Annotated in this window: 57 protein-coding genes, 2 tRNA genes and 1 rRNA gene (1 of these 60 running past the window's edge); 4 read left to right on the plus strand and 56 right to left on the minus strand. The window is 43.7% G+C overall.

What is annotated here, in order from left to right; translation table 11 throughout:
* The 20 genes from DFO72_RS26260 to spoIIE form a co-directional block, all read right to left on the minus strand.
* Positions 1 to 79, minus strand: a 16S ribosomal RNA gene (locus DFO72_RS26260); the annotation flags it as partial.
* 365 nt (positions 80 to 444) lie between these two features.
* Positions 445 to 1,935 (minus strand): lysine--tRNA ligase, encoded by a 1,491-nt coding sequence (lysS, locus tag DFO72_RS26265; RefSeq protein WP_258549841.1) that lies wholly within the window; start codon positions 1,933 to 1,935, stop codon positions 445 to 447.
* Between the two features lie 209 nt (positions 1,936 to 2,144).
* Positions 2,145 to 3,146: a tRNA dihydrouridine synthase DusB gene (dusB, locus tag DFO72_RS26270; protein ID WP_113885314.1), complete on the minus strand. Its 1,002-nt coding sequence runs from the start codon at positions 3,144 to 3,146 to the stop codon at positions 2,145 to 2,147.
* 37 nt (positions 3,147 to 3,183) lie between these two features.
* Complete coding sequence (locus DFO72_RS26275) at positions 3,184 to 3,399, minus strand: helix-turn-helix domain-containing protein (RefSeq protein ID WP_048008796.1); 216 nt, start codon at positions 3,397 to 3,399, stop codon at positions 3,184 to 3,186.
* Complete coding sequence (gene folK / locus DFO72_RS26280) at positions 3,351 to 3,878, minus strand: 2-amino-4-hydroxy-6-hydroxymethyldihydropteridine diphosphokinase (RefSeq protein ID WP_113885315.1); 528 nt, start codon at positions 3,876 to 3,878, stop codon at positions 3,351 to 3,353. Before folK ends, DFO72_RS26275 begins: the two co-directional genes overlap by 49 nt.
* Entirely contained in the window at positions 3,875 to 4,237 is a 363-nt protein-coding gene (gene folB / locus DFO72_RS26285; protein WP_113885316.1) for a dihydroneopterin aldolase, read from the minus strand. The genes folK and folB overlap by 4 nt, the downstream gene beginning before the upstream one ends.
* Positions 4,230 to 5,066 carry a dihydropteroate synthase gene (gene folP, locus DFO72_RS26290; protein WP_113885317.1) on the minus strand — a complete coding sequence of 279 codons (837 nt, stop codon included), beginning with the start codon at positions 5,064 to 5,066 and terminating at the stop codon, positions 4,230 to 4,232. The genes folB and folP overlap by 8 nt, the downstream gene beginning before the upstream one ends.
* A gap of 11 nt (positions 5,067 to 5,077) precedes the next feature.
* Positions 5,078 to 5,935, minus strand: coding sequence for an aminodeoxychorismate lyase (gene pabC / locus DFO72_RS26295; RefSeq protein ID WP_113885318.1), 858 nt, complete (start codon positions 5,933 to 5,935; stop codon positions 5,078 to 5,080).
* A 3-nt stretch (positions 5,936 to 5,938) separates the two neighbouring features.
* Entirely contained in the window at positions 5,939 to 6,532 is a 594-nt protein-coding gene (gene pabA, locus DFO72_RS26300; protein WP_113885319.1) for an aminodeoxychorismate/anthranilate synthase component II, read from the minus strand.
* The gene (gene pabB / locus DFO72_RS26305) at positions 6,529 to 7,944 is read right to left on the minus strand and encodes an aminodeoxychorismate synthase, component I (protein ID WP_113885320.1); all 1,416 of its coding nucleotides are present in this window, start codon (positions 7,942 to 7,944) and stop codon (positions 6,529 to 6,531) included. Before pabB ends, pabA begins: the two co-directional genes overlap by 4 nt.
* Positions 7,945 to 8,056: 112 nt before the next feature.
* On the minus strand, positions 8,057 to 8,986 hold the full coding sequence (gene cysK / locus DFO72_RS26310; RefSeq protein WP_113885321.1) for a cysteine synthase A: 930 nt from the start codon (positions 8,984 to 8,986) through the stop codon (positions 8,057 to 8,059).
* 195 nt (positions 8,987 to 9,181) lie between these two features.
* The gene (locus tag DFO72_RS26315; protein WP_113885322.1) at positions 9,182 to 10,048 is read right to left on the minus strand and encodes a peptidyl-prolyl cis-trans isomerase; all 867 of its coding nucleotides are present in this window, start codon (positions 10,046 to 10,048) and stop codon (positions 9,182 to 9,184) included.
* Positions 10,049 to 10,205: 157 nt separating this feature from the next.
* Entirely contained in the window at positions 10,206 to 11,084 is an 879-nt protein-coding gene (gene hslO / locus DFO72_RS26320; protein WP_113885323.1) for an Hsp33 family molecular chaperone HslO, read from the minus strand.
* Between the two features lie 159 nt (positions 11,085 to 11,243).
* The gene (locus DFO72_RS26325; protein WP_163145274.1) at positions 11,244 to 12,023 is read right to left on the minus strand and encodes a type III pantothenate kinase; all 780 of its coding nucleotides are present in this window, start codon (positions 12,021 to 12,023) and stop codon (positions 11,244 to 11,246) included.
* Between the two features lie 153 nt (positions 12,024 to 12,176).
* Positions 12,177 to 14,168 (minus strand): ATP-dependent zinc metalloprotease FtsH, encoded by a 1,992-nt coding sequence (ftsH, locus tag DFO72_RS26330; RefSeq protein WP_113885324.1) that lies wholly within the window; start codon positions 14,166 to 14,168, stop codon positions 12,177 to 12,179.
* 143 nt (positions 14,169 to 14,311) lie between these two features.
* The gene (gene hpt / locus DFO72_RS26335) at positions 14,312 to 14,857 is read right to left on the minus strand and encodes a hypoxanthine phosphoribosyltransferase (RefSeq protein ID WP_181782424.1); all 546 of its coding nucleotides are present in this window, start codon (positions 14,855 to 14,857) and stop codon (positions 14,312 to 14,314) included.
* 23 nt (positions 14,858 to 14,880) lie between these two features.
* On the minus strand, positions 14,881 to 16,269 hold the full coding sequence (tilS, locus tag DFO72_RS26340; RefSeq protein ID WP_113885326.1) for a tRNA lysidine(34) synthetase TilS: 1,389 nt from the start codon (positions 16,267 to 16,269) through the stop codon (positions 14,881 to 14,883).
* Between the two features lie 211 nt (positions 16,270 to 16,480).
* Positions 16,481 to 17,458, minus strand: coding sequence for a protein kinase domain-containing protein (locus DFO72_RS26345; protein WP_113885327.1), 978 nt, complete (start codon positions 17,456 to 17,458; stop codon positions 16,481 to 16,483).
* Positions 17,427 to 18,164: a VWA domain-containing protein gene (locus DFO72_RS26350; protein WP_113885328.1), complete on the minus strand. Its 738-nt coding sequence runs from the start codon at positions 18,162 to 18,164 to the stop codon at positions 17,427 to 17,429. Before DFO72_RS26350 ends, DFO72_RS26345 begins: the two co-directional genes overlap by 32 nt.
* Before the next feature lie 236 nt (positions 18,165 to 18,400).
* Positions 18,401 to 20,884 carry a stage II sporulation protein E gene (spoIIE, locus tag DFO72_RS26355; RefSeq protein WP_113885329.1) on the minus strand — a complete coding sequence of 828 codons (2,484 nt, stop codon included), beginning with the start codon at positions 20,882 to 20,884 and terminating at the stop codon, positions 18,401 to 18,403.
* A 356-nt stretch (positions 20,885 to 21,240) separates the two neighbouring features.
* Between spoIIE and DFO72_RS26360 the strand changes: the two genes are divergently transcribed.
* Together DFO72_RS26360 and DFO72_RS26365 are read left to right on the plus strand one after the other, a co-directional pair.
* Positions 21,241 to 21,314: transfer RNA gene (locus DFO72_RS26360), tRNA-Met, on the plus strand.
* A 147-nt stretch (positions 21,315 to 21,461) separates the two neighbouring features.
* A tRNA-Glu gene (locus DFO72_RS26365) sits at positions 21,462 to 21,533 on the plus strand.
* 278 nt (positions 21,534 to 21,811) lie between these two features.
* Here the strand turns inward: DFO72_RS26365 and DFO72_RS26370 are convergent.
* The 26 genes from DFO72_RS26370 to metG form a co-directional block, all read right to left on the minus strand.
* Positions 21,812 to 22,264: a S1 domain-containing RNA-binding protein gene (locus DFO72_RS26370; protein WP_113885330.1), complete on the minus strand. Its 453-nt coding sequence runs from the start codon at positions 22,262 to 22,264 to the stop codon at positions 21,812 to 21,814.
* A gap of 83 nt (positions 22,265 to 22,347) precedes the next feature.
* A complete protein-coding gene (locus DFO72_RS26375) occupies positions 22,348 to 22,758 on the minus strand; it encodes an FtsB family cell division protein (RefSeq protein WP_113885331.1) in 411 nt (136 codons plus the stop codon).
* Positions 22,759 to 22,773: 15 nt separating this feature from the next.
* Positions 22,774 to 23,406, minus strand: a complete 633-nt coding sequence (gene yabQ, locus DFO72_RS26380; RefSeq protein ID WP_113885332.1) for a spore cortex biosynthesis protein YabQ — start codon at positions 23,404 to 23,406, stop codon at positions 22,774 to 22,776.
* On the minus strand, positions 23,403 to 23,705 hold the full coding sequence (yabP, locus tag DFO72_RS26385) for a sporulation protein YabP (protein ID WP_009336651.1): 303 nt from the start codon (positions 23,703 to 23,705) through the stop codon (positions 23,403 to 23,405). The genes yabQ and yabP overlap by 4 nt, the downstream gene beginning before the upstream one ends.
* 175 nt (positions 23,706 to 23,880) lie before the next feature.
* The gene (locus tag DFO72_RS26390) at positions 23,881 to 24,138 is read right to left on the minus strand and encodes an RNA-binding S4 domain-containing protein (protein ID WP_113885333.1); all 258 of its coding nucleotides are present in this window, start codon (positions 24,136 to 24,138) and stop codon (positions 23,881 to 23,883) included.
* A gap of 17 nt (positions 24,139 to 24,155) precedes the next feature.
* Positions 24,156 to 25,610: a nucleoside triphosphate pyrophosphohydrolase gene (gene mazG, locus DFO72_RS26395; RefSeq protein ID WP_113885334.1), complete on the minus strand. Its 1,455-nt coding sequence runs from the start codon at positions 25,608 to 25,610 to the stop codon at positions 24,156 to 24,158.
* Between the two features lie 8 nt (positions 25,611 to 25,618).
* On the minus strand, positions 25,619 to 27,226 hold the full coding sequence (locus DFO72_RS26400; protein WP_113885335.1) for a putative polysaccharide biosynthesis protein: 1,608 nt from the start codon (positions 27,224 to 27,226) through the stop codon (positions 25,619 to 25,621).
* Positions 27,227 to 27,534: 308 nt separating this feature from the next.
* A complete protein-coding gene (spoVT, locus tag DFO72_RS26405; protein WP_113885361.1) occupies positions 27,535 to 28,071 on the minus strand; it encodes a stage V sporulation protein T in 537 nt (178 codons plus the stop codon).
* Positions 28,072 to 28,485: 414 nt separating this feature from the next.
* Complete coding sequence (mfd, locus tag DFO72_RS26410) at positions 28,486 to 32,025, minus strand: transcription-repair coupling factor (RefSeq protein ID WP_113885336.1); 3,540 nt, start codon at positions 32,023 to 32,025, stop codon at positions 28,486 to 28,488.
* Positions 32,026 to 32,549: 524 nt separating this feature from the next.
* The gene (locus DFO72_RS26415; protein ID WP_113885337.1) at positions 32,550 to 32,780 is read right to left on the minus strand and encodes an anti-sigma-F factor Fin family protein; all 231 of its coding nucleotides are present in this window, start codon (positions 32,778 to 32,780) and stop codon (positions 32,550 to 32,552) included.
* A gap of 130 nt (positions 32,781 to 32,910) precedes the next feature.
* Positions 32,911 to 33,471 carry an aminoacyl-tRNA hydrolase gene (pth, locus tag DFO72_RS26420; protein WP_113885338.1) on the minus strand — a complete coding sequence of 187 codons (561 nt, stop codon included), beginning with the start codon at positions 33,469 to 33,471 and terminating at the stop codon, positions 32,911 to 32,913.
* 267 nt (positions 33,472 to 33,738) lie between these two features.
* Entirely contained in the window at positions 33,739 to 34,389 is a 651-nt protein-coding gene (locus tag DFO72_RS26425; protein ID WP_113885339.1) for a 50S ribosomal protein L25/general stress protein Ctc, read from the minus strand.
* Between the two features lie 588 nt (positions 34,390 to 34,977).
* Complete coding sequence (locus DFO72_RS26435) at positions 34,978 to 35,934, minus strand: ribose-phosphate diphosphokinase (RefSeq protein WP_113885341.1); 957 nt, start codon at positions 35,932 to 35,934, stop codon at positions 34,978 to 34,980.
* Between the two features lie 44 nt (positions 35,935 to 35,978).
* Positions 35,979 to 37,352, minus strand: coding sequence for a bifunctional UDP-N-acetylglucosamine diphosphorylase/glucosamine-1-phosphate N-acetyltransferase GlmU (glmU, locus tag DFO72_RS26440; protein ID WP_113885342.1), 1,374 nt, complete (start codon positions 37,350 to 37,352; stop codon positions 35,979 to 35,981).
* A gap of 272 nt (positions 37,353 to 37,624) precedes the next feature.
* On the minus strand, positions 37,625 to 37,915 hold the full coding sequence (spoVG, locus tag DFO72_RS26445; protein WP_009336662.1) for a septation regulator SpoVG: 291 nt from the start codon (positions 37,913 to 37,915) through the stop codon (positions 37,625 to 37,627).
* A gap of 186 nt (positions 37,916 to 38,101) precedes the next feature.
* Positions 38,102 to 38,476, minus strand: coding sequence for a 2-iminobutanoate/2-iminopropanoate deaminase (gene ridA / locus DFO72_RS26450; protein WP_009336663.1), 375 nt, complete (start codon positions 38,474 to 38,476; stop codon positions 38,102 to 38,104).
* Positions 38,477 to 38,500: 24 nt separating this feature from the next.
* Positions 38,501 to 39,319: a pur operon repressor gene (gene purR, locus DFO72_RS26455; RefSeq protein WP_009336664.1), complete on the minus strand. Its 819-nt coding sequence runs from the start codon at positions 39,317 to 39,319 to the stop codon at positions 38,501 to 38,503.
* 59 nt (positions 39,320 to 39,378) lie between these two features.
* Positions 39,379 to 40,248 (minus strand): 4-(cytidine 5'-diphospho)-2-C-methyl-D-erythritol kinase, encoded by an 870-nt coding sequence (ispE, locus tag DFO72_RS26460; protein WP_113885343.1) that lies wholly within the window; start codon positions 40,246 to 40,248, stop codon positions 39,379 to 39,381.
* A gap of 317 nt (positions 40,249 to 40,565) precedes the next feature.
* Positions 40,566 to 40,739 (minus strand): small, acid-soluble spore protein, alpha/beta type, encoded by a 174-nt coding sequence (locus DFO72_RS26465; RefSeq protein WP_134177297.1) that lies wholly within the window; start codon positions 40,737 to 40,739, stop codon positions 40,566 to 40,568.
* A gap of 222 nt (positions 40,740 to 40,961) precedes the next feature.
* Positions 40,962 to 41,225 (minus strand): biofilm formation stimulator Veg, encoded by a 264-nt coding sequence (veg, locus tag DFO72_RS26470; RefSeq protein ID WP_009336667.1) that lies wholly within the window; start codon positions 41,223 to 41,225, stop codon positions 40,962 to 40,964.
* Positions 41,226 to 41,541: 316 nt separating this feature from the next.
* Positions 41,542 to 42,426 (minus strand): sporulation peptidase YabG, encoded by an 885-nt coding sequence (yabG, locus tag DFO72_RS26475; protein ID WP_113885345.1) that lies wholly within the window; start codon positions 42,424 to 42,426, stop codon positions 41,542 to 41,544.
* 293 nt (positions 42,427 to 42,719) lie between these two features.
* Positions 42,720 to 43,598, minus strand: coding sequence for a 16S rRNA (adenine(1518)-N(6)/adenine(1519)-N(6))-dimethyltransferase RsmA (gene rsmA / locus DFO72_RS26480; RefSeq protein ID WP_113885346.1), 879 nt, complete (start codon positions 43,596 to 43,598; stop codon positions 42,720 to 42,722).
* The gene (gene rnmV / locus DFO72_RS26485; RefSeq protein WP_113885347.1) at positions 43,591 to 44,151 is read right to left on the minus strand and encodes a ribonuclease M5; all 561 of its coding nucleotides are present in this window, start codon (positions 44,149 to 44,151) and stop codon (positions 43,591 to 43,593) included. Before rnmV ends, rsmA begins: the two co-directional genes overlap by 8 nt.
* 209 nt (positions 44,152 to 44,360) lie before the next feature.
* Positions 44,361 to 45,554: a G5 and 3D domain-containing protein gene (locus DFO72_RS26490; protein WP_113885348.1), complete on the minus strand. Its 1,194-nt coding sequence runs from the start codon at positions 45,552 to 45,554 to the stop codon at positions 44,361 to 44,363.
* A 644-nt stretch (positions 45,555 to 46,198) separates the two neighbouring features.
* Positions 46,199 to 46,966 carry a TatD family hydrolase gene (locus DFO72_RS26495; protein ID WP_113885349.1) on the minus strand — a complete coding sequence of 256 codons (768 nt, stop codon included), beginning with the start codon at positions 46,964 to 46,966 and terminating at the stop codon, positions 46,199 to 46,201.
* A 214-nt stretch (positions 46,967 to 47,180) separates the two neighbouring features.
* Entirely contained in the window at positions 47,181 to 49,145 is a 1,965-nt protein-coding gene (gene metG, locus DFO72_RS26500) for a methionine--tRNA ligase (protein WP_113885350.1), read from the minus strand.
* A 605-nt stretch (positions 49,146 to 49,750) separates the two neighbouring features.
* On the opposite strand from metG, the gene DFO72_RS26505 reads away from it, so the two are divergent.
* Entirely contained in the window at positions 49,751 to 50,035 is a 285-nt protein-coding gene (locus DFO72_RS26505) for an AbrB/MazE/SpoVT family DNA-binding domain-containing protein (protein ID WP_009336674.1), read from the plus strand.
* 39 nt (positions 50,036 to 50,074) lie between these two features.
* Here DFO72_RS26505 and rsmI read toward each other — a convergent pair whose 3' ends face one another.
* From rsmI to DFO72_RS26555, 10 genes are all read right to left on the minus strand, one after another.
* Positions 50,075 to 50,953, minus strand: coding sequence for a 16S rRNA (cytidine(1402)-2'-O)-methyltransferase (rsmI, locus tag DFO72_RS26510; RefSeq protein WP_113885351.1), 879 nt, complete (start codon positions 50,951 to 50,953; stop codon positions 50,075 to 50,077).
* Positions 50,931 to 51,215 carry a GIY-YIG nuclease family protein gene (locus DFO72_RS26515; RefSeq protein ID WP_113885352.1) on the minus strand — a complete coding sequence of 95 codons (285 nt, stop codon included), beginning with the start codon at positions 51,213 to 51,215 and terminating at the stop codon, positions 50,931 to 50,933. The genes rsmI and DFO72_RS26515 overlap by 23 nt, the downstream gene beginning before the upstream one ends.
* Positions 51,205 to 51,945 (minus strand): tRNA1(Val) (adenine(37)-N6)-methyltransferase, encoded by a 741-nt coding sequence (locus DFO72_RS26520; protein WP_113885353.1) that lies wholly within the window; start codon positions 51,943 to 51,945, stop codon positions 51,205 to 51,207. Before DFO72_RS26520 ends, DFO72_RS26515 begins: the two co-directional genes overlap by 11 nt.
* 75 nt (positions 51,946 to 52,020) lie before the next feature.
* Positions 52,021 to 52,395 carry a DNA replication initiation control protein YabA gene (yabA, locus tag DFO72_RS26525; RefSeq protein ID WP_113885354.1) on the minus strand — a complete coding sequence of 125 codons (375 nt, stop codon included), beginning with the start codon at positions 52,393 to 52,395 and terminating at the stop codon, positions 52,021 to 52,023.
* A 12-nt stretch (positions 52,396 to 52,407) separates the two neighbouring features.
* The gene (locus tag DFO72_RS26530; RefSeq protein WP_009336679.1) at positions 52,408 to 53,235 is read right to left on the minus strand and encodes a PSP1 domain-containing protein; all 828 of its coding nucleotides are present in this window, start codon (positions 53,233 to 53,235) and stop codon (positions 52,408 to 52,410) included.
* Entirely contained in the window at positions 53,228 to 54,235 is a 1,008-nt protein-coding gene (gene holB, locus DFO72_RS26535) for a DNA polymerase III subunit delta' (protein ID WP_113885355.1), read from the minus strand. Before holB ends, DFO72_RS26530 begins: the two co-directional genes overlap by 8 nt.
* Positions 54,236 to 54,248: 13 nt before the next feature.
* Positions 54,249 to 54,689: a YaaR family protein gene (locus DFO72_RS26540; RefSeq protein ID WP_113885356.1), complete on the minus strand. Its 441-nt coding sequence runs from the start codon at positions 54,687 to 54,689 to the stop codon at positions 54,249 to 54,251.
* Positions 54,690 to 54,731: 42 nt separating this feature from the next.
* Positions 54,732 to 55,061, minus strand: a complete 330-nt coding sequence (locus DFO72_RS26545; RefSeq protein WP_009336682.1) for a cyclic-di-AMP receptor — start codon at positions 55,059 to 55,061, stop codon at positions 54,732 to 54,734.
* A gap of 167 nt (positions 55,062 to 55,228) precedes the next feature.
* On the minus strand, positions 55,229 to 55,855 hold the full coding sequence (gene tmk, locus DFO72_RS26550; RefSeq protein ID WP_113885357.1) for a dTMP kinase: 627 nt from the start codon (positions 55,853 to 55,855) through the stop codon (positions 55,229 to 55,231).
* Positions 55,856 to 55,875: 20 nt separating this feature from the next.
* Positions 55,876 to 57,312 carry an aminotransferase class I/II-fold pyridoxal phosphate-dependent enzyme gene (locus tag DFO72_RS26555; RefSeq protein ID WP_113885358.1) on the minus strand — a complete coding sequence of 479 codons (1,437 nt, stop codon included), beginning with the start codon at positions 57,310 to 57,312 and terminating at the stop codon, positions 55,876 to 55,878.
* A 265-nt stretch (positions 57,313 to 57,577) separates the two neighbouring features.
* On the opposite strand from DFO72_RS26555, the gene DFO72_RS26560 reads away from it, so the two are divergent.
* A protein-coding gene (locus DFO72_RS26560) for a sigma factor G inhibitor Gin (RefSeq protein ID WP_113885359.1) crosses the window boundary here: on the plus strand, positions 57,578 to 57,671 show its start. It continues 110 nt past the right edge of the window; only the first 94 of its 204 coding nucleotides appear in the window; the start codon lies at positions 57,578 to 57,580; the stop codon falls past the right edge of the window.

The following is a 57,671-nucleotide window of genomic DNA, read 5'->3' on the forward strand; positions in this document are numbered from 1 at the left end:
TCCCATCTGTCCGCTCGACTTGCATGTATTAGGCACGCCGCCAGCGTTCGTCCTGAGCCAGGATCAAACTCTCCATATAAGAGTTGATTAAGCTCGTTTTGTCTTTTCGAAAAAGACTAATGATTTAAACGTTGACGTATTGTTCGTTCAGTTTTCAAAGATCAATCCGCCGCTCAAGAGCGACTTTATTATCTTATCAGATTCAACTATCTGAGTCAATAACTTTTTTTTAAAATCTTTTTTTGTAAGTCGCTGTCTTGCAGCAACGAATATAAATATATCACCTCACAGGACAACATGCAATATGTTTTTATCTTTTTTATACGTAAAAAGGAAAGAAAAAATATTCCCATTATTCTGCCCCGGTAATCGCATTATTTATATTCCTTCTATAAAAGAAAAAAGACAGAGCACGCATTGTACTCTGCCTTGTTTTATAAAATTTTAACGGTGACGCATTAGCGGGAATAATAGTACATCTCTAATAGAAGGTGAATTTGTCAGCAGCATGACAACTCGATCGATTCCGATGCCCAGTCCGCCTGTTGGCGGCATGCCGTATTCAAGAGCCTCAATAAAATCATCATCCATCATATGAGCTTCATCATTGCCCTCTTCACGTTCTTTCAGCTGTGCTTCAAAGCGTTCGCGCTGATCAATTGGATCATTCAGCTCAGTGAAGGCATTTGCATGTTCACGTGCTACAATAAATAATTCAAAACGATCAGTAAAGCGCGGGTCTTCGTCGTTTTTCTTCGCAAGCGGCGAGATTTCAACAGGATGTCCATAGATGAAAGTCGGCTGAATTAATTTCTCTTCAACCTTTTGCTCGAAGAATTCATTAACAATATGACCATATTCCATATTGTCTTTGATTTCAACACCATGCTCCTTCGCAAGCTGCTGGGCTTCTTCCTTACTTGTTTCTTTCCAGAAGTCTACCCCAGTGTATTCCTTAATGGCATCTACCATATGAAGCCTTTTCCATTCAGGCTTTAAATCCACTTCGTACTCGCCGTATTGCACAGTAGTTGTTCCAAGCACCTCTTGAGCGATATGGGCAATAAGGTTTTCAGTCAGGCTCATGATATCTTTATAGTCAGCATATGCTTCGTATAATTCAATCATAGTGAATTCAGGATTGTGCCGTGTAGAAACACCTTCATTACGGAATACCCGGCCAATTTCATATACCTTTTCAAGGCCGCCCACAATCAGACGCTTCAGATGAAGCTCAATCGCGATACGCATATAGAGTTCCATATCCAGCGCATTATGATGAGTGATAAATGGACGTGCAGATGCTCCCCCTGCAATGGAATGCATCATAGGTGTTTCAACTTCAAGGTAGCCATGGCTGTCAAGATAGCGGCGCATGGATTGGATAATGCGGCTTCTCGTGACAAAAGTCTTTTTGCTTTCCTCACTCATAATGAGATCCAGGTAACGCTGACGGTAGCGCTGCTCAACGTCCTTCAGCCCGTGGAACTTATCCGGCAGCGGACGAAGGGATTTAGTCAGAAGCACAAATTCCTCCGCTTTAACAGACAGTTCGCCTACTTTTGTTTTAAAGAGCTTGCCGCTGATCCCGACAATATCTCCCAGGTCAGCAGTTTCGAAGATGGAGTAGCTTTCTTCTCCAACAGCATCTTTGCGGACATAGATTTGAATTTGCCCTGATAAATCCTGTACATGGGCGAATCCGGCTTTCCCTTTTCCGCGCTTCGTCATAATGCGGCCTGCCAGTGTAACAGAAATATCCTTTTCCTCAATTTCTTCCTTCTCAAGCTCACCGTATTGCTCAATTAATTCATTGCTTTGGTGTGAACGGTCGAAACGTTTCCCGAAAGGATCCATTCCCTGTTCGCGCAAGCTGCTCATTTTCTCGCGTCTTACTTTCAACTGGTCATTTAATTCTTCATGACTCTGGCTCACTGAAATCATCTCCATTTTGTAAATCTTTTTATGTACGCACAAATCTGCGGTCCTTCAAAAATGTATATCTCTATTATTTTACACAATGCTGGCAAATCAGACATCCTAAATAGTTAAATAGAATAAAAACTGCCAGTTCATGCACTGGCAGTTTCCTTTTATCAAAAGTATTATAGGCAAAGAATGTCAGCCTGTCAAACTTTACGCAGTTATACAGCCTGTATCTGACTTCTTTCTTTTTCTTCTGCATCAATGACAAGAGCGTTAAGAACGCTCACCAATTCTTCTCTTGTATTGGATTCATTGATTCCATTGCGGACCTTCGCATTGCCGCGGATTCCTTTCAGGTACCATGCAGCATGCTTTCGCATTTCGAGTACAGCGATATGTTCACCCTTTAATGAAATCAGGCGGTCCAAATGGAGGATGCACACATCCATCTTCTCTCGTACAGAAGGCTCGCCCATTAATTCACCCGTCTCAAGGTATTTGACTGTACGGTAAATCATCCATGGGTTCCCCAGTGCAGCCCGTCCGATCATGACACCGTCACAGCCTGTTTCATCCAGCATGCGCTTGGCATCCTGAGGTGTTTCCACATCACCATTTCCGATTAGCGGAATGTTAATGTTCTGCTTTACTTCGCGGATAATATCCCAGTTCGCTTGTCCTTCATACATCTGGACGCGCGTCCGGCCGTGAAGGGCTACAGCTTTGCCCCCTGCGCGCTCAACCGCCTGAGCGTTTTTAACAGCGTAGATGTGATCTTCATCCCAGCCCATCCGCATTTTTACGGTAACCGGCTTTTCAACAGCGGCTGTTACAGCAGAAACCATTTCATAAATTTTATCCGGGTCAAGCAGCCACTTGGCACCCGCATCACATTTGGTGATTTTAGGGACAGGGCAGCCCATGTTAATGTCGATGATATCCGCATTCGTATTTTGATCTACAAATTTCGCCGCTTCTACAAGCGTCTCTTTTTTGCCTCCGAAAATCTGCAGGCTTAGCGGGTTTTCTCTCTCATCAATATAAAGCATGTTCATTGTCTTTTCGTTCTGGAGGACAATGCCTTTGTCGCTGACCATCTCAGCACATACAAGACCGGCACCGAATTCTTTCACAGTCAGACGGAAAGCGGAATTGCATACTCCGGCCATTGGAGCCAGTACCACACGGTTTTTCAGCTCGATATCACCTATTTTAAACATAATTGCACCTCCCTCTGTAATTATTCAAACTTATATATTAATCCTGCTCCTGTCTGGGAGCCAATTCTTCCTGTGTCACTTTAAGCGCCTGAGCGATCTGCTCGATTAAAGCCGGTGCAGGCATGCGGTTTCCTCTTTCAATTTCACCTAAAATTGAAACCGATACACCGAGCTCTCTTGCAAATCCTTCTTGTGTAAATCCTTTTAGCTTTCGAAAAGCGCGAATACGTCTTCCCCATTTTTCTGCTTCCATATCCGTACTCCCTCTCTGTCAGGTATATCTTCCAGTATTGAAATTAAAGGCCGCTCCATCTTCGGAAGCCTGATGCTGGAATCAACCTCTAAAAGAGGAACAAGGACAAACGCTCTTTCATGCATCCGAGGATGAGGAACTATTAGCTTCTCTGTTTCAATATTTTCGTGACTATACAGCAAAATGTCAAGGTCTATTGTCCTCGGGCCCCAATGGATTTCCCTTTTTCTCCCAAGTTCTAATTCGATATCAAGGCACGCATCCAGCAATTCAAAAGGATCTAAGCCGGTAGAAATTTGGATTGCCATATTCAGAAATTGTTCTTGATCTTCATAACCGACCGGATCCGTTTCATAAACAGATGAAGTATTTACCACTTGGGTTTGCGGAAGCTGATCAATCATCTCAACTGCTTTCTTCAAGTGGTCAAACCGGCTTCCGATATTTGAGCCAAGCGCAATAAAAGCGGTGTTCCTCATGATCTGCCTCTCGTAATCTCGACGGCTACTGACTGATAGTGGCCGGGAATAGGCGGATCAGGCTTGATCACTTTGACCGTCAGCTGCAAAATAAGCGGGAACCGGGAAAGTAGTTCTGCTGCCAGCTTTTCTGCTACAGCCTCAACCAGCTTATAGGGCTCCCCTTCCACAACCTCTTTGCACACTGCATACAGCTCGCCATAGTTGATGGAGTCATCAAGATTATCGGTTTCCCCCGCCTTTTTCAGGTCTGCTTCGACAGTAAGGTCTACAGCAAAGCGCTGGCCAAGGTGTGTTTCTTCCGGAAAAACACCATGGTAGCCATAAAACTCCATTCGGTTCACATAAATTTTATCCATTGTATTCACCTTTTCCCATTAAAGCGTCCATCATTTTAGCCATTCGGCTCATTTCCTTTACATCATGAATGCGGATCATCTGGCAGCCCTTTTGGATGCCGTAGCAAACCGTCGCTCCCGTTCCTTCTGTCCGCTCCTCAACCGGAAGGTCCAGAATGGTTCCGATCATCCGCTTCTTCGATGTGCCAAGCAGCACAGGATACCCGATGGCCACAAGCTTGTCCAAATCCCTCATCATTTCCAGATTATAGTTCAAGTTCTTAGCAAAGCCGATGCCCGGGTCAAGGATAATATTCTCGTCCTTAACACCCGCAGACTTAACAAGCGCAATGCTTTCGTACAGGTCATTCATAACATCGCGGAAAAAGGATGTGTATTCCATATCCTTGCGGTTATGCATTAAGATGATCGGCGCTCCCGTTTCCGCTGCGGTTGATGCCATTTCAGGATCCGCTTTGGCTCCCCATACATCATTGATGATATGGGCCCCGGCTTCAATGGCCTGCCTGGCGACCTCGGCTTTATAGGTATCAATGGATATCGGAACATCCACTTCTTTTGAAATTGCCTCGATAACAGGAAGAACACGTCTCAGCTCTTCGTCTGCAGGTACCGGATCGAATCCCGGACGGGTTGACTCTCCGCCGACATCGATGATATCTGCTCCGTTTTCAACCATCTCCAAAGCATGCTTGACGGCCAGATCCTGATGACTGTATTTGCCGCCATCCGAAAAGGAGTCAGGCGTTGCATTTAAAATTCCCATTACAATGGTTTTCTTCCCGTAATCTAGCGTATATGGTCCACACTCAATTGTTGTTTTAGACATTACGAACCCTCCTACAGTTCATTCCTGCTCCAAAAGTGTTCACAGCAGTTTTCATAGTGCTTCTGGAGTTCCGATGTTTTCTTCCCGGATAACCCTGGCATTGTATGGCCGTCAAACGAGGAGATTGGCACAATTTCCTGGATGGAGTTCGTGACAAAAACTTCATCCGCATCTCTTACAGCTTCTGGTCTGTACAGGCCTTCCTGCACATTCATCCCCAGCTTTCCGGCAAGCCTGATTACAAATTCCCGGGTAATGCCGTTTAGTATGCCAGTATGAAGAGACGGGGTAAATAAATGGCGATCACGAATCCAGAATAAGTTCGACGTGATCCCTTCTGCCAGATAGCCTTCCCTGGTCAAAAAGATCCCTTCTACGCCAGGATCGTCCCCCGCTTCCTTTTTGGCCAGAATGTTATTTAGATAATGATGGGACTTCAGGCGTTCTGCCCCTTCAGGTGTATTGCGGGGAATCTCAAGTATCACTGCCTGCTTTTCTGCGCTTGCACTTCTTGGCGGGAGCGGTTTGCAGAAAATGATCGTATTCGAGTTAAGGTACGATGCTGTCTGCAGGCCTATCTCCCCGTTACCCGCTGACACATTCATCCGGATATAGGCATTATGGTATCCGTTTTTTCCGAGCAGCATATCCAGCGCTGCGAGCACCTGTTCCCTGGTATAAAATGCTTCGATATTTATCGCTTTAAGGCTTCGGTTCAGCCTCTCCAGATGATCGTCCAATAAAAAGGGATGCCCATTATAGACACGGAACGTCTCAAACAGCCCCATTCCATATAAAAAGCCATGATCAAAAGGAGAGATCCTGGCCTCCTCTTTCCTGACAATTTCCCCATTCATATAAATATACAAGGTTTACAGCCCCTCTGCCTGCAGTGAAGCTTTGTAATGCTGAATAAAATTCTGAAGGAGTTCCTTTCCGGCCGTGGTCATAATTGACTCCGGATGGAATTGGACACCTTCTACAGGCAATTCCTTATGGCGAATGGCCATAATCTCTCCCTCAGCTGTCCATGCTGAAACCTCAAGACATTCCGGAAGTGTTTCCTTTTTGACAATCAGCGAATGGTAGCGGGTAGCAGGAAAAGGGTTGGGCAGGTCTTTAAATATAGACTTTCCATCATGAAAAATGTCAGAGGTTTTTCCATGCATCAGACGCTCTGCCTGCACCACATCGCCTCCGAATACTTGAGCAATTGACTGATGTCCCAGACAAACGCCAAAGACCGGGATTTTGCCTGCAAAAGCTTCAATGGCTTTCAGGCTGATGCCTGCTTCATTCGGGCTGCACGGCCCCGGAGAGATCATCAGGAACTTCGGCTGCATACTGCCTATTTCAGAAATCGATGTTTCATCGTTTCTTTTGACAACCAGCACTTCGCCTAATTCACCGAGATACTGTACGAGATTATACGTAAAAGAATCGTAATTATCGATCATATAAATCATAGCTGATCCCCTTTTGCCTGTTCTGCGAGTTCTTTTGCTTTCCAAAGAGCAATTGCCTTTTTCAGTGACTCTTTGTATTCATTTTTCGGATTGGAGTCAATGACGATGCCTGCACCTGCCTGCACATGGGCCTGTCCATCTTTCACGAGCATGGTGCGGATGATGATATTCAGCTCAAGATCACCGCTGAAATTGATCCAGCCAAGAGAGCCGGTGTATGGTCCCCTTGTGACCGGTTCAAGCTCTTCAATAATCTCCATGGTGCGCACCTTAGGGGCACCCGTAATCGTTCCCCCGGGAAATACAGCGTCGATGATATCAACTGCATTTTTGCCTTCTGCCAGCTCGCCTTTTACATTGGAAACGATATGCATCACATGTGAGTATTTTTCAATTACCATGAACTCATCCACTTCAACTGTCCCATATTCGCAGACTCTTCCCAGGTCATTTCTCTCCAGGTCAACCAGCATTACGTGCTCTGCACGCTCTTTCTCATTTTCAATCAGTTCACTGGCGAGCTTGAGGTCCTCCTCATGATCCTTCCCCCTGGATCTTGTCCCGGCAATCGGCCGCGTGCTGACGGTGTTTCCTTTTTTCTTAATCAGCAGCTCAGGCGATGCGCTCACAAGCTGGTATGAAGGTGTGTGGAAATACCCCATGTATGGAGACGGATTTAACACCCTCAGCTGCTCGTATACATCCATAGCCTGAATATGCATCGGGCGGCTTTGTCGTACCGAGAGATTCACCTGAAAGACATCTCCCTGTGAAATGTAATCCTGAACACTTCGGACAGCAGACTGGAATTCTTCTTCGTCCATGGATACACCAAGTGTTTGTTCTGCCGGACTGCACCCCGCTTTCTTAGAAGGCTCTCCGCTCTCATTCTTCCATCTCTGCTCCCAATTATCTGCCCGTTCCTCGATCGAGTGCTCTACCCCTTTTTCATATAAGAATAGAAGCCAGAGCTGTTCCGTTTCATGATCAAAGACAAAGCAATCTTTATAAATAAAAAAGTGGATATCAGGTATTTGAAGATCATCCCGGGCTTCATCTGGAAGCTTTTCGATATATCGTGCATAGTCATAGCTGATGAACCCGATTGCACCTCCCTGAAAGTCAGGAAGTTCTTCAAGCTTATCTGCATTATATTGATTCAGCCATTCCTGCAGCAGGTGAAGGGGGTTGCCTTCGAGCACCTGCTTTTCCCCGTCTGCGGTTATTTCAAGCTGTGAATTTTTGCCTGTTAAAATGGCTTCCGGCTCAAAAGCTGCAATGCTGTATCTGCCGCCCCGTCCGCTTTCAAGTAAAACATGATGCGGCAATCCCTCAGACAGCGAGCGGTATGTGCGGAAAAACCGGTTATATGTATATGGTATTTTTTTTGCATGGATCTGAAGATGCTTCACTAAAAGTCACCCCTATATATTTCTCTTTTTTCATCATACATGATACGGGGCATGCATTCATAATTTTTATTACACAAAAAACAGCGGCCATCAGAGACCGCTGTCTTATCAATTATTCAGCTTCAAATTGGTATAAAGGAGTACTTAAATAACGTTCGCCGTTACTAGGGAGAATGGCCAGAACTTTTTTGCCCTTGCCAAGCTCTTTAGCGACCTTCAGTGCCGCACTGATCGCCGCACCAGAGGAAATGCCTCCTAGGATTCCTTCTTCCTTAGCCGCGCGGCGGGCATAATCAAATGCCTCATCGTTTGTAATTTGAATCACTTCATCATAAATCTTTGTATCCAGTGTATCCGGTACAAACCCCGCTCCAATGCCCTGGATTTTATGCGGGCCCGGCTTTCCGCCTGATAGGACAGGTGAATCAGTTGGCTCCACTGCGTAAATTTTGATGTTTTTATATTTTTCTTTAAGCACCTGGCCGGCTCCTGTAATGGTTCCGCCTGTTCCGATTCCGGAAATGAAGGCATCCAGCTGGTCGCCCATTTGCTCTGTAATTTCAGGTCCAGTTGTTAAACGGTGAACTTCAGGGTTCGCAGGGTTTTCAAACTGCTGAGGAACGAAATAGCCATGTTCCTTTGCCAGCTCCTGCGCCTTGCGGATCGCACCGCCCATTCCTTCCGGTCCAGGTGTGAGGACAAGGTCAGCCCCGTAAGCACGCAGCAGATTGCGGCGCTCCATACTCATTGTCTCCGGCATCACAAGAACGGCTTTATAGCCTTTGGCTGCGGCAATCATCGCTAATCCAATTCCTGTATTTCCGCTTGTCGGTTCAATGATGGTATCACCTGGTTTAAGACTTCCATCTTTCTCTGCAGCCGTAATCATTGCCAGGGCAATACGGTCTTTTACGCTGCTCCCCGGATTCATGTACTCCAATTTTAGATAAACATCTGCGCTATTATCATCAACTAGACGGTTTAGTTTCACAATTGGCGTATGGCCAACAAGATCTGAAATTGAATTTGCTACACGTACCATTTTCCCCACTCCTTATTTCCGACTATTTTTATTGGTTTAATCTAAATTTACCAATTTCCAATGGGAATGTCAATGAATTTGACTGCCATTTAAAAGAAAATTCATACTTTTGTCATTATAGATAAGTACCCATCTCTATTCATGATACTCAATTTATCCAGAAAAAAACACGGAATTCGCTCCGTGTTTTTATATTTACTGCTCACCGTAAAACCATTCCACATCCGTCTCTTTCCAAAATGGCTTGGCAGAGACAGGAACATCCATCTGCTCAAGAGCTATCTGGCGGCGAATCATGTTCTTCACCTCTTTAAAGGAATACTTTTCTCCCTTTAAATGCTCATGAAGCATGACAACAGCATAGCCATCTTCTGTTTTAACCGGTTTAGTCCATTTGCCGGGCTTCAGGTCTTTGACCTGTTCCAGTACTTCTGCCGGTATGTGCTCATCATCTTCACTGACGTACCCTGCATTTCCCCCAAGGTTGGCAGTGAATTCATCAATGGATCGCTCCATCGCCAGCACAGAGAAGCTGGAGCCTTCTTCCAGCTCCTTCACTGTCTGTTCTGCTTCTTCTTTTGTTTTTACAATGATTTGAGAGATGTGATAGGTGTCAGGAACATGAAATTGACTGCTGTTTTCTTCATAATAGCTCTTCATTTCCTCTTCTGAGACAGAGACATCAGCCGTCAGCAGCTCTTCAAGAATAAGATTGTTCTTGATTTGCCTGCGCCATTTGTCTTCACTCATCTCATCAGTGAAATTGCCGCCATACATCGTCTTGACCATTTTTAGCTCAAGATCTACTGCCTTATCAGAGATTTTCACCCCGTATTTTTCCCCGGCTTCTTCAATGACCTTCTGATCAATTAATTCGCTTAAGGTGCTTTTTCCGTACTTCGTTTCCATCTCACTCATCCATTCCTGGCGAGTGATCTTTTCTCCGCCGATTTTGGCTACTGCTTCCCCGCTGCCATCGCTTTTAAAAAGCAAAAAGGCCAATGTGATAAGATTCAGCAACACTAAACCGCCAATGATCATTAAAAGCTGTCTCTTTTCCAAGTGCTCCTCCCCCTAAGAAAAGCGCAAGCACCTGTCCCTCCCCGACACTCGAGGGGGCAGGCACTGAAGCTGGACATTTCTATATGTTCAAAAAACAAAAGCGTTTGGCCCCGGCCTAAAGGGCAGACCTTTAGGAGACCGGCAAACGCTTATTTTATCACTTTACTTCGTTTTTTAATTCTTCCAGTTCTTCTTTTGTATAATGATATTTCTCGTTGCAGAAGTGGCAGGAAGCTTCAGCCTGGCCGTCTTCATCGATCATCTGCTGGATTTCGTCTTCACCGAGGCTGATAATCGCATTGGCAAAACGCTCTTTTGAACATGTGCAAGTGAAGGATACTGGAAGCTTCTCAAGGAACTTCACATTATCTTTGCCAAGAATCGTTTCCAATAGCTCTTCAGGCGTTAAGCCCTGCTGGATCAATTTGGATACAGGCGGAATTTCTTTCAGTCTGTTTTCAATTAATGTAATGGTCTCTTCATCGGTTCCCGGCATAAGCTGCAGAATGAATCCCCCAGCAGCAAGAATGGAATTGTCCGGATTAACAAGAACACCCACTCCAACGGAAGAAGGCACCTGTTCAGAAGTAACAAAGTAATAGGTGAAATCATCTCCAAGTTCTCCAGAAATCAGCGGAACTTGTCCTGTAAAGTGTTCTCTCATTCCAATGTCCTTCACGACCGTCAGGGTCCCTTCAGTGCCGACCGCACGGCGCACGTCAAGCTTGCCCTGCTCATTAAGGTCGAAGTGCGTTTGCGGGTTTGTTACATATCCGCGAACCTCTCCATTTGCATTGCTGTCTACCAAAATGGCGCCAATTGGGCCGCCGCCTTCGATTTTGATTGTCAGTTTGTTATCGCCCTTCAGCATGGCACCCATCATCACGCCTGCCGTCATGGCTCTACCTAAAGCAGCTGACGCGGTTGGCCATGTATAATGTCTGCGCTGGCCCTCTCCAACTGTTTCGGTGGTGCGGGATGCATAGGCACGGACTTGTCCATCATATGCAAGTGCTTTTACTAGATAATCGCTCATTTTTTGCTCCTTTCCACGAAAAACGCAAGCGCCTTGCCCACCCCCGACACTCTCAAGGGGGCAGGCTGCTTGCGCTAGACAATTTTCGAAGTTCAAAAAGTTTAAATCCTTGTTATCTTCCAGAGAAACTGATTTAATGGCAGCAGCTTTTTAAGCTTACTATTTTTTTATGTTCTCCATATTTCGTTTATAAATAATCTGCAGGCCCTTTAAAGTTAAAAATGGATCCACAACATCGATGATATCCGACTCTTGAGCGATGAGCCCCGCAAGGCCTCCCGTGGCAATGACAGTCGGCTTTTCATCTGCCTGATCTTTCATTCTTTTTACTATACCTTCCACCTGGCCGACGTAACCATAAAGAATTCCCGCCTGCATGGCAGATACAGTATTTTTTCCGACAATATGATCAGGACGTGCAATTTCTATTCGTGGAAGCTTCGCTGCACGGGAATAAAGAGCCTCTGTTGAAATCCCGATTCCCGGGGCAATGGCGCCGCCCATATATTGTTTATTTTCATTGATATAGCAATAGGTAGTGGCTGTCCCAAAATCGACAATAACTAACGGGCTTCCATATTCATGAATGGCCGCTATAGCATTGACGATGCGGTCTGCTCCCACTTCTCTCGGGTTATCATACTTGATGTTTAAGCCTGTCTTGATGCCAGGACCTACAACAAGAGGCTTCACATGGAAATATTTCTGGCACATTCTTTCAAGCGAAAACATGATTGGCGGCACCACTGAGGAAATGATAATGCCATCTATATCTGAAAAGGAAAGATTCTCATGCTCAAACAGAGACTTCACAATCATTCCATATTCATCTTCTGTTTTATTCCGGTTGGTTTCAATTCGCCAATGATGCTTTAATTCATCTTGGTCATAGACACCCAGAACGATATTCGTATTCCCTACGTCGAAAACAAAGATCAACATTCTCACCACTTTATGATTATTTAAAACGCTTTTTTCACTGAAAACATCATATCACAACTGCTGTTGTTTCGTGTAATCGAAAATTCCGGTCAATCTTGGAATTGATATTTTCCGGCAAAAAAAAGCGCCCCTGGAGGCGCTTTTCGATTATTATTTGTCTTTGCGTTCTTCGTCGATGGCAGGAGGCACGTCAGCTTCTGCAGGGCTTGAGCCTTCCCTTGTTTCAGGGATTTCGCCTGTTTCAGCAGGATCCTCTTTCTTGATGCTGATGTTTACTTTAACATCTTCATCCGTTGAAATGGAAGTCACTGAACGGTCAGGCAGTCTGCCATGTTCTGATAAGTGCTTGATTTGTTCCGCATCAAGCGTTTCAACTTCAAGCAATGTATTGGCGATCAGATTCAGCTTATCACGGTTTTCTGTTAAGAGCTTTCTTGCTCTTTCATATGATTCCTTGATAATGCGCTGGATCTCAAGATCGATTTCATATGCGATTGCATCTGAATAGTTCTGTTCATTATGGAAGTCACGTCCAAGGAATACCTGGCCGCCCTGAGACTGTCCGAACTGCAATGGTCCAAGCTTATCGCTCATTCCGAATTCGGTTACCATGCGGCGGGCAATGCCTGTCGCACGCTGGAAGTCATTATGGGCACCCGTGCTTACTTCACCGAAGACAATTTCTTCAGCCACACGTCCGCCAAGCAATCCGACAATTTTGTCGAGAAGCTCAGGTTTCGTCTGGAAGTAGCGGTCTTCTTTCGGAAGCATAACTGCATATCCTCCGGCCTGGCCGCGCGGCACGATTGTAACCTTATGAACCATTTCTGCTTCATCAAGCACTAAACCGATGACTGTATGACCTGCTTCATGGAAAGCAACGATGTTTCTTTCCTTCTTAGAAATAACACGGCTTTTCTTAGCGGGACCGGCAATTACACGGTCTGATGCTTCATCTAAATCTGTCATATCTATCTTTTTCTTATTTCGACGGGCTGCGACAAGGGCCGCCTCATTCAATAAGTTTTCTAAGTCTGCTCCTGAGAAACCAGGTGTACGCTGTGCAATAGCCTTTAGGTTGACACTCTCATCAAGAGGTTTATTGCGTGCGTGTACTTTAAGTACAGCTTCACGACCTGTTACATCCGGGCGGTCAACTGTAATCTGTCTGTCAAAACGTCCCGGACGCAATAATGCCGGGTCAAGAATATCCGGACGGTTAGTGGCAGCAACGATGATAATTCCTTCGTTTGCTCCAAATCCATCCATTTCAACTAGAAGCTGGTTAAGGGTCTGCTCGCGTTCATCATGTCCGCCGCCTAGGCCGGCACCACGCTGGCGCCCTACAGCATCGATTTCATCGATAAAAATAATACATGGTGCGTTCTTTTTCGCATTTTCGAATAAATCACGGACACGGGAAGCACCCACACCTACGAACATTTCAACGAAATCAGAACCGCTTATAGAGAAGAACGGAACGCCCGCTTCACCGGCTGCTGCCCGTGCAAGCAAGGTTTTACCTGTTCCTGGAGGTCCTACAAGAAGAACCCCTTTGGGAATTCTTGCTCCCAATTCAGCAAATTTGCGCGGGTCTTTAAGGAACTCAACGACCTCAACAAGCTCCTGCTTTTCTTCATCGGCGCCTGCAACATCTTTAAAGCGCACTTTCTTTTTGCTTTCATCATAAAGCTTGGCTTTGCTTTTGCCGAAGTTCATCACACGGCTGCCTCCGCCCTGCGCCTGGTTCAGCAGGAAGAAGAATAGTATGAAGATGATGATGAAAGGAATGATTGACGTAAAGAATGTCACCCATCCGCTTGTTTCCTTAGCCGGCATGACTTCTACATCTGAAGACTGGGCTAATTGATCCACACGGTCAAGGATATTATCATTGTTCATGATATAAGTCAGGAAGTATTTGCCTTCCTCATATCCTTCAAGCTGACCCCGTACTTCAAATACACCTCTCTCAGGCTGAAGGGAAATGGACGTAATATCGCCGCTTTCCAAGTGATCAACAAATTTATTATAAGAGATGTGCTCCGTTGGTTCATTGTTGCCGTTAAAGAAGCTGACAACTCCAATAATGACTAAAAATATCAATAAATAAAAGATGGTATTCCGGAAGATCCGATTCATCCCTTACCTCCTCCCACGGTAAACAAACTATAGTGTATAGTATCATAGAAAATCGTGCCAATACAAGGAATTAGACTTCTTAAAACCGGGTGATTCTTGTTTCAGTAAAGGGCTTTAATTCAAGGTCATTGCTTAGGATTTCCTTAATCGTTATTGCTGTATACTTCCGGCTTCAGGACTCCAATATATGGAAGATTGCGGTACTTTTCCGCGTAATCAAGGCCGTAGCCGACTACGAATTCATCAGGAACAATAAATCCTACATAATCAGCTTTGATATCAGCCTTTCTTCCTGTTGGCTTGTCAAGCAGTGTTACAATCTTAATGCTTTTCGCTTTTCTGTAACGGAACAGCTCAACAAGATAGCTGAGTGTCAAGCCGCTGTCGATGATATCCTCAATGATCAGAATATCTCTGCCTTCCACAGAAGTATCAAGGTCTTTCAGAATTTTCACTTCTCCTGAAGAAACCATTGCATTCCCATAGCTTGATACATCCATGAAATCCATCTCAAGATATGTATCCACACGCTTTAAAAGGTCGCTCATAAAAGGCATTGCCCCTTTTAACACCCCAATGGCAAGCGGGAATCGATCCTGGTATTCTTCAGTAAGTTCAGCAGCAAGTGACTTTACCTTATCCTGCAGCTCCTCTTCCGAAATCAGTACTTTTTCAATATCATTTTTCATCATTTATTGTGCCCCCTAGAAGATCATTGCTTTATGTATTTTAAAATAATATAGCTGGTACAAGATTGCTGCTGCCTATCATCATGTGATTTCTTCAAACCAGGCACCCACAGGATCCTGCCTTGTGCATCTGTCACAATTGGCCAGGTTTTCCGATCATGCAGCGGTACTTTATGATCAATGAAAATGTCCTTTATCTTTCGGGACCCCTGCATTCCTTTAAGCGTCATGCGGTCTCCCTTTTCTCTAGTCCTGATAATGATTGGAAAAGAAACACCCTCCCTGTCTAATACCAGGGTATCATTGTTTAGAATTCCATCAGAACAGTCAGCATATTCAAGGATAATTGATCCGCTGTTTGGGAGTTTAATGCTTGCAGGTTCGAAGATTTCATATCGATAGGATTGTACAGGTTCCTTCGGGAATAAGAAGTGGCATTGCCGGTAGGAGCGTACAATATGTAAACCGCCTGGAAAATCTAAATTTCCCGATGGATGAGGACTTTTCATTAAGGAAAAAATGCTCTCAATATGAGATGCCGATAACGATGCCGGCCTTTCCTTATAAAGATAGTTTAATATTAGTTGAATCCCTCTCCTTTGTAAAGGCATTGGCATTGCCTCGAAAGCATCGATATCCATACTAATTTCCTCATTGGTCTTCTTTTTCATTACTGTATTCATTTTGTGGACGGTTAATTCCTGCAGATATGCTTCATCACTTTGCAAATCTTCACTGAATCTTTGAAAATGCTCATGGACCTGAGGGTTTTCTTTTCTCAGGAATGGGAGCACTTCCTGTCTGAATCGGTTGCGGCTGTATATCCCTTTTTCATTGCTTGGATCCCGCCGGGGGTTCAGGCGTTCTTTCAGGCAGTAGCCTTCGATTTCGGCTCTATTCAAGCATAGGAAAGGGCGGATGATAAAATAATCGCCAAATGTTCGCTTGAAGGGAATTCCTGCTCTTGCGCTGCCGGTGCTTCCCCTTGTGAGCCGCATTAATATGGTTTCAACCTGATCATCGCCATGATGTCCAAGGGCTATGTACTCTGCCCCATATTTCTTGGCGGTTCTTTGATAGAAGCTGTAGCGGCAATCCCTTGCAGCTGTCTGGGAACTCTTCCCGGATTTCTCCATATATTCAGGTACATTCACTCTTTCCATTTCAAATGGAATGGCCTTTCTTCTGCAGTAATCCTTCACAAACATGGCGTCCTGAAAAGATTCTTCGCCTCTAAACATATGATCGACATGGGCGGCGATAAGTTCAATTTGAAGCTGCTGTCTCTGGTTCCAAAAATAATGGAGCAGGGCGATTGAATCCGGTCCTCCCGATACACCGACTACTATTTTCTTATTATTTAAATCCAGTCCCTTTTTCTTAAGGAAAGCACTTACTTTCTCTTGGAGCATACGCTTCTTCCTTATCCGATAGAAATATATTTATCGCTGACAATCAGAGGAGAAAATCACCCTCTATATTGAAGTTTCACTTTATACTACCCCTGCAAAGGGCAGCGTAATCCTTCATATAGAAAAGCATATCATTTATAAAGGGTAAATATCAAAAGGGATTAAGCTTACTATACGGATCAGGGCGAAGAAAGTTTCATTTTTCTCAAATTTAAAGCAGCTGCCCATAAATATATAAGAAATAAAGAAGTGTCACGATAAAGGTAATCAGCAGGGTTTCAAAGATGCTCCCTTTCTGTTTTTTCTGCCTGTACACTTGCCTGCTGGCAGGCTGAGGACCGGCTGTTTGTCCAGCATTCCTGTTTCCCGTGCTCCTTTGCACGGAATTTGAACGAGTGAGCTGGAGCATATCATTTCTCATTTCACCAGCCGATCTATAGTGGCCTTGCAGGGCATTTAGAATAACATCTTCGTATTTCAGCAGCTCTTTCTTTTGGCGGACCATCATTTTGAGCTGTTTGAGGTCACCTGTTGTCTTGGCAAACCTTTTTGGGTATGCTGTGTTGATTATTATCATGGCTGCAGCAAAGAGATCGTAGGCAGGGTCAGCCTTTCTGGTCCCCAATCCCCAATAGCCGCGATCATAAAACTCGGTAAATTCTTTTATCGCCCTGCCTTGAATGGTGGTTCCACCCACATCAATGGTTCGTATCTTTGAGGGAGGGCCTGTTACGATCAGATTATCTGGCTTTAAATCACCGAAAACCCAGCCAGCTTTATGCAAGGAATCAAGATCGTTCAACAGCTGTACGATTAAAACACCGGTCCAGGATGATCCTTTTTGCTGGATAAATGTCAATAAATCAGGGCCCTGTATATATTCCATTACATAGAACGAAACCTTTCCGATCCTTCTATCCCAATCATCCACATCAAGCAAAGAAGGCCCGAGGGCAGAGCCTTGGACCTTTGCAAAGGATTTAAGGACGTTCACTTCAGACGTGATGGACATCCCGTTATCACTCATTTTCAAAGCAACCTGCTGATTTTGGTTTTTAGCGAGATAAACAATCCCATTAGCACCATACCCTAATTCCTTTATAATGGTATACCGGTTTCGGTGCCACTTTCCTTCAATTACAGTACCAGGGTTTACTTTACACTGACTCTTCAAAGAATGATTCATCATCACCGGAAAGCAGACTCCTTAACGAACGTTTTTTCTTGAAATGGTTTAGGGCCTCATGAATGGCCGGACCTGTAGGCGTAATCCCTCCTGTTGTCAATTTCGAGAAAATGCTGGTCAGCGTTTCAAGATTCGGCGTCCAATCCAGCAATTTTTCGACATCTTTCTTTTTCCCGGGAAATACGAATACGGAAAAACGGTTATCACCAGATCGTGCATTAAGACTTAGAGAAAGATCCAGCAAGGCTTCCTTAACGGTTGGAAGCTTATGCTTCATGCTTGCACTGGTATCCACGAGAACCAGCACTTCAAGTTCGACTGTCTCACCCAGTTCATCCACAACCTCCATCACTTCGCCGCGCTGATCAGGCGGAAGGTCCTCCATTGTTTTTGAGCCGCCCAGGATCTGCTGAAGCTCCTTGTTCACAACTCCCTGAAGGGTCTGGGTCATGGCTTTTCTCGTCACCATCTGCACAGTCTGGGACAGCTGCTGAGAGTAGACAACCTGACTGACTCCGCCTCCTGACATCGCGATTCCTTCAATTTCATTCATTCCCTGCTCATCAATGACATCCTGCTCCATGACTCCGATTACATTCACGGTTATTCCCTGCTCCTTGGCCAGGGCCGCCATGGCAACGGGATCTTCACCCTGATTTGAACAGCCATCCGTTATCAGTAAAATTTGCTTCAGTGTTCCTGTTTTCATTTGAAACTCCCCTCCACATATGAGTTGTTAGCATTTTCGACTGAAAGGAGGGGAAATATACCTAAGAAATGCGGAAGCACCTTGTTCACCCCCGACAAGCACAAAACTAGTCTCCCGGGAAGGCGTATTGCCTTTCTGGGAGGATTAGCTTGAGACCTCGAGGGGGTAGGTGCTGGAGCTGGACAATTACCTAACTTTAGAGACCTTATTGAATTATTTAACTATGAGCAAATTACTCAGTTCGCCTTTTGGCGAATGGCATGTACGGGGATGCTGGTCCACTTCGGAGTATTGTGTTTGACCTTTGACACAACCACCGTCATATCATCTTCAATGTTCCCGGACCTTGACCTGATGACCTCTTCCATAATTAAATCGGCCACTTCTTGAGGGTCTTCCGTCTTTAACTCGGATACCTTGCGCTTCATCCACAAATCAAAGTTCTCAACATGCTTCGGCCCTTCAAAAACGCCATCACTCATCATGATCAGCAAATCTCCTGCTTTAAGCTGCTCACTGACCACATCTACATCAAATTCCTGGATGATGCCCATCGGGAGGTTGCTGGCCTGAATTTTCATTACCTTATGGCCTCGCTTTACAAAACTTGGAGTTGATCCAATTTTCAAAAATTTCGCATCAGCATTCTGCAGATCAATCATGGCCAAATCCAAGGTCGAGAAAATTTCGTCTGTGGTCCTTAAAGAAAGAACGGAATTGACTGATTTAATGGCAACCTGCTCTTCAATCCCTGACTGAAGAATTTTCTGAAGGAGCTTAAGTGTTTCCTGGCTTTCCGCATGAGCCCGTTCCCCATTGCCCATTCCATCACTAATGGCAATCGCATACTTTCCGCATCCCAGCTCGATAGTGGAATAGCTGTCCCCTGATACTAAACCGCCATCCTTCGCAGCATGTGCAACGCCTGTTTCAACCACGAATGCCTTGGCTGACCGGAATGTGACATGACAGTATCCATTCGGGAACGCGGCGCATTCCTCTGAGTTTACTAATATCGTTTCTTCCAAAATATCAGATAGCATCGGTGCAATTAGCTTTTCGCATTCTCCATGCCCCTGGCAATATGGAATGGTCATATCAATGTCGACATTTCCCTGTTCCAGGCTGTAGATTTCCACCTGCTCGATATGAATGCCAAACTCCTGAAGCGCTTCAAGGATCTGTTCTTCCTGTTTATGATGATTTTCCCTCTCTCGCTGAATTTCCTTCGCAAAATCACCCATTACTTCTGAAACACCCATCAGCTGATCAGCTACCAGCCTTCTGCTTTCCTGAACCTGCTTCTTCAGCTTTTGGTTCGCCTTAAAATAAGTCAGCTCCTGCTGTACGGCTTCTGTCACTTTTTTCGATCTTGTGCAGTACTTTTCCCATTCCCTCGCAAGCTTTGGAGAAAGAGCACCTTCATTGTTGTCCACATCGTGCATAATATCCATCATATAGTCATAGGTTGTATTAAAGTTCTTTGACCAGCAATGATCTTTCTTAAAGCAGGTCTGGCATGTTTTTTCGGTTACATTGCTTAAGAAATAATCCACTTCCCTGTCACCGTCCTCTTCCCATTCAGAAGGCACATCATGAGAGGAGAAGCTTTTGGAAAGGGCTTGGAAGACACTTGAGAACTGGGCAACACGCTGTGCTGTTACATCGCGCATTTTTCTCATATATTGCTGCTGCTCAGCGGCATATTCAGGCGTTCCCGGGATGTGCTTAGCCAATTTCATCGTTAAAGCCTGCGGTGTTAATAAAAATAAGAGAATCGCTGCGCCTGTTTCAGACAGAGTTTTCATGAGATTTCCGCTTCCTTCTCCATACATGCCCATAAGGAGTGTCGCAATCAGAAGGCCGAATGCCACACCGAACTTCCTCCCTTCTTTTAAAAGACCGCCTAATAGACCTGCGAAGGCGAGCAGACTCATATGATAAAAGCTCGATATATTCGCAAGGGAGAAGATCAGACCGGTTACCACCCCTACTGTAGAACCGACGGTGGCTCCTGCCACAAAGGCAAAGAGCAGGACAAGGTAGCGAGACATAATATGCTCGACCGAAAGATCATAGACCGTCCAGCCGATCGTTCCCGTCATGACAGAAGCCAGCATAATGATCAGGCAGACGATTTCTTCGGTTTTCAGTGATTGTCTGCGTTTATTTATCGAAAGCAGCGGCAGCCCCTGCAGAAAAATCAGCGTTAGAATGAAACCAAGGCCTGACTCAACACCGGCCATCATTCCATCATATAAAGTCAGCTGGCCCTTCAAAATGAAAGCCTCCAGGAGCTTGCCTCCTAAAAGAGTGAAGAACACGTAAAAAGGCAGTGCCCTGATTTCATTATGCAGCCATTTTTTCGAGACCCGGAAGGCAAATAAAAAGATGAAGGTTATTCCAAAAGCAGATACAGCATTGGAGATGGACAATGTGGCAGCGCCCGCCATTAACCCCACTAGAGCCAGGGGCGCCTTATCCCTTCGTATGAAGTAAACCGCTGCAAAAAACGGAAGGCTAAATGGGGTAAGCTTCGCCAATATCAAGGCTCTTCCAAGCAAAAAGCCAATGATCAGCAGAACATAGCCTTTTTTCAGAAAGAAATTCTCCAATCCTGAGTGGAGTTTTTTTAAGCCTTTGGCAAAATCCAGTTTCGGTTTGTTGAAGGGCACTTCCCCGACGATCGGCTCTATTACATTCCTTTCTACCTTTTCCATTAAACTACACTCCCCATATTTTTATCGTTGCTGACAATTATAAAATCCAGCGCTCCAGAAGTTTGTCAAAATAGCGGACAAGCCCCGGCTTTTCGTTCGACGGTTTTCCACTATATATGGGGAGAGATAACAAGATTTAAAATTGGTCTTCCTGAAGTTCCAGTTAGTTCTGACAAAAAAAGTAAACAAACCCTTAGAATGACAGCTTTCTGCGGAAAGAGAAGCATGGAAGAAATTGACGAAGAGGCAAGGGAGGTTTACGACATATTTCTTTAAATATCTTATTGACTTCCTTTTTAAAAATTTGTATTATAAATCTTGTGCTTCAGAGCACAACTATAAATCTATGAAATTATGGCGGTGTAGCTCAGCTGGCTAGAGCGTACGGTTCATACCCGTGAGGTCGGGGGTTCGATCCCCTCCGCCGCTATCACAGAATGCGAAAGCGCCTTGGTCACACCCGACAAGCACAAGACGATCCTCAATTAAAGGTGTTTATTACCTTTTTGGGAGGAGCGGCTTGTGACCTCGAGGGGGCAGGCGCTGAAGCTGGACAACTTAGAATGTTATCTTCCACGGCCCGTTGGTCAAGCGGTTAAGACACCGCCCTTTCACGGCGGTAACACGGGTTCGAATCCCGTACGGGTCATTTCAAAAGAGCGTCAGCCTTAGGCTGGCGTTTTTTTGATGGATTTGGAGGGATTCTTCGTCTTTCAGAACAGCTTTAACCTGGCAATTGATGAACCTTTTTAAATTACTTTTCAGTTTATCGGTCTCTTTTCCGATATATCGGTCACTTCGCGCCGCATCAAGGTTTCACTATTAATAAGGTTTCCATCAGAAATAACAGCGCTAAACAGCACAAAAAAACAAGCCCCATCGGACTTGTTTTCCATCCTGCTATATAGATCGATCAGCAGCAAGTTATCATCGTTTAGCGCCTCTTCCTCCGCGTTTGGATTCGGTATGGCGTTTTAGAGATGACAGACGATCTTCGCTGTCCTTTAGGAAACGAGCCATTTTGGCTTCAAAGTTTTCTTTAGGGCGATGGTCGTTTGATCTGTTATGGCGAGGTCGGCCAGAGTTTGAATTAGGTCTGAATTCTTTTCTGTCGCCTCTATCAGGTCTTTCAGAACGCTCAGGCCGGTCTTTTGCCTTTTTGATGGATAATCCAATCTTGCCGTCCTTTTCGACATTAATGACTTTCACTTCAACCAAGTCACCTACTTTGAGGTGCTCATTAATATCTTTTACATACTTGTCAGCGACTTCACTTATGTGCACCAGACCCGTTGAGCCTTCCGGCAGCTCCACAAATGCTCCGAATTTTGTAATGCCTGTGACCTTTCCTTTTAACTTGCTGCCTACTTCGATTGACATTAAAAAAATTGCCTCCTTGAAAGATTTAAATCAAAATTTACTATATATTATACAGAAACTAAAAAAAGAGTGTCAATATAGCGTCAATCGGCCTTTTTTTCCTTTTTCTTTTCTTTTTCCGTCTCTTCTTCAGGGAGGTTAAAAATGATTTCGTTGTTGTCAGATAGGAAGTAATCTTTGCGGGCAAGTTTCGCGATATACTCATCATCATTCAGCTTAACAATTTCTTCTTCAAGCATAACTTCCTTTTTCTTCAGGTCAGAAAGCTCCTGGTCCAGCCGGGTTTTCTCTTCCACTTTTTCTTCCAGAGCAGCAGACTGCGAAACGAGTGTGGAGATCATAAAAAATGAAACGACGGCTGCCAGTGTGAAAAATGCCGCTAATCTTCGAAATAATAGCTTTTTCTTACGGCCCGCACTGATCTCTGCTGCTTCCTGCTGTTTGACATAGCTGGTTTCCATTTTGGCTACATTTTTCTTCTTGGTGACACTCACTTCCGCACTCCCTCCTTACTCTTTAGGTTTTTTCCACTTTGCAATCCATTTTAAAACATAATTCTTTATCAGCTGTAAATATCCTGCCAATTTATTATATAACTTCTCGACTGTTTTTTTAATCTTTTTCGGCAAAAGTTTCCACAAAAGTGACAAAATCCATTTGACAGGCAGAAAAACCACTTTCAAGATGAACCAAAAGACTCGAAGTATGACTTTTAACAGGGAATAAAGTCCTTTTCCAAGCATAACGGCTACCGCAATTAACGCCATAATAAGACCCTGGATGGGCTTATAGATGAGCAAAGTAAAGGTCTTAACGAAAAAGCGGTATATGGAGATCGCCATCCGGATGGATATCTCCAATACCCGCAGATACATTTTCTTAAATAAACTTTGATAAGCGGCAAAACCGCACAGCAAAGCAATGAAAATATAAAACCTTAACTCGCCTTTATTCACCAGAAATAAAATATAGAAGATTGCCAGGCCCTGTACGAGCCAAAAAAGGATATCATTAATAAATACAAGCCAGCTTTTCCGCCTGGTTCTTTGCAGGAAACGATTATACGTATCAAGGGCAGCCCCAAACACACTTCCCATGCCGATCATCGCCAGCATGGTTACAAATTGAGTGGTCAGTGTCATCGGAACAACTTGCTAAAGAATCCTTTAGCTTTATCTCCATTCTGATCGTCAATATAAACAAGGTCAAATACCTTCCCCTTGATGGAAACAATTCCCTTGTCGACATCCAGATTCTTCATCTGCAGGTTCTGCCCTCTAATCGCAAGGAAACCCATCACCGTCTCCAGCAAAAACTCTTCATTATCGAAGCTTTCGACTTGTTTAACACCAGTAATATCGAGCAGTCTTCTGCCTCTCATAATGACATCATGTTCCTGAGTATTGGTTTTGTTCGAACTTGACTCATAATATTGACTCATTATTCATCCCCCGCAATCAGCATAGTACAACCTTTTTGTACATGTTTATGAAAAGGGGAATTAAAATAGAACAAGCCAATAGGAAAAGCGGAGGCGCTGCTGAATTTGAAAAATGATACGGACGAAATTCCGTTAAATTTCAAGATTTAACGCCAATCTCCATAGGCGCAGGCCGCTATTCCACTTTCTCTTCCTTAACAATCGAGTACATTTCCGCCGCTTCTTCCTTGCGGGTCGTTTCCTGCAGGCGCTCCACTTTGACCGTTACCAGCTTCTGCCCGAAGCGGATTTGAAGTTCATCTCCCACTTTAACGGTTGAGCTTGCTTTGGCCTGCTGTCCATTTATGGAGATCCTTCCCTGATCGGAGACTTCTTTTGCCAGTGTTCTTCTTTTTATTAGCCTTGATACTTTTAGAAATTTATCTAATCTCATCTATTGCCACTCCTCTATTAGTATCCTTTGGATTTTGCTTCATTCCAGAATTCATCGAGCTGCTCGAGCGTAAAGTCTTCAAATTTTCTGCCGCTCATCATTACCCGTTCTTCCACATAAGTAAAACGGCGGATGAATTTTTCATTGGTTTTTCTCACAGCTTCTTCGGCATCAATTTTATAGAAACGCGCAATATTCACAAGCGCAAACAGGATATCGCCAAATTCCGCCTCCATCTCGGGGCTGGAGTTCACGGCTTCCTTCTCGAATTCGGCAATCTCTTCTTTTACCTTCTCCCAGGCAGGCTCAACTTCCTTCCAGTCAAAGCCGGCTTTTGCTGCTTTTTTCTGAATTTCAGCCGCTCTCATTAAGTTCGGGAATGATTTCGGGACAGTATCCATCATGGATTCCTGCGTTTCACCCTTTTCTTCCTGCTTAATGCTCTGCCAATTTTTAAGCACCTCTTCTTCATTTTCTGCCTGTACATCACCAAAGACATGAGGATGACGGCGGACCATTTTTTCAGAAAGTCCCTCGATCACATCATCGATGGTAAAATAGCCTTCGTCTTCGCCAATTTGTGCATGAAGCATCACCTGGAGAAGGACATCTCCCAGTTCCTCTGTCATATGCTCGCTATCTTCATTATCGATCGCTTCAATCAGCTCATAGGCTTCTTCAATTAAATATTTCTTCAATGATTCATGAGTTTGCTTTTTATCCCATGGGCAGCCGTTTGGCCCCCGCAGTTCCGCAATAATGCTCCGCAGTTTTGAAAAATCTTTATAGAGGACTGAATCATTGTTTACAGGAGGCACATATACAGAAGTTAAGTTATTCAGCTCCATATTATGATCCAGTTCATGCAGCTGCACTTGTTTAATAACCTCATCCTTGCTGCCGGCAGCTGTTACAATATAAACCACGTAATCGTAAGGCAGCTTTTCCATCAGTGTCAGCTTGACGTCACTCGCAACAAACTGGTCATAAACCTGTCCAATGATGACGTGCTGGGCCACCTGGATCTCATCTCTGTATAAATCGGTTCCATCCAGAAGCTGAAATCCTTCGATCGGATCAATTTTCAAAGCCTGAAATAAAGGATCAAGGAAGCTTTGTCCTCCTTCGATCATAATCTCAATGCCTCTCTGCGGGGCACGCTCTATGAGAAGCTGCACCGTACGTTCCGCAACAAGCGGATGGCCTGGAACTCCATATGTAATCTCTTTGGCAAGGGATTCTTCAAGAAGGAATTCACAAATTTCCTCATACACTTCTTCAAATTTCTCATGCTTTTCGTAGATATGATCAAAAGACTGATAAGTCAGCCCTTCTCGTTCGAGATCCCGCAGAACCGGATGCTCCTTTGTCCGAAGGTACAAAACCTCTGCCTGTTTAAGTTTTCGATATACGCCAAAAGGAAGCTGATCCAAGTCTCCTGCTCCAAGCCCGAGAATGGTTATTTTTTTCATAAAGCGATTCATCTCCTAGTCTTTTTGGGAAGCAAAAACATGAGCTTGCTTCCAAGCGGAAGCAGAGCAAGCTCTTCCTCTTTAAAAGTATTGCCTTTAAACACGATATACAAATACGTAAAGCCCCCCAGCGCTACGCCGCTTAATGCCTGGAATCCGGCAAACATTCTGCCCGGTTCCGGTATTGGCAGCATGGCTGTTGCCTGAAGATACAGCTGCAAAACAACCGACATCACCAAAGCAGCAAATCCGGCCACCACTAAAAAGCGCAGAGAAATCAATGATATCTTCAAATATAAACGAAGCTTTGCAATAAGAAAAATGAAGACAGCAGCAAGTGCCAGGCATGATGCGACCGCTGCGCCGGCTGTGCCGTAAGAAGGAACCAATAGGATGTTCAGGCCAAGCTTTACCGCAAATCCCATCAAAATGGACGCTGCCGGGAAAAAGATAAATCCTAATCCCTGCAGGATGCCTGTGATTGTGATGATCAGGCTGCTCAGCAAAATCAGCAGACTAAGAATCGCCAGGACATCCGATCCAGTTGAATTTTCAAACAGCATAATATTTGCAGGCTTTATGATATTCCAGAGGCCCACCGTTGCTGCAGCTCCAACAAGAATACCGATTTGAAGGGCAAGTCTGATTTTATTATGAAGGAATGCAGGCTGATTTCTCATTTTTTCTTTGGAGATGAGCGGCACAAGCGACAGGGACATGGATGTTGCCACAACAATGCCCAGCTGGACAATCGGCTGTCCGCGATCATACACACCTTTGAGGGCCTTCGCTTCCTCTCCTTCAACTCCGGATGTTAATAGAAGCGAATATAAATTAAACGAATCTGCCAGCTGAATGAAAATAAGCACGAGACTGCTGATGCAGATGGCAAACCCCTGTATGATAATCGTTTTGGCCAGCTTGCCGCTTTGTTTAAAATCGATGGCAATGGCGGACGGCAGGTTTTTTCTTTCTTTTATATAAAAGAAGGTGAATAAAATCAGGAGGGCAATAAGTCCGCCGGTTATGGCCCCAAAAAGGGCCCCGCCTCCCACCGTGTATAGAGAATTTCCTCCCTTAACAAGCAAATACGCGGCCAGCAGAATGGTAATGACTCTGACAAGCTGTTCTCCTACCTGGGAAACAGCGGTTGGAACCATATCTCCTTTACCTTGAAAATATCCCCGGAAAAGGGACAGGATCGGAAAAAGAAGAAACATGGCTGCCACCACTCTGAGTAAGATCGCCAGCTGCGGATCGCCCATCCTGACAGCCAGCCAGTCCGAACCCCAATACAGAATGGAGAACCCGATAAAACCTATTATGGACAGAACAAAGGCAGAAACGGCAAATAAGTTCTGAATATCCCTCTCTTTCTTTAAAGCGGCCTGCTCGGCATAAAGCTTTGAAATAATGACAGGAAATCCATATGTAGATAACACGATAATGATTCCATAAAACGGATAAACCTGCTGATATATATAAAACCCTACGTCCCCAACGATATTTTGAAAGGGGACCCGGTAAACAGCACTCAAAATTTTTGTAATCAGGGCAGCGATCGTGAGGATAAACGCTCCTTTAAACAAATCGCCAGATGTCTGAACGGGCTTCAATTGCCCATCTCCTTCCAATTGAATTCGAAAGTATTATAGCATATTGAGGCTTTCTGCGCGGGAACGCTTGGGTTGTTGCGGATATTTTTGTTTGTGCGCGGATTCACCGGGATTGCGGGCTTTGTTTTTCGGTTCTGCGTGTCTTTCATATTTTTGCGGGCGGATATCCTTGGGTTTTTGCGCATTCACTAACCTTGTGCGCGGGATATCTTTGTGTTCGCGCATCATTTATTCGGTTGCGTGCCCGCCATTCCCGGGCCAAAGAAAAAAGGCAGCATTCCGCTACCCCTTTCATTAAGTATCCATTTTTATGATTCCATTTGTCTGGCCAGGAAGCCTGCTGCCGTTTCAACTGCTTTTTGTTCCACGTCGCCCAGTGAATCTTCTTTTGCAAAAATGATAACTGCTCCAATTGGGTCGCCGTTTGCAATGATTGGGCCGATTGTATAAGCGGAGGAAGGCTCTGTGTTCCCGTCAACAAGCGAGATGTCGCCTGACTGGTTAACCAGGACTGAACTGCGCTCTTCCATTGTTTTTTCAACAAGTTCGCTTATGTTTTTGTTTAAGTAATCCTTTTTAGAACCTCCTGCAACAGCAATGTAAGTATCTCTGTCACAGATTAACACTGGATTTCCCAGGCTGTCATATAATGCTTCTGCATATTCTTTTGCAAAATCGCTCAGTTCACTGATTGGTGAATATTTCTTTAAGATGACTTCTCCATCACGATCTACGAAAATCTCCAGCGGGTCCCCCTCACGAATACGCAGTGTTCTGCGGATTTCTTTAGGAATGACTACACGACCCAAATCATCGATTCGACGAACTATACCTGTTGCTTTCATCCAACGTTGCCTCACTTTCATCTGATGATTTAATAGAAAAGCGGAAGCGCCTTGCTCAGCCCTGGCAAGCATAAGATGAATCACATAGGAAATCCCGACTTCTGAAGTGATTTGACTTATGACTCGAGGGGCTTGGCGCTGGAGCTAGACAACTCTATCTCCAGCACAGCACTTACTCTTTCCTCTTTTGGCTATGATCCATAATTGGGAGAAAATGAATGCATCGCCATGTTTGAACTTAGTATCTTTCATATGGAAAGTTATATACGTGCACAAAAACTTTTTCTCATAGATGTTATTCATTCCAAAATCGGATAAACATTCCAAATGATCCTTCAACTTAAAATTACCCTCGTCAGAAAGAGATAAACATTTCTATTGTTTCATTTTATTGACAGTGATGTTTCCATAAATTTACGCAGTTGGATATTCCTGCTCTTTTTTCGCTTCCTGCATTCCTTTGATCACTTCGTATGCAATATTGAGCCATTCATTTGTTTTGACGCCTTTAATATGGAGGACAGCTTTCAGTTTCTTTCCCTCCATGCCCAGGCCGATCATTCTGCCGTATTTGCTTGTGATCTGGAAAATCTTCTGGCCATCTATATGCTCGCTGGCCTTTTCCGATAAAAGAATCAGTACTTCCTGTTTGGATTGTTTAACCGTCTCGACTCCGGCAAGTTCACCGTATGCCTTCATTTCGGCAATCTGGAATAAATACCCTACTTCATCTGGATACTCGCCAAAACGGTCGATCATCTCATCCTGGAGCTCTTCCACATCTTCAAGTGAAGAAATGCCGCGGAAGCGCTTATACATTTCTATTTTCTGATGGCCATCAGACAAGTAGAAATCAGGAATATAAGCATCAACATCCAGGTCGATCTCAATTTTAGCCGGTTTTGCCTCGACGCCATCCAGCTTATCTTTCCGTTCTTCAATCGCTTCTTTAAGCATTTGCGAATACAGATCAAAACCGACAGAGTCGATGAATCCATGCTGTTCGGCTCCAAGCAGATTGCCGGCGCCTCTGATTGATAAATCCCGCATGGCAATTTTGAAACCTGAACCGAGCTCTGTAAATTCCTTTATGGCCTGAAGCCGCTTTTCAGCTACTTCCGTTAATACTTTGTCTTTTCGATATGTGAAGTATGCGTAGGCAACCCGGTTGGAACGGCCAACCCGGCCCCTAAGCTGATAAAGCTGGGACAAGCCCATTTTGTCTGCATCATGGACAATCAGCGTGTTGACATTTGGAATATCTACGCCTGTTTCAATGATCGTTGTGCTGACGAGAACATCGGACTCGCCTTCCAGGAAGCTTAACATAACAGATTCTAACTCATTTTCCGTCATTTTCCCATGGGCATATGTTACCCTTGCATCTGGAACTAGCATGGATATTTCCTCGGCTTTTCGTTCTATATCCTCCACCCGGTTATATAGAAAATAGACCTGTCCATCCCTCGCCAGTTCCCTTTCAATTGCTTCACGAACCAGTGCACCATTATACTCCATCACATAAGTCTGGACCGGGAACCGGTTCTCAGGAGGTGTTTCTATAACCGATAGATCCCTAACGCCCAGCATTGACATATGAAGGGTTCTCGGGATTGGCGTTGCAGTCAGGGTAAGGACATCCACATTTGTCTTAAGCTGCTTGATCTTTTCTTTGTGTGTTACTCCAAAGCGCTGCTCTTCATCAATAACGAGCAGGCCTAATTCTCTATACTGGATATCTTTTGATAAAATCCGGTGTGTGCCGACAACTACATCAATAGTCCCTGCCTTTAAGCCTTTAAGGGTTTCGGTCTGCTGCTTTTTCGTTCTGAATCGGCTTAATAGCCCAATTTCAATTGGATAGTCCTGGAATCGTTCTCTCATTGTTTCATAGTGCTGCTGAGCCAGTATGGTCGTCGGAACGAGGATGGCAACCTGTTTTCCATCCGCAATCGCCTTAAAAGCAGCACGGATGGCCACTTCTGTTTTCCCATAGCCCACATCTCCGCATAATAAGCGGTCCATCGGGCGCTCCCTCTCCATATCTTTCTTAATTTCATGGATGGAACGGATCTGGTCCTCTGTTTCCTGGTATGGGAAGGCCGCTTCAAATTCCCTTTGCATATCCCCATCCGGACTGAAGGCATAGCCTTTTGATGCCTCGCGTTCTGCATATAGCTTAATCAGATCATCCGCAATATCCTGAACAGATGATTGAACCTTTTTCTTAACCCGTTTCCAATCGTTTCCGCCCAGCTTATAAATTTTTGGCTCTTTAGCTTCGGACCCGACATATTTCTGGACAAGCTCAATCTGCTCCACTGGCACATAAAGCTTGTCGCTGCCCTGGTAGCGGATATGGAGATAATCTTTGTGGACCCCGTTAATCTCAAGAGTTTCAATCCCTAAGTATTTCCCGATCCCGTGATTTACATGAACGACATAGTCTCCAACCTTCAGTTCGGAATAGCTTTTAATTCTCTCTGCATTTGAAAGCTTTTGCCTGCGGGCTTTCTTTTTTGTGCGTTTGTTAAAAAGCTCTTCTTCCGTAATAACAGCCAGCTTTTGGCTTGGAAGCTCGAATCCGGTCTGCAGACTGCCCTCTGTAATTTGAATTTTCCCTGTTAAAATCGGGTCATCCTCACTCACAAATGCCGCTTCAATCTCATAGTCTTCAAGCACTCTTTGCAGCTTTTTAATCCGCTCTTCGTCGGGACCCAGGAATACGACTGAAAATCTGCCTTTTTTCCATCTGTCCAGCTCGCTTTTCAGCACATGCATTTGTCCATGGAAATTCTGCATCTGTTTGCAGGTGACATTAATGATGTTTTGCGGATTTGTATTCGGTACATGTCTCAGGAACAGGGACATATACGTAATCGGATGCTTTGAACGGTGCAGAAACTCTTTTAAAGTGTGTGAAATCTTCACATCATGAATTATCTGGCCCTCACCCAGAAGACTTGTATACCACTCGGCCTCTTCCTTATCAAGGGAGTCATTCATTTCCTGCACACGGCTGATTTCGTCAATAAAAATTAAGCCATTGGCAGGGAGATAGTCTACTAAACTACTTCCTTCCTCAAAGGCAAACGATAGGTATTTGAAAAGCTGTTCAGGCTTGTTCCCCATTCGCAGCTGTTCTAATTCATAGCCAACATTCTGGGCCAGCTGTGTTTTCGCTTTATCATCTTTCAGTTTTTTCAGGCTTGATCCCAAACCTTTTTCCAGTTTTTCAATTAATATCTGGAAGTGTTCTGAATCCAGAGGTATTTCGGTTGCTGGCCCAATCGAAATCTCGTTTAATTTTTCTTTTGACCTTTGGTCCTCCAAAGAAAAAGTCCGGATTGAATCAACTTCTGTATCAAATAGCTCAATCCTAACTGGATCAGCCTCAGTCAGGGGATAGATATCAATGATTCCGCCCCTGACACTGAATTCTCCCGGCGAAGAAACCATTTCCGAACGAACATAGCCCATCCGGACAAAGTTTTTTAATTGTTCATCTGTCAGTTCATCGCCAATTTTTAAAGACAGCTGGTATTTCTGCCAGTGGCCTGGAGGCGGGAGAATCTTTCTTAACCCTGCCATCGGGACGATCATGATTCCCGTTTTATATTTGCTCCAATAATTTAAAGCCTCGATCCGCTGGGCCTTTAATTCCGGGCTGGCAATCCCCATTTCCGCTGCAATCAACTCATTTGCAGGATACAAAAACACTTCCGATTCTCCCGCCAGATTGACGATATCATCATATAGCTTCTGTGCCTGCAGAAGGTTATGTGTTACAACAAGCATCGGCCTTCCCGATTGCTCATATATGGAAGACAAAAACAAGGTGCGTGCTGATCCTGACAATCCGGCAAGCATCTGCTCCCTTAGCCCTTCCTCTATGCCAGACAAGATGGAACTTACATCATCCTGCCGGCTAATAATCTCTTTAAGACCTAACATGAAAGCCCCTCCTATAAGAAAAGCGCAAGCGCCTTGCCCACCCCCGACAAGCACAAGACGAGTCTCACAGAAAGGCGTTCTTTGCCTTTTTGGGAGGATTGCTTATGACTCGAGGGAGAAGGCGCTGGAGCTAGACAGTTCTCAACGTTCAAAATTCCCTTTATCTTTCAAAAGCGCAAGCGCCTTGATTCAGCCCCGACAAGCATAAGACGAGCCTCACAGAAAGGCGTTCTTTGCCTTTTTGTGAGGATTGGCTTGTGACCTCGAGGGGGCAGGCGCTGGAGCTAGACAGTTCTCAACTTTCAAAGAGTGTCTTTTCCCAGGCAGTTCAACCGCCAAAAAGCAGATGCCACTCCTGGCCCATCGAGCCAGATAACTGACATTCTGCAAAATCCATTTTAACTTTCATTAATCTTACTAAATATAATATGGATGCAACAAGAATCTATAGAACGGTTTCTATTAAATACAATGAATCCCTCACATAGAAATAGAAAAATGCTTTGGATCGTCTCCAAAGCTTGTTAATGAATAATAAAGTCCTGCTGATGGTAATCCGGATTGCGTTCCAGTGATTCCTGGCAATCCTCACAGATCGCTTTTACAAGCATATCTCCTGATTGGTCATAAGAGATCATCTCCTGGCGTTCCTGATCATTTAGCTTATGGAAGCCAAGCTGCTCTGAATAAACAGAGCTGTTCTCTATTGAACCAATCTTTGTTCCGCAATGACGGCAATGATAATGAATAGCCATGCCTGTCCCTCCCGTTAAACTGTCCATGATTCTAGTATGGACCTCAGGAAGGGAACTTATTCATGCAATCAGACGATGCCGGCAATGAAGAGATACATTATTCTATGATAAGATTGATAAAATATGAAGATTATTGATTAAAATCGTTCATTACCTGTAAAAATGGTTTTCTGAACCATTCCTCACAGGCATCTGCACACTTTTTAGCCGTTTCGTCTATAATAGCCTGTTCTTCTTTCGTGAAGCGGCCCAGCACATAGTCAGGCACCTTCATGCCGCTCGGCGGACGGTCGATGCCAACTCGGATTCTGTTAAATTCCTGTGTTCCCAGATGCGCGATTGTAGATTTGATCCCATTATGGCCACCTGCGCTCCCTTTTTGACGGAGACGGATCCTGCCTACAGGAAGATCCAGATCATCATAGATAACCACAAGTTCATCATCATTTATCTCGAAATAATCCATAACAGCCCGGATGGATTCTCCTGATAAATTCATATATGTAAGAGGTTTAAGCAGAAATACTTTCTCTCCGTTCACATAGCCGATGCCAAATATGCCTTTCAGCTTGGCCTGATTCAAAGGAATATTCAGCCGGTCCGATAAAACATCAATCACATCAAAGCCAATATTGTGCCTCGTTTTATCATATTGCTTGCCGGGATTCCCCAACCCTACAATTAATTTCATTTTCTCACCCCATATTCGAAAAGCGCAGAAGCCTAGTATTTAACCAGACGCGCGCTCTGAACTTTTTCGATTCTCTTTTTCATTATAGTAGAAAGTGTGTTGTTCGGTAAGAAGATTCTGTCGGAAGCTGAGCCAGGTTCGGACTCAATTGCCCCTGCTGCTTCTGATCTTATCCCGTATGTGCGTCTCATTCGGATTTATTTTAATGCCATGCAAACAGGGGCCGGCCATTATTGCCAAGCCCCCGCAAGAATAGTTTCCCTGAGCTTATTCTCCACCTGTTTTATCTTCATTTGCTGTTGTTTCTCTGCCTTCTTCATTTTCAGGTGTGCCAGCTTCCTGTTCTTCACCGCTGCTGATTTCTTCTTCCTGTCTCGGAGGAAGGATGGAAGCGATAACCTCTTCATCCTCATTATTGATTCCATAGCCGCGATCTGCCTTGATATCAGCAACTGTTAAGGTCTCATTCACCTGCAGATTCGTTACATCCACTTCAACAGAAGGTGGAATATTATTCGGTGTCGCTGTAACAGAGACTTCATGCATGGATTGCTGCATAACGCCTCCATCTTTTACTCCCGCTGCATCTCCAGTCAAGACGACGCGTACATCGGCTGTCATTTCCTTATTCATATCCACCGCTAGAAAATCAGCATGGACAATTGCATTTTTAATTGGATTGGACTGGTAGTCACCAAGCACCACTTCAAGTTTGCTGCCATCTACATCTAATGAAAATACGCCGTTTCTGCCCACTTCCTTTATCGTCTTAAGAAAATCTGCTTCGCTTAAGTAGATGGATTGGCTTTGCTGTTTTGAACCATACACAACTGCCGGAATATTACCTTCTTTTCGCAGTGAAGTTAAATTGGAATTGCGTGAACCTTTTCTTTCTTTTGCTTGCAATACAGCTGTCATAAATACGTCCCCTTCCTCATTTAGAAAAATTTATAAAGTGAACCTTCAATCAGCAGGGGTTTTTTATCCCCCGCTAATTGTTAGTTGAACCAAGGGCCTTTACGGACATTTTGACTCCCGCTAAGTCGCCTTTTATTCCTTCGAGTCTAGTAATGGGAGTCATACTGCCCGTTAGACTGCGATAAAGTCTTGTCTATATAAAAAAATGCCCTAAAATGAGGAAGTCTAAACGTTTTTGTTTTTTTCAGGTTTATATTATCTTTGGCTTTCCTTATGATTTTTTGTCAAAGCTTTTGAATATTACCCGTTGATTTCTGCTGCGGTCACTTGCTTTCCGGAGGGGAGGAATGAGAGCCTCCTCGGCTTCGCCTGCGGGGTCTCTCACTCCCTCTCCTTCCGCAGGACACTGAATAAGTTTCCTTGAATTAGCACCGCACGAAGAAAAGACGGATGCATTTTCGAGGATCAAGTGCCCTTCGCTCCAATCAGCCCAGTTCGTTAAAGTTAGTTAGCGATTAGAACAATCCGAAAAAGAACGCAGATCAGGCTTGCTTTACAGCAAGCCTGGATAAGTTATTTAATTACCGATCAATCAAACAAAGTGCTGACGGATTGCTCTTCATGAACTCGGATGATTGCTTCACCGATTAGCGGTGCTACGGAAAGTTCGACAATCTTGTCTGTTTTCTTCTCTTCTGGAAGAGTAATTGAGTTTGTTACAACCAATTCTTTGATTGTTGAGTTTTCAATTCTTTCGATGGCAGGCCCAGATAGAACCGGGTGTGTACAGCATGCATAGACTTCTGATGCACCGTTCTCGATCAGGGCATTTGCTGCTAATGTAATCGTTCCGGCAGTATCTATAATATCGTCGATTAAGATGGCAGTTTTTCCATCGATGTTACCTACAATGTTCATGACTTCAGCCACATTCGGCTTTGGACGGCGCTTGTCAATGATGGCAATCGGCGCTTTTAAGCGATCAGCCATTTTACGCGCACGTGTTACGCCGCCGTGGTCTGGGGATACGATTACGATGTCGGCATCCATCATTTTGTTCTTAAAGTAATCAGAAAGGATTGGGACACCCATTAAATGATCGATCGGAATATCGAAGAAACCTTGAATTTGCGGCGCATGCAAGTCAAGTGTAATCACACGGGTTGCACCAGCAGTTTCCAAAAGGTTTGCTGCAAGCTTAGCTGTAATCGGCTCACGCGCTCTTGCTTTGCGGTCCTGGCGGGCATAGCCATAGTAAGGCATTACGATGTTGATGGTCTTGGCAGATGCACGCTTAAGAGCATCGATCATGATTAAAAGCTCCATTAAGTGCTCATTAACAGGAGAGCTTGTAGATTGGATTACATATACATCGCATCCGCGGATGCTTTCTTCAATGTTAATTTGAATTTCGCCGTCGCTGAAGCGAGTTACGGAACATTTACCAAGCTCCACACCAATTACATTGGCGATTTCTGCAGCTAGCTTGCGGTTTGAGTTTAAACTGAACACCTTTAAGTTTGGATCTAAATACTGGTTTGACATTTTGGGCCTCCATCGATTTATTTCTTACATATAGAAAGTTCGGTTTATTTCTTAATATTTAATTTTTGCGTGTAGTTTTCCTTGTTCACCTGGCGTGCACGGGCAATGGAAAGGGCTTCTCCCGGCACATCTTCTGTAATTGTCGATCCTGCTGCCACATATGCACCCTCCCCAATCGTTACCGGTGCCACGAGATTGGAGTTGCATCCAATAAAAACACCATCTTCGATTTTGGTCAGGTACTTGTTTTTGCCGTCATAATTGACAGTGATTGAGCCGCAGCCCAGGTTAACATCTCTTCCAACTTCTGCATCGCCAATATAGCTCAGGTGAGAGGCTTTGCTTCCTTTTCCAAAAACAGACTTCTTCACTTCAACAAAATTGCCGATTTTCACTTCATCATGAATATCTGATTGCGGGCGAATGTGAGCAAACGGCCCAATATTCACTTGTGAACCAATATGGCTGTCATGTGCAGCAGACTGGCGGATCACTGTGCCTTCCCCAATATGGCAATCAGAAATCTCTGTATGAGGTCCAATCTCACATTCAGAACCAATGACTGTATTGCCGGAAATGATTGTTCCAGGGTAAAGAACTGTATCCGAGCCAATTTTCACATTCGCACCAATATACGTGTTTGACGGATCGATAATGGTAACGCCATTACGCATATGTTCTTCATTAATCCGTTGTTTCATGAAGGATTCGGCTTGTGACAAGGCTACCCGGTCATTGACACCCAGGGTTTCGCCAAAATCAGCCGTCTGGTAAGCCGTAACGACTTCGCCTTCATTTTTCAGGATCTCAATCACATCCGGAAGATAATATTCACCCTGCACATTATCATTTGTAACTTTGTTTAATGCTTCAAATAAGGCCTTATTATCAAAGCAATAGGTCCCAGTATTGATTTCTTTTATCTTTCTTTCTTCCTCGGAAGCATCTTTCTGCTCAACGATTTTTTCAACCATCCCCATGTCATTTCGGATCACGCGTCCATATCCGAATGGATTTTCCGCATGGGCTGTTAAAATAGTCGCTTTGGCAGATAGCTCTTCATGATGCTTGAAAAGCGCTTCCATTGTTTCATGTTTGATGAGTGGTGTATCTCCGCAGACTACGAGCGTCACGCCCTCTTTGCCTTCAAGCATATCGCGAGCCTGCATAACGGCATGAGCAGTGCCCAGCTGCTCCTCCTGAAGAGCATATTTGCTGATTGAACCCAGCTGCTGCTCCACCATTTCCGCTCCATGTCCAGTAATGGTGACAATTTCTTTTATGTTAAGCTTTGTAACTTGATCAACAACATGTTGAACCATCGGTTTGCCGCATACAGGGTGAAGGACTTTGTAAAGCTTTGACTTCATTCGTGTCCCCTTGCCTGCGGCTAAAATGACCGCGAATCGATTAGACATTGACAGGCCTCCAATTTAACCTTTTTATCCATAACGAATATATCTTAAATGGGCTCTTATTTCAAGAAATGATGACAAAGTACATATATTTGTCATTCCCATTAACGGTATTTTCTGAAGAAATGGTTTAATATTTTTACAGACAGGGTAATGAACAAGATAGAAAAAAGCCCTAAGCACCGCCTGTAACAGGGGGACTCAGAGCTTGAATTCCTTACAGCTAAAATAAAAAAGAGCCTTACTTATGTAGTAGGCCCTTGTTGATCTATTTCTTAGGAAGCACCGGCTTCTTCAAATTCCACTTCTAATTCACCTAAACGGTGGTACTCGGCTAATACAGCCTCCTGGATTTTACCGCGCGTTCCTGAATTGATCGGGTGCGCGATATCTCTAAACTCCCCATCCGGAGTACGTTTGCTCGGCATAGCTACAAATAAGCCATTATTCCCATCGATCACACGAATATCATGAACAACAAATTCATGATCAAGCGTAATAGATGCGATTGCCCTCATTCGTCCATCCGTGTTAACGCGGCGTAATCTTACGTCTGTCACTTCCATTCTGTTCACCACCTTTTCGAGAAGATATAATCCTAATTGTATAAATTCAACATATTTCCTGAATCTCCTTCTTAGATAAAAAATATTTTTTGAATATTTTGTTCAAAGTAAAACATTGTCTGTTAAAGCATTTTTCTGTAATAAAAAACGCCCGTTCACATGAACGAGCGAAATAAATGCGGTTATTTATTTGACGAGGGCCACTACTTCAATTTCAACCAATGCATCCTTTGGAAGGCGTGCCACTTCCACACAGGAGCGCGCAGGCTTGTGTGTGCTGAAATATTCCCCATATACTTCATTGATGGCTGCAAACTCGTTCATGTCCTTGATAAACACCGTTGCCTTTACCACTGTATTTAATGACGCACCCGCTTCTTCAAGCACTGCCTGAAGGTTTTTAAAAACCTGATGGGTCTGTTCTTTTACATCCCCATCTACCATAACCCCTTCAGCCGTAAGCGGAATTTGCCCTGAGCTATAGAATAGGTTATTTACAGTAATCCCCTGAGAATATGGCCCAATTGCTGCCGGAGCCTGATTCGTTTGAATGACTTTCATGAATTCTCCCCCTAAAAAATATGATTATTTTTTAAAATAGTTGCCTTCACTTACATTGATTTTCTTTTCCCTCACATCAACATCAGATAAACGCACTAGAGAAAGGTACTCATCAACCAGCCGTTCTTCTGCTTTTTCCGCCTCGACCAGGACAGCAATGCCCGCTAGGTTTGCTTTGAATTCTTCCAGCATGCTGACCATTCCATTAACCGTTCCGCCAGCTTTCATAAAATCGTCAATGATTAAGACATTGGATCCTTCTGCCAGGCTTCTTTTTGAAAGAACCATGGTCTGAATCCTTTTCGCAGAACCTGACACATAGTTAATGCTTACCGTGGATCCTTCTGTCACCTTGCTGTCCCGTCTGACGATGACCACCGGCACATTGAGATAGTTGGCGGCAGCATAAGCAAGCGGAATTCCTTTTGTAGCTACCGTCATGACTACATCAACGGGCTTATCTGCAAAGGCTGAGGCAAAAAGCCTTCCTGCACGCTGTACAATTAATGGATCTCCAAGGATGTCAGTCATATAAAGATAGCCGCCGGGAAGAAGCCTTTCCGGACTGGCAATTAAGCTGCAGAGCTCATCTACAAATGGCCGGGCTTCATCATCTGTTACTTTAACATGAAACTTTACGCCTCCTGCTGCTCCGGAAACAGTTTGCAGCGTGCCTATTCCTCTTTGCTCAAATGTTTCTTTAATGATGGTGAGATCTTCACTGATCGAAGACTTGGCAGAACCATACCTTTCTGAAAAGAAAGTTAAGGATACCAGCTGACGCGGATGGTTCAATAAATAATTGGTCATATCTATCAACCGTTCGCTTCTGCGAAATTTCATTGTGGAACCCCCATTTAAATCCGAATATTTTAACGATAATATACCATTAATATACGGATTTAATCAAGCTTATGTCTATCTCCGAGCATTCTGACCGCAAAAACCTGATCGCAAAACCCTCTAAGGCCATTATAAATCCGATGCATTCTTGAATCATGATGCACAAGTCCAAACACGGTCGGTCCGCTGCCGCTCATCAGAACAGCATCCGCACCAAATCGTTTCATCTGGTCTTTTATCTGCAGCACCTCGGGATGCATATTTAGTGTTACATCCTCCAGAACATTCCCCATGTTCCGGCAGACATGATCATAGCTGCCCGCATTTATCGCTTCGACCATTCCTGCAGTATTCGGATGCTGTACCTGATCTACATCCAGTCTTCTATAAACATCAGCAGTCGATACGCCGATGAACGGCTTAGCCAGTATGACCCAGCAGGTAGGAGGAGCAGGAAGCTGCTGAATCTTTTCCCCTCTTCCTCTAGCTAAAGCTGTTCCGCCGTAAACACAAAAAGAAACATCAGAACCGATTTCCGTCCCGATTTCGGCAAGCTCATCCAATGAAAGCCCCAAATCCCACAGCTTGTTAAGGCCTCTTAGAGCTGCCGCTGCATCACTGCTGCCCCCAGCAAGTCCCGCAGCAACCGGTATTGCCTTTTCTATTGTAATGGACACACCTTTTTTCACTTGAAACCGTTCCTTAAGAAGGTGTGCAGCCTGATATGCCAAATTCCTCTGATCATCCGGAACAAAACGGTTATGAGAGACAATCTTTATCTCATCTTTATCTAAAAGTGTTAATTCCAGGCGGTCTGCCAAATCAATCGTTGTCATTATCATTTCCACTTCATGATAGCCATCTTCCCGTTTATGTAAAACATCTAATGACAAATTGATCTTAGCAGGCGCCTTAACCATGACCTTCAACATTTCCACCTACTTCTTTCCTATAAATCGGACTCCTGTCCAGCTCCACAAGCGGAGCACTTTGGCCAGCCGGCTCATTCTGCAGGGAAAGCCATACCTCATTCAGTATTGACTTTTTTTTAGCCGGCAATAAGCGGCAGTATTGTGCTTTTCTTCTAGAGCGTCTCCATTTTTTGTCCTATTTTACCACAAATTAGACAGAAAAGCGCAATGGCTTGGAATATAAGGGTTAACACTATTCGATAAAAGGAAAAGCCGAAGCATAGGCTTCGGCTGACGCAGTGCATATTAATGCTTAAACATAATCTGTGCGAATGCTATTTGTTAGGAAGGTTCTGCTGCGCGATTTCGATAGCCCGCTTAACCATATTGCCGGCATCTTTGGCCCGGATGCCGCCCCAGCCTTCCTTTTGGACCACATCATAAAAGCCAAGCTCTTTCGCAATCTCTTCTTTTAAACCATCTGACATAACGCCCCGTCTTCTGCCCAACATTAACATCCCCTTTCGCACTGCGGTATGTATAGTATGTGAAAAAGGCCCTTTATTCATTAAGAAAATCACAAGCGTCTCAGGAACAACCGTTGGTATCTAAGGAGGCCCTTCTATGGCGCGCACCCCGACACCTCGAGGGGTAGACTGCTTGCGCTGGACAGCTCTAAAAAAGGCAAACAAAAAGCAGTAAACAATTTGTTCACCGCCCTGTCATATATATTAGCTTAAAGCAACTTGTCCTGATGTGTCTTCATAGAATGTAATTTGAACCGTTTCTGTTAAAACATCTGCATAGCTGTAAGATACCCGTTCAAATGCATTTTCATCCTGATCTAACTCAATCACAAATACTGAAGGATACGTTTCTGCCAGAACCCCTGAGCGTTCAATGGTCTTTCTGCGCCCGCCATTTGCTTTTAGCAGGAGCCTCTTCCCAAGATTTGAATCAAGAGCTTTTTTAATATCTGATAATGTTTTTGCCATTCGGTCCACCTCACTATGTTAAGTATATCACACTGACACAATACTGTCAAACAAAAATATAAATTATAACAGTGTTTAAAAATAAATGTCAATATGTTTTTTTCTACTTTTTCTTCTAATTTTCAACAATTTTAGGATTTCCTTAAATGGCAAGGATTATGTATAGTTTTTTGAAAGCCTTACCAGACTGCACTACATTACCTGGGAAATAGTCAAACTTCACCTGCGAAATTCCTCGAAAAATGCTTAACAAATCTAATTTTTTGGGAGAAAGCATAAAAAAACAAGCCGCTATAATACGCAAACGGCCTGCTGGTTAGGATTCGTTTAAATCATCGTCATTGTAAGGCATTCCCGTTCTTAGGACTCCCCTGGTTTCAATTCCTCCAAGTCCCTTTTCACCTGTTAATGTATTTCTTAAGATATCCCATAAATTGATTCTTTCCATAAATGGAGTAAGGCTGACTTTCGCAACAATGTATACAGGGTCAAGGGCATGGATATTCACCCTGGAAGGAGAACTGGCAAAGTTTGCGCCAGCATGGATCAGCGATTCGAAATGGGACTGACATGCTCCGGCAAATATGACAAGCTGATCAAGGTGCGGTATTTTTTTTCGCGCTTCCCTCACCGTCTGTACAAATTCCCTGGAGTGCCTGTAAGCATTGATATCCGATTTCTTTCCCTTTGCCTTTGAATAGGCATCATGACCTGTTACAACCAGGATATCAGGCCTGTAATGGTCGATGAGCTGTCCGATTTTCATCGGCATTTCCTTTTCATTGCAATGAATTCCAGTTACGGGTATGCCTATTTTTTCATAGACATTTAAGCATTTCTTTAAATAAGAGGGATCACCATCCAGATGAAGCACCCTGCCTGGTATCTGAAAATAATTAAGCGTCTTGCTGTAGCCGTCAGTCACCTCATACTCCTGCTTCTCTCTCAAAAGAGCCAGGTCCTGCCGGAACAGCTGGAAAGACTGTTCCTCAAGCGACCTATACTCCTGCTCAAGCTTTATCCGCTGCGCCTGGTTAATGACGATTAAATCCTCACAGGGAGCATCCGCAACGAGACGGATATCCTCTCCGAATAATATGGCCACTTTTTTGCCGCCCTGTTCTTTAATATCAATCACGCGGAATAAAATATCACAGTGATACGAAATTCTTCCGACGATATCCATCGTATTTATAGTCAATGTCGTCACTCCAATTGCCCGAGGGTATACGCGGGCTGCTTCTGGTCTCTTGTTTGTGATTTAATATTTATGTCATAAATTATGCATTCGTCTATAAACATGTGCGTAGAATTAGAAAAGCGGAAAAGCCTTGCCCGCCACTGACTCCTCGAGGGGGCAGAAGCTCCTCCTAAAAGCTATGCTTTTATTCGTGTGATGAAGAAGCTGACGGGCGTTTGTGGTGCTAGTCAGTTATTTACGTTCAAAATTTGAGGCAGAAAAAAAGCCCGCTGTTTTCAGCAGGGCTTCATTTTTTATGAAAAATGCGGCAGCAGGGCATCGCTCAAGCGGGCAAATTCTTCGATGGATAGAGTTTCCCCTCTTCTGCCCGGCTCGACATTGGCTTGTTCGAGAGCGGAGAGAATCTGTTCCTTCTTTTGTTTTCCTTCAGGAAGCTGGCTTGTTAAATTATTCAGCAGAGTCTTGCGCCTTTGTGCAAAGCTTGCTTTTGTCACCTGGAAAAAGAAAGATTCACTTTTCACCGCCACTGCAGGCTCTTTACGCTTTGTCAGTTTAATGACGGCTGAATCCACATTCGGCTGCGGAACAAAGACCGTCTTCGGCACGATCATGGCCGTTTCAGCCTCTGTATAGTACTGGACAGCAATGGAGAGTGAGCCGTACTCTTTCGTTCCAGGACGGGCTGATATTCTGTCTGCTACCTCTTTCTGGAGCATACAGACGATTCCTCTGATCGGAAGCTTGTCCTCGAGCAGTTTCATGATAATCGGCGTTGTAACATAATACGGAAGGTTGGCGACAACCATAATATCGTCAACGCCTTCAAATTCCTGTTCAATCGCTGTCTTAACATCTGCCTTTAATACATCTTCATTGATGATGGATACATGGGGATATGGCGATAAAGTTTCCTCTAAAATAGGAAGCAGCCGCTGGTCAATTTCAAAAGCAAGTACCTTTTTGCTTCTCCGGGCCAGCTGTTCAGTCAATGCGCCAATTCCAGGGCCTATTTCAATGGCGCCCGACTCTTCCGATAAATCCGCATGATCGACAATTCTCCTTAGAATATTTGTATCGATCAAAAAGTTCTGTCCCAGGCTTTTCTTAAAAGAAAATCCGTACTTATCCAAAATCGCCCGTGTTCTGGCTGGTGTTGCAATATCTTTATGCATTTTGTTCCTCCTTGCGAATAGCTTCGATTGCCTCAGCAAAGTCTTTCTGGCTGATCTGAAACATCATTAAGCGCTTATGAAGCTGCTTGCCGTTTGTGTAGCCGATTTTGAGAAGTCTGCCAAGCTTTTCTCTTCTTTCCTTGGCGCCTTCTCCGCCAATCAGGCCTGCGGTTACCAGATCTTCCTGGGTAATGGTTTCTTCATAGGTTTCCTGCATAACCTGTGCGTCCTGTAATGCCTGACGGATCATTTCAGGCGATGCATGCTCAACTCCCACTCCTCTGCCATGCTTATGAAGAGCATCCGCTTTTTCTATAAAGGCATGCTTGCATCCGGGTACATCATTGGTGATCGTATTCCGGATTTTTTGGCCGGGAAAGTCCGGGTCTGTGAATACGATTACCCCTCTGGTCTTCTGGGCAAGCTTTATTTTTTCAATGGTTTCCTGATTAATGGCAGATCCATTGGTTTCAATTGTATCGGCATCCAGGGCTCTTTTGATCGCCGCTGTATCATCCTTGCCTTCTACAACAATAATTTCTTTGATTTTCATACTTCCTCCAGAAAAAATAAAATATAAAAAAATTGAAAAAAACTTGAAACATTTCTGTAATGTAATTCGTCTAAATAGATGTAAGAAGAATATAGTAATAAAGAATAGTTCTTATTATATATGATGCAGCTGAGAAATGAAAAATGTTAATTATTAACCTTCTCTGCAATGAAATAAAAAATGCAGGGGAAGCCCCTGCATCACAAAAATTAGTTCAGTATTTTAATCTTTACGGTTTTTCTTCCCCACTTGTAAGCTTCTGATTTGGAGGAGAAGAATACATCGATTTTGTTTCCACGGATCGCGCCGCCTGTATCTGCTGCAACAGCATAGCCATAGCCTTCAACATAGACCTTTGTTCCAAGGGGAATAACACTTGGATCAACAGCTATGACCTTAGCACCCGGATTGGCACGCAGATCCAAGCCAGTAGCAGTTTTGCCTGAGCATCCGCTGCAATTGGCCGTATAGGCTGTTGACGATACATATATTTCTTTTCCGCTTGCCTTGCTGCTTGTTCCGCGGGAAACGACCTGTGTTGCTGCAGCTACCTTTGTTCCGACAGCAACGACTTTATCCTGCTTTTCTTTCACTTGCTTTTCACTGATCAGCTTTCTGGAAACTTCCTTGCCATTCTCCAGGACGACTTCAAATTCTTTCGCCTTAATGCCTTCTTTTCCAGCATTCATCACCTTTTCAGAGCCTTTAGCCAAGCTATTATCTTTCTTTGTCACAACTGCGAAATTAATTGGTTCTTCCACTACATCGGTGACTTTTTCAACTCGAATGACTTTTATGATGTCATTGGCTTTGACTGTCTCTTCCAACTTTGGTTCAACACGGTCTAAATCATTGATCTTGATTCCCTGCTGTGATAAAAAGTCAGCGACCGTAGTCGAAGTTGACCAAACCTGCTTCTCTTTACCGCCATTATTAAGCGTTAAAGCGAATGCTTTCTCTACTTGAATTTCAAGGTTGCTTTTAATTTTATCCTCTGGCTTTGGCTGAACCTTATCATGTTCAGTCAGAGTAATATTCTGTTCTTTTAATACGTCCCCGACCGTCTTTGCAGCCGTCCAAATCGTTTTCTTCTCGTTATCGGTTACAACGTTCACCTGTTTAGCCGGTTCATAGACAATTTCTGTATTGTCCTTAACCTCTGTGTTTACCGAGGGAAACACATAATCTTCTGAGCGAAGTGAAATATCTAGATCATCGAATATATCTTGAATCGTTGATGCATGCGTTTTGATGACTTTCTCTTGGCCTTCTATCGTCAGTGCTACTGTTTTCTTTGTCGCTTCATATGCAATGAAACCGCAGGCAGCAGCAAAGACTACTAAACTAGCAGAAAAAATGGCCAATTTCTTTTTACTCAAAGACTTGGATAACAGGTTTTTCATGTTTTGAATTACGATGAAAAACGCCTCCTTTTCTCTCGGAGTGATTATATAGAGTATCTTGCCGACTGTCAACTCTTTCAATTTTCCAGCTTCCGAAAGGCTGGCTGAATGCAGGCATCGGGCTATGATTGCCTGAATCCATAGAACTGCACTCTATCTCTATGTATGAAAGACAGCTCCTCTCTATGCATGCCTTCTTGCAAATGCCCCGTTTTCGATGATGCTTGCCTTGGATTTATACTTTTCCACACTCATCTGAAAAATCCTTCTTTTTTTGATTTAGGGATTTTTTCCTTTTGGGTAATCCCTTATTTTCTGCCGACCAGGCGTTCAGCAATCGGGAGCGATCCGGGGAGTCCTCAAACCGGTTCTCTTTCTGTCACGCTCCTCAACTAGCAGAAAACGCCCTCCGCTCGATCGGCAGGAGTGCTAGAACAGCTCCTTTATCTAACTGTCCAGCTTCCGCTTTTCTAGTAAATGGCAAGCCCTCTCGTAAACGTATTTCCTATTATGCAAAAAAAACAGGAGAAAGGAAAGAGAGACTTATCGACATGGTTATCCTATGAGAAGAAGGAGACATGTAGAACTTTTTAGAATCAGAAAAAATTTGGACAAGCTCCCACAGGTTTCGACAAAAAAAGATATCAGTTTATGCCGAATAATTTTTTTGCATTTTCTGTGGTTGCTTGTGCAACTTCTTCTACCGAAAGTCCTTTTATTTCTGCAATCTGCTCTGCAACTAGCTTGACATAACTAGGTTCATTCCGTTTTCCTCTGAATGGATGAGGGGTAAGATAGGGACAGTCTGTTTCAATTAATAGCTTTTCAAGCGGAATAACATCGGCTACTTCTTTTGGCTTTTTTGCATTCTTGAATGTCACCGGACCTCCAAGTGAAATAAAAAAGTTCATATCCACACACTCTTTGGCAATTTCAGCGCTGCCGCTAAAGCAATGCATGATGCCGCCTACTTCCCCCGCTCCTTCTTCCTTAAGGATTTCGACTATATCGGCTGTTGCATCACGGTTATGGATAACGATGGGAAGCTTAACTTTTTTCGCCAGACGGATCTGCTTTCGGAAGACTTCCTGCTGAATATCCTTTGGTGACTTGTCCCAATAATAATCCAGGCCCATTTCTCCCAGTGCAACCACTTTTGGATGGCTGGAAAGCTCTTCAATCCACTGAAGATCATCCTCTGTCATATCGATGGCATCAACCGGATGCCATCCTACACTTGCGTAGATGAAATCGTATTTCTCAGTCAGCTCCATTGCTTTCTCAATCGTTGGACGGTCAAACCCAACGACCACGATGTTGGAAATTCCTTCATTCAGAGCCCGGTCAATCACCTCTTGTAAATCTTCGTTATATTGTTCGGCATTAAGGTGTGCGTGTGTGTCGAAAAACATCAAAAAACTCCTTTTTCTTCATATTATTTTTCTATTACTATTATGTCAGCAATGTAACAAAAATAATGTGTTAGCAGAATGGTTCAAATTTAATAAAATCACCAGAAATTACTTTCTAAGAATATTTTTTTCCAAAAATAAAAAACATAGAAATGCCCACGGTATACGCTTAACACTTCTATGTTTTTATGTTTAACAGGAGAAATCAATAATATTATTTTACCCTTGCACCCAATGGAAGAGATTCAGCGATAGTGGCAAGTGAAAGTTCTCCGTCTTTTCCTCCTGCTAAAATCATTCCTTCTGAAAGCTCGCCGCGAAGTTTAACAGGCTTCAAGTTGGTTACGCAGATGACTTTTCTGCCGACCAGGTCTTCCGGCTTATAGAATTTGGCAATCCCGGAAACGACCTGGCGTTTTTCATAGCCAAGATCCAGCTGTAATTTTAAGAGCTTATCAGCTTTTTTGACCGGTTCAGCCTGAATGACCTGAGCCACTCTTAAATCGACCTTCATAAAGTCATCGATTGTGATTTCCTCACTATCCGGCTTTTCCTCTGCTTTTGCTTCCGGCTTTGCTTCTTCTTTAGGAGCAGATCCCTGCATTTTAGTTTTAATGAACTCGACTTCTTCATTAATATCCAGGCGAGGAAAGATCGGTTCTCCCTTTAATACCTTTGTGCCTTCAGGAATAAGACCGAATGTTTCAAGGCTTTCCCAAGATGTTAATACTTCTTCGTTTACATTCAGCTGTGAGAAGACTTCTTTCGGCGTACGTGTCAGGAATGGCTGCAGAAGTACCGCGATTCTGCGCAGGGATTCCGCCAGATGGGCCATCACACTCGCAAGATCTTCCCTTTTCTCTTCCTCTTTGGCAAGTGCCCAAGGCTGCGTTTCATCTATATATTTATTCGTTCTGCTGACAAGCTGCCAGACTGCCGAAAGGGCAACAGAGAATTCCATTTTTTCCATTGCTTCCTCATACTTGGAAACCGTCTCACGGTTCATTTGCAGCAGCTGCTGGTCAAACTCTCCGTCTGAATCTTTATATGCCGGAATGACACCGTCAAAATATTTATTAACCATCGCAATCGTCCGGTTTAAAAGGTTTCCTAAATCATTGGCAAGATCAAAGTTGATTCTTTCCACAAAACCTTCTGGCGTAAACACTCCGTCTGCGCCGAATGGCACTTCGCGAAGCAGGTAATAGCGAAGTGCATCCAGACCATAACGGTCGATAAGGGTAACAGGATCCACTACATTTCCTTTTGATTTGGACATTTTGCCGTCCTTCATCAAAAGCCAGCCATGAGCAAACACCTTTTTAGGAAGAGGCAGATCCAATGCCATAAGCATGATTGGCCAGTAAATCGTATGGAAGCGCACAATTTCCTTCCCAACCAAGTGTACATCAGCAGGCCAATAGTTCAGATACTTGGAATCATCATCGGTTCCATAGCCAAGCGCTGTGATGTAATTTGATAGTGCGTCGATCCATACATAAACAACATGCTTAGGATTGCTCGGCACTTTCACTCCCCAGTCAAAAGTGGTCCTGGATACCGCCAAATCCTCGAGGCCTGGTTTAATGAAGTTATTGATCATTTCATTCTTGCGGGATTCAGGCTGTATGAAAGATGGGTTTTCTTCATAATACTGCAGCAGCCTGTCAGCGTACTTGCTTACCTTAAAAAAATAGGATTCTTCTTTTACTTTATGAACTGGACGTCCGCAGTCAGGGCAGTTTCCATCCACAAGCTGTCGTTCTGTGTAATAAGACTCACATGGCGTACAATACCAGCCCTCATATTCACCAAGATAAATATCGCCCTGTTCCACAAGCTGAGCAAAGATTTTTTCTACGATCTGCTTATGTCTGTCTTGAGTAGTACGGATAAAGTCATCATAGGAAATATCAAGCTTCTTCCAAAGATCCTGGATACCGGCAACAATTTCATCTACGTACTGCTGCGGTGTTACTCCTTTTTCTTCTGCTTTCTCCTGTATCTTCTGTCCATGTTCATCCGTTCCCGTCAGGTACATAACGTCAAAGCCGCGCATACGCTTGTAGCGCGCCATTGCATCACCGGCAACAGTTGTATAGGCATGCCCTATATGTAAATTTCCGCTAGGATAATAAATTGGAGTGGTTAAATAAAACGTCTTTAATTTGTCCTCCACAAGATTCCCTCCCTCATTTTTAAGAAAGCATGGGATGCATATATGCAGCTATGCTTTTGGCTTACTCATAATGGATACTAAAAAATCCCGCCCAATTTGGACGAGAGTATTAATCAGAAAATCGTGCCGTTATTGGGCCTGCTATATCGATATTTCACAAGAAGTTATATTCGTCAGCATAACCTCTTATACCATCAAAATATACCTAAAAACTTGAAATTGTGCAACAGAAAGGGATGGCAGGATTCTTCTAAATTAAATTTTTTTATTTTCTATCCCTAAAAAAGGAAACTAACTTTCGAATATTATTATTGCAAAAGTATAATCATTGTAGAATTTTGTCGAAATGTCGAAATGAGTCATATTACTACTTTTTGAGTGAGTCTTTCCCCTTTCTATATTAAACTTTCTTTATTTTTATAAAAACGTTGTTATATCAACACTTCAATTGACATCCCAAAATTTTCTATTTGAATTGAAAATAAAGTAATTGACGTATATGGGAATGGCTGGTATTATAAATGTAATAAAGATTTTGTCGAATAATGACGAAACAACATAGATAGAGAAAAATATTATTGGAGATTTGAGAGGAGACTTTTATTATGAAATCCACAGGTATTGTTCGTAAGGTTGATGAGCTTGGCCGTGTAGTTATCCCTATCGAATTAAGACGTACACTTGGAATTGCCGAAAAGGACGCTTTGGAAATCTACGTAGATGACGAAAGAATCATCCTTAAAAAGTACAAGCCAAACATGACTTGTCAGGTTACTGGGGAAGTATCTGATGAAAATATCTCTTTAGCTAACGGCAAGTTAATTCTAAGCCGTGACGGTGCAGAACAGCTGTTAAAAGAAATTCAAAACACTTTTGAATTAGCAAAATAAGAATGAAGAAAAGCTTCTCACGCATGTGAGAAGCTTTTTTTATTCCTCAATATGATAAGCATGGTAAACATCCCGCTTATTTAATCCCCGGTCTTTTGCCGTTTGCTTAATGGCTTCTTTGCTCGAGAGTCCAGTTTCTTCTATATAATGTCTAACATGATCTTCAACCGGGAGATCCTCCCACCAGTCAGTTTCTTCATCCTGAACAGCCTCGGAAGTTCCTTCAATAATAATCACAAATTCTCCTCTTACCTCGCCGTTCGAAGCCCATTCCATTGCTTCTGCTACAGTTCCCCGGATAAACTCTTCATATTTCTTCGTCAGTTCGCGGCATAACGCGATATTCCTGTTTCCCATAATATCCGACATCAGCGAGAGAGTTTCCTTCAGACGGTGGGGAGCTTCATATAAGATGATGGTTGCCGAAAGTTTTGAGAGATTCTCCAGCTCCTGTTTCTTATGTTTTTTCTGTCTGTTCAGGAATCCGTAGAAATAAAAAGGCTGAGTATCAATGCCGGAAGCAATCAGTCCGGTCAGGGCAGCATTCGCACCAGGAAGCGGGACCACTGTCAGCTTTTCTTCAGCAGCCGCCACTACAAGATCAAAGCCCGGGTCTGAAATTGCAGGCATTCCTGCATCACTGACAAGGGCAATCTTTGCGCCATTGGCCACTTTCTCAAGCAGCTTCTGTCCGCTTGCCTCCTTATTATGTTCATGATAGCTGATGATGGGTGTGGCGATTTCAAAATGATTGCAGAGCTTCTTCGTATTGCGTGTATCCTCCGCTGCGATATAGTCAGCTTCTTTCAGGATTCTTACTGCTCGGAAGCTCATGTCTTCCAGATTGCCGATCGGAGTCGGGACTAAATATAGAATTCCTTTTGTTTCTTCATGTTCAAAGCTTTTTTGCTGCCACATATGTACCACCCGTCTCTTTCATTAAAAACTCATCCTTCTTTTTCCTGGACCATTGCTTAAATTCATATTCTGCTCTCATCGCTTCGCCTTTTTCCAAAAAAGAGCGGGAGAAGACCAGCTCCACCGGTCCCCTGCCCCTTGTATACTTGGCCCCTTTTCCTTCATTATGGGCCTTCACCCGTCTTTCAAGATCATTAGTGTAGCCTGCATATAAGCTGCCATCACGGCAATGGAGAACATAAAAATAATGGCTATTCTCCATATAAAATCTCTCTCATTTCAGGTGTGTATTCATTTTCTTCATTATATACAAATAAAGGAGGCAGAATTTTCAGGTCCGGATTGCCATTTTTTACTGCCTCAATAAGCAGAGTGTTCGCTTCTTTTCCAGCCTTCGGATAGACGAATTGCACCCTTTTTGGCTCAAGCTTATACTTGCGCATGAGCGTGACAATATCCAGGAACCTTCCCGGCCTGTGCACAAATGCTACCTTTCCGCCCTGTCTCGCAAGCCCGCTTGAAGCTTTAATCGCATCCTCCAGTGTACATAGGATTTCATGGCGGGCTATCGCCAAATGTTCATTCTCATTGATTTCCTCCCGGGAAGGAGTAGGGAAATAAGGCGGGTTGCAGGTCACAACATCAAATTTTCCATATCCTAAAACCTGATGGATTTCTTTAATATCCCCGTGAATCATCTTAATCCGGTCTTGAAGCTTATTGTATTCAATGCTTCTAACCGCCATATCATGCAAACGCTCCTGAATCTCGACACCTGTAATGACTCCCTTTGTTCGTGTGCTTAAAAAAAGCGGAATCACGCCATTTCCGCTGCACAAATCAATGAGATTGCCTTTTTGAATTGGTACATATACAAACCGGGCCAGCAGGACAGCATCCAGTGAAAAAGAAAAAACGGCCGGACTTTGAATAATTCTCATATCTTCAGCCAGCAAATAGTCAAGCCGTTCCCCTTCTTTTAAAAAATCCATTCTTGATCCTCCATGCTTCTCTGATTCTTTGCTTCTATGGAAAAATAGCCTTCCTATCATCAGGAAGGCTAAAATTTACTTCTTATTCAGGAAAGACAAGCAAAACAGACAGTCTCCCTCTTTTCGAGGGCTGCCGAAATGGAGATTGCAAATGTGAAAGCCTTCCTGATAAAGGCGGGCAAGGTTATCATAGCCTTCTCCAATATCAATTACCTTATCATCATCAGCCGCATCGGCAGACTGCTCTGACTTGCCTTTTTTCACCGATGTACTTTCCTTTTCTGCAGATATGTCTAAATGACGTCTTAAATGTTCATTTTCCAGCTTTAAAGAGTTATTCTCTTCAAGTATTTCTGCCAAATGCTGCTTTAACTCACCAAGCTGCTGATATAACTCTCCAATTTGGGTTTCCATATTACTCACTGAGTCAAAGATTTCTTTTTTATCCACGACTTCCACCTCTTAATCTGTGGACTGAACTGATACAGCACCTTGTTTTAAAATTTCATCCAGTGTATATTCGAGGACGCGCTCCGCTTCTTTTACATCAACCTGCAGAACACGCTCCAATATATTCAAGCCTACCACTTTTCCAGCTCCATCAGGGGTCTGAATCCATTCCCCAAGGTCAGGAAGCTGTTCTTTTGCTGCTTCGTACTCATCATTTTCATACTTCAGGCAGCACATTAAGCGTCCGCACAAACCTGATATTTTCGTTGGGTTCAACGAAAGATTCTGGTCCTTTGCCATTTTGATGGATACGGGATCAAAGTCACCAAGGAAGGTGGAACAGCAGAGCATTCTTCCACATGGACCAATTCCGCCCAGCATTTTTGCTTCATCCCTCACACCAATTTGGCGAAGTTCTATCCTTGTGCGGAAGATGGCTGCGAGGTCTTTGACAAGCTCGCGGAAATCAACCCGGCCATCAGCCGTAAAGTAGAAAATGACCTTATTTCGGTCAAATGTATATTCAACATCGACCAGCTTCATATCAAGCTGATGTGTATGGACCTTTTCACAGCAGACCTCGTATGCTTCTTTGGCAGCCTGCTTGTTCTCCTCGACAATCATGCGATCCTTTTGATCTGCAATACGAAGAACCTTTTTTAATGGAAGGACAACATCATGCTCATCGACCTGCTTCGGGGCAATTACCACTTTTCCGTATTCTACGCCTCGGACAGTTTCGACAATGACAAAGTCATCCTTTTGTATTGAGAGATCTCCGGGATCAAAATAATAAATCTTGCCCGCTTTTTTAAAGCGCACTCCTACTACATCATACAAAGGAAGATCCCTCCTGCAATTTTAGCACAAGCTGTTCCATCAACAGCTGCGGATTCATATTTGCCTGTAATTTTCTTTTGGCTTCCAAAACAGCCGTCATCTGTTCCGTCAGACGCTTTGTAGAAGATTGCAGTGCAAACTGCTCTAAACGATTTCGTTCGTTCAGATGGACAACCTGGTCTTGTTTCCCAAGCTGAATATATAGTAAATCTTTAAAAATAAGAAGTAATAGATCCAAGCCGCGATCAATCTGCTCTTTTTCTTTAAAGTGCAAGAACCAATCCTCCTGCAGGGCAACCATCGCCTCAAGCGGATTCTTCTTCACCACTTCATATAATTTTAACACTATTTTTTGTGCTTGTACAAACCAATCATCAGAACTATATTGCAAAGCCTCATTCAAATTATTGGTAATTTGTGCAAGTAATGGTGCCTGGGCAGGATCCACTCCATTATTTTTTAATTGCTGAATCATTTCTGCAGGAGATAATGGTTTAAATGAAATGGCCTGGCAGCGGGATAAAATAGTAGGAAGCATCTGCTGCGACTGCTCGGTAATCAGCACAGCGGTCGTCTCTGAATGGGGTTCCTCCAGAAATTTAAGCAAACTGTTGGCAGCGTTAACAGTCATTCTGTCAGCATGCACAATCACATAAAGCTTGCGCTTTGATTCCACCCCGGTCTTTGAAAACTCTTCCTGCAGGCTTTGAATCTGACTTTTTTTGATAGAGTGCCCGTCCGGCTCGAGGATATGAACATCAGGGTGATTGCCGCTGTTAATCCTCTTACAGTTTGAACATGTTTCACATGGAACATACCCATCAAGCGGTTTAAGACAGAATCGGCTTTTCGCCAAAAGCATGCTTGCTTCCCGCTTTCCCGTTCCCTTCATCCCTTCAAATAAGTAGGCGTGGGCCAGCCGATCCTTCTCTATGCTATTTTTAAACATTTTTAATACAACTGGCTGTATGGCTTCCAGCTGTTCCCACGTTTTTCCCACAATAATCACTCACTTACATATATATATTTATTAAAAGTCCTTTAATCTCGCCGACTTTCCCCAGTATATCGATAGATGATTCTTCTTTTTTCATTAGTTCATCCGCCAGCTCTGATAGCTTTTCATCAACCGTTTCTACCACTTTCAGAGACCGGCCCTGTCCATGCTGGTTCCAGCTGTGCGATTGCTTCAGCTCCATCCCAAAGTCAACGGCTTCCTTCACAAACCGCTTTACAAGCGTTTTAAATTTGGCTAAATCCTTAAATGTTCTGGAGCGGGCAAGCCGTTCTCCAGCGGCATCGATATCCTTTAACAGCCCCTGAAGCTGAGAAGCCTGCATTTTCTGGTCCTGCCTTTGCACCATTTCGGAAAATTTAACGCCGTTCCCAGCCGCCTGCTTCTGCTCATTGCGGACATTTTCCATCTTGAGCCGAAGTTCTTGATTAATTTTCATACCTAATCCTCCGCAAAGGGCATTAAGGTCCCTTTGAATTTATTAAAAATGATGGAATTGTTCAACTGGCAGGACAAATACCGTCGCACCGCCAACTTCAACTTCTACAGGGTAAGGTACATAAGAATCAGCATTTCCGCCCATTGGCGATACAGGTGCTACCAGCTGGTCTCTTGCTCTGCAATTTTCCTTAATAATCTGCAGGGCTCTCTCCACACGAATATCCTCTGTCCCGATCATGAACGTTGTATTGCCTGATTTCAAAAATCCGCCAGTACTGGCCAATTTTGTCGCACGAAAATTATTGTCAACCAACGCATTCATTAGCTTATTGCTGTCCTGATCTTGAATGACTGCCAGAATTAATTTCATAAGCCCATCCCCTTTACAAGTTTTTAATCCGTTTTATCTTACTTTTATTATATCAATTATTTTATCTTCAAGCAGATATTAAGGGAATACCGGAAAAATTATTTTGAAAACTGACTGGCAAGCTTATTAAAAAAGCCTTAAAGAAATATGATCTTTAAGGCGAATTTTTATAGTAGTTCTTTCAGCTTGCTCTCCGCCTGCTGATACACTTCCTCCAATGGCCTCGAAGCATCGATTTTAAAGATGCGTTCCGGGTAAAGCTCCATTAGCTTCAAATAGCCTTCCCGCACTTTGTGGTGAAAGTCGAGCTTTTCCAGGTCCAGGCGGTTCACTTCCCGTCCTATATGCTGATTGATTCGATCCAGCCCGGCCTCCGGTTCAATATCAAAATACAGCGTCAGTTCAGGCATCATGCCTTCAATCGCAAAGCTGTTTATAGAGTAAACTTCATCAATGCCAAGGCCCCTTGCATAGCCCTGATATGCAAGAGAACTATCAATAAATCGATCACATAATATGAGATATCCCTTATCGATTGCTGGCTTTACTTTTTCAGCCAGGTGCTGCCTTCTGGCTGCCGCATACAGCAGAGCCTCTGTTCTTGGATCCATTTTTGTATTATTTTTATCAAGTATGACACTTCTGATCTGCTCTGCAATCTCAATTCCGCCAGGCTCTCTTGTCTGAAGAACCTGATAGCCTTCCTTTGCCAGAGAGCTTGCCAGCATATCTATAATCGTTGTTTTTCCGGCACCCTCAGGTCCTTCCACCGTAATAAACTTACCTTTTTTCATTTTATTTCCTCCAGCTGCTGTTATAGATCCTGAAAAACGTTAATGCTGCCTTTTTTTATATTTTCCCCATTTTGAAACCGTGCTCCGGCCCTAATTTGAAATCTTATGTTTGCTATGTCTTCCCCTTCGATGACTTCACCTGGGAATAGGAGCGGAATGCCTGGCGGATAAGGAGTCACCTGCTGTGCACACACTTTGCCGACCGCCTCTTCCAGTGCCACCGTTTTAATGGTACAACGGTCTTGGTCCTTTTGCTCCAGGGCAAGGCCAGAGACAAGCCTTTTACTAAAAGGGATTTTTTCATGTCGGCCTGCCGGGCTAAATGTTCTTAGCTCCTCTTCCAAGCATTGAATAACCCGTTCAAATGGATAATCCATATCGTTTTTCAAAAGAGGCAATACAAATAGGACATTATAAGGATCTGCCAATTCCGTAAAGATCCCGTGCTTCTCCAGGAGAGTCTGCAGTTCAAACCCGCTGAGAGCGGCTGCCGACTGGATGGTCACTTTTAAAGGGTCACCGTTTTTATGTTCAAAATTCAGTACTTTAATTCCTTTTATTTTACTTAGATTCTTACGGAAATCCCCCGCCTTTTCAAGCAGCGATTCCTCATCTTGTTCCGAAAATGAGGCTAAATAGGCTCTTGCCAAATCAAGAGATGCCATAATGGGATAGGAAGGGCTGCTTGATTGGAGTATCCCCAGATATTTGGACACTCTCTCTTCCTTTATAAAACGGCTATTAAAATGCAGATAAGCCCCCATCGTCATAGCAGGCAAAGTCTTATGTGCTGATTGTACAATCAGATCTGCCTGAAGCTGAACGGCCGAAGCGGGAAAATGATCTCCCCCGATCAAATGTGTCCCATGCGCTTCATCGACCAATACTGGAACTCCATGATCATGAGCGTACTCAATAATGCTTTCAAGGTTAAACACCATTCCGTAATAATTGGGATAGGTTAAGATTAGTGCTTTTGCTTCCGGATATTGTCTGATTGCCTCTTTAACAGTCTCTAAAGCTACTCCCCCGGCAACGCCCCACTCTTCATTAAACTCAGGCGCTAAAAAGACGGGCTTAGCCTTAGCCAATGTAATGCCATTAAGAATGGACTTATGGCAATTCCTCTGGACAAGTACAGTCTCATTTTCCTTTGCGGCTGACATGACCATGGCGAGGTTCCCTGAGGTGGATCCGTTAACAAGGAAAAAGCTTTTTGGCACCCTATACAAATCGGCAAGCAGTTTTTGCGCTTCCAAAATGACTCCTTCAGGAGAATGCAAATCATCAAGTCCGCTAAGCTCAGTAGCATCGAGCTTTAAAATATCTTTAAAATAATCTGCTCCCTCACCGCCTGCAAGTTGACCGTTCTTGTGTCCTGGCACATGAAATGAAACCGGCTGATGAGAAGCATGTTTTTTTAATTGGTCCCATAATGGAGTCTGTTCGTGATTCATATCTTCATCACTTTCCTAAGATTCTTCTCCTATTTTAACAAAACAAGTATGTGCTTGCTATAAAAGAAGCATTAGGGCGATATCTGTGCCAGTCCTGAAGCATCAGGGAAATTTATGAAAGAAATCATTTATAGACATACACCCAAATTAGATTTCCATCATACAATATTAATCAAGTAACCTCAAAAAACCCGCCAATGAATATTCGAAAAATTGTATACAATACCATTGATCTGGGCAGAATAAGTGTATGGAGGTGGAGTGATTGGGTTCGCTATTAGCAAAAAAGCATGCAGGGGAAGAATGTGTCATATGCGAGCAGGCAAAAACCAGGGGAATACATCTATACACTTCTTTTA

Source organism: Cytobacillus oceanisediminis, from assembly GCF_004366035.1.
Taxonomy (GTDB): Bacteria; Bacillota; Bacilli; order Bacillales; family Cytobacillaceae; genus Cytobacillus; species Cytobacillus oceanisediminis_C.

Bases quoted from the DNA above. Each gene is read 5' to 3' on its own strand.
- dusB (WP_113885314.1), bottom strand. From the start codon at position 3,146: ATGTTTAAAATAGGTGATATCGAGCTGAAAAACCGTGTGGTACTGGCT.
- DFO72_RS26275 (WP_048008796.1), bottom strand. From the start codon at position 3,399: ATGGAAGCAGAAAAATGGGGAAGACGTATTCGCGCTTTTCGAAAGCTA.
- folK (WP_113885315.1), bottom strand. From the start codon at position 3,878: ATGAGGAACACCGCTTTTATTGCGCTTGGCTCAAATATCGGAAGCCGG.
- folB (WP_113885316.1), bottom strand. From the start codon at position 4,237: ATGGATAAAATTTATGTGAACCGAATGGAGTTTTATGGCTACCATGGT.
- folP (WP_113885317.1), bottom strand. From the start codon at position 5,066: ATGTCTAAAACAACAATTGAGTGTGGACCATATACGCTAGATTACGGG.
- pabA (WP_113885319.1), bottom strand. From the start codon at position 6,532: ATGATTTATATGATCGATAATTACGATTCTTTTACGTATAATCTCGTA.
- cysK (WP_113885321.1), bottom strand. From the start codon at position 8,986: ATGGTACGTGTAGCAAATTCAATTTCAGATCTTGTTGGCCATACGCCA.
- hslO (WP_113885323.1), bottom strand. From the start codon at position 11,084: ATGAGCGATTATCTAGTAAAAGCACTTGCATATGATGGACAAGTCCGT.
- ftsH (WP_113885324.1), bottom strand. From the start codon at position 14,168: ATGAATCGGATCTTCCGGAATACCATCTTTTATTTATTGATATTTTTA.
- hpt (WP_181782424.1), bottom strand. From the start codon at position 14,857: ATGAAAAATGATATTGAAAAAGTACTGATTTCGGAAGAGGAGCTGCAG.
- tilS (WP_113885326.1), bottom strand. From the start codon at position 16,269: ATGCTCCAAGAGAAAGTAAGTGCTTTCCTTAAGAAAAAGGGACTGGAT.
- DFO72_RS26345 (WP_113885327.1), bottom strand. From the start codon at position 17,458: ATGATGAATCATTCTTTGAAGAGTCAGTGTAAAGTAAACCCTGGTACT.
- DFO72_RS26350 (WP_113885328.1), bottom strand. From the start codon at position 18,164: ATGAAAACAGGAACACTGAAGCAAATTTTACTGATAACGGATGGCTGT.
- spoIIE (WP_113885329.1), bottom strand. From the start codon at position 20,884: ATGGAAAAGGTAGAAAGGAATGTAATAGAGCCGATCGTCGGGGAAGTG.
- DFO72_RS26370 (WP_113885330.1), bottom strand. From the start codon at position 22,264: ATGTCAATCGAAGTAGGCAGCAAGTTAAAAGGAAAGGTCACAGGCATT.
- yabQ (WP_113885332.1), bottom strand. From the start codon at position 23,406: ATGACACTGACCACTCAATTTGTAACCATGCTGGCGATGATCGGCATG.
- yabP (WP_009336651.1), bottom strand. From the start codon at position 23,705: ATGAGTCAATATTATGAGTCAAGTTCGAACAAAACCAATACTCAGGAA.
- DFO72_RS26390 (WP_113885333.1), bottom strand. From the start codon at position 24,138: ATGAGATTAGATAAATTTCTAAAAGTATCAAGGCTAATAAAAAGAAGA.
- mazG (WP_113885334.1), bottom strand. From the start codon at position 25,610: ATGAAAAAAATAACCATTCTCGGGCTTGGAGCAGGAGACTTGGATCAG.
- spoVT (WP_113885361.1), bottom strand. From the start codon at position 28,071: ATGAAAGCAACAGGTATAGTTCGTCGAATCGATGATTTGGGTCGTGTA.
- mfd (WP_113885336.1), bottom strand. From the start codon at position 32,025: ATGTTAGGTCTTAAAGAGATTATTAGCCGGCAGGATGATGTAAGTTCC.
- DFO72_RS26415 (WP_113885337.1), bottom strand. From the start codon at position 32,780: ATGGCTATTCATTATCATTGCCGTCATTGCGGAACAAAGATTGGTTCA.
- pth (WP_113885338.1), bottom strand. From the start codon at position 33,471: ATGAAATTAATTGTAGGGTTGGGGAATCCCGGCAAGCAATATGATAAA.
- DFO72_RS26425 (WP_113885339.1), bottom strand. From the start codon at position 34,389: ATGACAGCTGTATTGCAAGCAAAAGAAAGAAAAGGTTCACGCAATTCC.
- DFO72_RS26435 (WP_113885341.1), bottom strand. From the start codon at position 35,934: ATGTCAAACCAGTATTTAGATCCAAACTTAAAGGTGTTCAGTTTAAAC.
- glmU (WP_113885342.1), bottom strand. From the start codon at position 37,352: ATGTCTAATCGATTCGCGGTCATTTTAGCCGCAGGCAAGGGGACACGA.
- spoVG (WP_009336662.1), bottom strand. From the start codon at position 37,915: ATGGAAGTGACAGACGTAAGATTACGCCGCGTTAACACGGATGGACGA.
- ridA (WP_009336663.1), bottom strand. From the start codon at position 38,476: ATGAAAGTCATTCAAACGAATCAGGCTCCGGCAGCAATTGGGCCATAT.
- purR (WP_009336664.1), bottom strand. From the start codon at position 39,319: ATGAAATTTCGCAGAAGCGAACGGTTGATAGATATGACCAATTATTTA.
- veg (WP_009336667.1), bottom strand. From the start codon at position 41,225: ATGGCAAAAACATTATCAGATATTAAAAAAGCTCTTGATTCAAATCTT.
- rsmA (WP_113885346.1), bottom strand. From the start codon at position 43,598: ATGCATAAAGATATTGCAACACCAGCCAGAACACGGGCGATTTTGGAT.
- rnmV (WP_113885347.1), bottom strand. From the start codon at position 44,151: ATGAAAATCAAAGAAATTATTGTTGTAGAAGGCAAGGATGATACAGCG.
- DFO72_RS26490 (WP_113885348.1), bottom strand. From the start codon at position 45,554: ATGAAAAACCTGTTATCCAAGTCTTTGAGTAAAAAGAAATTGGCCATT.
- DFO72_RS26495 (WP_113885349.1), bottom strand. From the start codon at position 46,966: ATGTTTTTCGACACACACGCACACCTTAATGCCGAACAATATAACGAA.
- DFO72_RS26505 (WP_009336674.1), top strand. From the start codon at position 49,751: ATGAAATCCACAGGTATTGTTCGTAAGGTTGATGAGCTTGGCCGTGTA.
- rsmI (WP_113885351.1), bottom strand. From the start codon at position 50,953: ATGTGGCAGCAAAAAAGCTTTGAACATGAAGAAACAAAAGGAATTCTA.
- DFO72_RS26515 (WP_113885352.1), bottom strand. From the start codon at position 51,215: ATGGAGAATAGCCATTATTTTTATGTTCTCCATTGCCGTGATGGCAGC.
- DFO72_RS26520 (WP_113885353.1), bottom strand. From the start codon at position 51,945: ATGGATTTTTTAAAAGAAGGGGAACGGCTTGACTATTTGCTGGCTGAA.
- DFO72_RS26540 (WP_113885356.1), bottom strand. From the start codon at position 54,689: ATGAAAATTAATCAAGAACTTCGGCTCAAGATGGAAAATGTCCGCAAT.
- DFO72_RS26545 (WP_009336682.1), bottom strand. From the start codon at position 55,061: ATGAAATTAATTCTGGCAGTCATTCAAGATCAGGACAGCAATAAGCTA.
- tmk (WP_113885357.1), bottom strand. From the start codon at position 55,855: ATGAAAAAAGGTAAGTTTATTACGGTGGAAGGACCTGAGGGTGCCGGA.
- DFO72_RS26555 (WP_113885358.1), bottom strand. From the start codon at position 57,312: ATGAATCACGAACAGACTCCATTATGGGACCAATTAAAAAAACATGCT.